Origin of the sequence: Mycobacterium sp. IEC1808, assembly GCF_002101935.1 — a bacterium.
Taxonomy (GTDB): domain Bacteria; phylum Actinomycetota; class Actinomycetes; order Mycobacteriales; family Mycobacteriaceae; genus Mycobacterium.
Map to the genome: position 1 here is coordinate 1 of NZ_LQPV01000039.1, position 57,256 is coordinate 57,256.

Below are 57,256 nucleotides of genomic sequence, written 5' to 3' on the forward strand. Positions count from 1 at the left end.
CGCCCGGACCGCCGCCGAGCCATCCATTGGCCCCTCCCGCCCCGCCGTTCCCGCCTGCGGGGCTGGTGAGCGGCTTGCCGTTTCCGCCGGCCCCGCCGTCACCGCCATGTCCCCACAGGCCAGCCGACCCGCCGGCCCCGCCCGCCTGGCCGAGCCCGCCGGATCCACCGTTGCCGCCGTTGCCGATCAGCCAGCCGCCGTCACCGCCGGCCTGCCCGGTTCCCGGCGCCCCGTTGGCGCCGTTGCCGATCAGCGGACGGCCCGTCAGCAGCTTGACCGGACCGGGCGGCAACCCCAGGCTCTGGATTTCACCGAGCAATGTCGTCAGCGGGTCCGCGTTGGCCGCCTCCGTGGCCGAATACTGCCCCACACCCGCCGTCAACGACTGCACAAACTGGTCATGAAATAGCGTCGCCTGGGCGCTGAGCGCCTGAAACTCCTGGGCGTAATTGCCGAACACCTGAGAAATCGCCGCCGAAACCTCATCCTCGGCCGCGGCCAATACCGATGTCGTCGAGCCTGCCGCTGCCGCGTGGGCGGATTTGATCGCTGATCCGATCCCGCTTAAATCCGACGAAGCGATGGTGACGACTTCGGGAGATATCAAGACAAACGACATGCACGGCTCCTTTGTAAGGGAACTGCCACGAAGATCCACGGGTAGCCGAAAATCTACGCTTTCAGTTCGGAGTTTGGAAGCACTTTCGCTTAGCAAACTGCGTCGAATTTGTTGTGGCACCACGGTCGGATGGATGGTTCGCGAAATGGCTTACTGGGCCGGCGCGTGACGAATGCCGGATCGCGTCGGCTGATGGTTCGTTGCGCGAAGCCCTTGACCGAAATAAAGCAGGCAACCGCGGAGCCCCGCCACCTTATTTGACTTTTGGCCCCACACTGCTGCGGTATTGACGACCGGCGGCGCTCACACGTTCAACGGCAAACTGGCAATCGACGCCAAGGCGCATATGTCGTGGCTGCATAGGCAGAGAAATGACACCGCACCGTAGAAGCAGAATTAGTCGGGTAGGTGGGGCATTTCGAAGCCCGCGTCACGGCCGATCAATACGGCGGGCGTGAGCGCGGATTTCCCATATCGGCGGCGCACCCGGTCGATCGCGTCGTCGATTTCAAGTCGGCCCGCCTCCTCGCCGAACGGCAGCATCAGCTGCTGGGCGCCGCTGCGGTCGATCCCCGATACCGCGAACCCCACCAACGTCAGCCCGCGCTGCGCGATCAGGGGAGCCGCGGACGCGACCAGCTGCCGCGCGCCGGCCAGGATGGGCTGCGTCGAAGAAGTCGCCCACGGCAAGGTGTGCGAGCGCGTCGCCCGGCCGAAATCGTCGAAACGCAGGCGCAGCACCACTGTGCGGCCGGTGCGCCCGGCGGTGCGCATCCGGGCGGTGACCCGGTCGATCAGGTTCACCACCACGGCGTCGATCTCGGCGGCCGACATGCGATTGCCAGCGCGGCCCAGCGCCCGCTGCGCGCCCACGGACCGCCGCCGCACCCCGGTGGTCACCCGGCGGCGGTCGATGTTGCGGGACAGCGCATACAGCTGGCGGCCCATCGCGGACCCCAGCAGCGACGCCAGCGTCGACTCGCTGAGCTCGGCGACGTCGGCGACCGTCGCTAGGCCGTGCGCATGCAGCTTCTCGGCGGTCACCGCGCCGACGCCCCACAACCGGCGCACCGGCAACGGGCGCAGGAACGCCAACTCCTGATCGGGCGGCACCAGCAGCAGCCCGTCAGGCTTGGCCTCCTGGCTGGCCACTTTGGCGAGAAACTTCGTCCGCGCGATCCCGACAGTGATAGGCAGCCCGACGCGACTGCGCACGTCGGCGCGCAGCCGGTGCGCGATCTGGGTGGGGGTGCCGGAGACCCGGCGCAGCCCGCCGACATCCAGAAACGCTTCATCGACCGACAGCGCCTCCACGACCGGTGTGCAGTCACGGAACACCTCGAACACGGCGTCGCTGGCGCGGCTGTAGGCGTTCATCCGCGGCGGCACGACGACGGCGTGCGGGCACAGCCGCCGCGCCTGGGACCCGCCCATCGCCGTGCGCACGCCGTACGCCTTGGCCTCATAGCTCGCGGCCAGCACCACGCCGCCGCCGACGATCACCGGGCGGCCGCGCAACGTCGGGTCGTCGCGCTGTTCGACGGACGCGTAGAACGAGTCCAGGTCCGCGTGCAGAATGGACGCATCACACCGCACGAACATATGTTCGCACGGGGCTACGACGGAATCAGACGGTGGCGACCCGCTTCGCCCGGCTACGCCGCGCTTGCGATCGCCACTGTCCGATGGTGGCGACCCGCTTCGCCCGGCTACGCCGCGCTTGCGATCGCCACTTAACCCGTTTCGCCGTAGATGCTGGTGACCCAGATGTGGGTGAGGGTATCGACGACCCGGTCCTCGTCGACGGCCGGTTTCTCCGCCGCCAGCGCGGCCATCATCGTGCGTTCGTTCATCTGGTTCAGCGACGTCGCGAGGTCGACGGCGGGAATGGTCTCTGGGGCGGCACCGCGCGCCCGCTCCGCGGTGATCATCGCCGCGGTCTGGTCGATCCATTTCTGCATGAATCCCAGCCACACCGACCGGAGCTCGGAGCTGGTGGCCAGCGCCTCCGTCGCGGCGCGCGCCAACGTCCGGTGCGTGCTGAACGCCGTGTAGAACGCCTTGATGCCGTTACGCCACACGCGGCGCGGATCCTCGGGGAGGCGCTGCACGGCGCCGTCGAATTCGGAGTCGGCGCGCGCGATGACCGGCTCCAGCAGCGACAGCAGCACCGCCTCCTTCGACTTGAAATAGAAGTAGAAGGTCGGCCGGGAAAGGCCGGCGCCTTTGGCCAGGTCGTCGACCGAGATGGCATTGAACCCGCGCTCTTCGAGCAGGCGCTCGGCGGTCGCCAGGATCGCCTGCTCGCGTTCGTCCCCGGTGGGACGCAGGGCGCGGCGCCCGCGGAGGGCGCGAGTCGGGCCGACGGCAGTCACGGGCGTTACTTTACATGCAGTCGAAAGTTTCGACATGCCGTTGACTGGCTCAACAGTGTGTTGATAGCGTGGCCCCATGACTGAGCACCTCGACGTCGTCATCGTGGGGGCCGGCATCTCCGGCGTGAGCGCCGCCTGGCACCTGCAGGACCGCTGCCCGACCAAGAGCTACGCCATTTTGGAGAAGCGCGCGGCCATGGGGGGCACCTGGGATTTGTTCCGCTACCCGGGCATCCGTTCCGACTCGGACATGTACACGCTGGGCTTCCGCTTCCGTCCGTGGACCGAGCGCCAGGCCATCGCCGACGGCGGGCCGATCCTCGACTACGTCAAGGGCACCGCGGCCATGTACGGCATCGACAAGCACATCCGGCTCAACCACAGGGTGGTCAGCGCCGACTGGTCCAACGCGGAGAACCGCTGGACGCTGCAGGTCGAAAACAACGGCGTGCCAAGCACAATCACGTGCACGTTCCTGTTCTTGTGCAGTGGCTACTACAACTACGAACAGGGGTTCGCGCCGAAGTTCGCCGGCTCGGACGATTTCCAGGGCCCGATCATCCACCCGCAGCACTGGCCCGAGGACCTCGACTACACGGACAAGAACGTCGTCGTGATCGGCAGTGGCGCGACCGCGGTCACCCTGATTCCGGCAATGGCGGAGTCGGGTGCCAAGCACGTCACGATGCTGCAGCGGTCACCGACCTACATCGTCTCGCAGCCGAAGCGGGACAAGTTGGCAGAGCGGCTCAACCGCTTGCTGCCGGAGAAGCAGGCGTACACCGCGATTCGCTGGCGGAATGTGCTGCGCCAGGCGGCGCTTTACGCGGCCTGTCAGAAGTGGCCGCAGCGGATGCGAAAGATCCTGCTCGGCTTTGTGCAGCGCCAGCTTCCCGAGGGGTACGACGTGCAGAAGCACTTCGGCCCGCATTACAACCCGTGGGACCAGCGGCTGTGCCTCGTCCCCAGCGGCGACCTCTTTCGCGTCATCCGGAAGGGCAAGGCCGACGTGGTCACCGACACCATCGACCGATTCACCCCGACCGGCATCCGGCTCAACTCGGGTCAGGAGCTGCCCGCCGACATCATCATCACCGCAACGGGTTTGAACCTGCAGCTGTTCGGCGGCGCGACCGTGAGCATCGACGGGCAGCCGGTAGACCTGACCAAGACGATGGCTTACAAGGGCATGATGCTTTCCGGGCTGCCGAACATGGTCTACACCGTCGGGTACACCAACGCGTCGTGGACGCTGAAGGCCGACCTGGTGTCCGAGTTCGCGTGCCGGCTGCTGAACTACATGGACGACAACGGGTTTGACATCGTGGTGGTCGAGCACCCGGGTTCCGACGTCGAAGAGCGTCCGTTCATGGAATTCACTCCTGGCTACGTGCTCCGCTCGCTCGACGAGTTGCCCAAGCAGGGTTCACGCACGCCATGGCGGTTGAACCAGAACTACGTGCGCGACATCCGGCTGATCCGCCGCGGCAAGATCGCCGACGAGGGCCTGCGGTTCGCCAAAAGCCCCGCGGTCGTGTCGGTTTAGCCCGCAGCTGCGGTGACGACGATGCCGTCGTCGTCGCTGTAGGCGATATCGCCGGGCGCGAAAGTCACTCCGCCGAGGCTGATTTCGATGTCGCGCTCCCCAGCGCCGGTCTTGCTGCTCTTGCGGGGATTGGTGCCCAGCGCCTTGATGCCGATATCGATGCCCCGCAGCGCGGCGGCGTCACGCACCGCGCCGTTGATGACCAGCCCGGCCCAGCCGTTGGAGCGGGCCAATTCGGCGATGACGTCGCCGACGAGCGCGGTGTGCAGCGAACCGGAGCCGTCGATCACGAGTACCCCGCCGTTGCCCGGCCCCGAGAGCACCGACTTCAGCAAGGCGTTGTCCTGGAAGCAGCGCACGGTGCTGATGGGCCCGGCGAATTCCGAGCGGCCGCCGAACTGGCGGAATTGAAGGTCGCAGCTGCGTACGTCGGGGCCGATGGCGTCGACGAGGTCGGCGGTCGGCCGAAATGAAACCGCCACCTCAGCGGCGCCGCAGCTGCCGGATCAGCAGGATCGCCAGTAGGCTGAGCGCCACGGCCACGATCAGCGGCACCGGGGATTGGCCGGGTGCGGCCGGCGGCGCCTGGGGCGCGACCGGGTTGTTGGCGCCCTCCACGGTCGACTTTGCTTGTGCGGCAGCGTCTTTGGCGGCGGCGGCGAGTTCACCGTTGGTCTCGATCCGCTGCTGTATGCCGAGGGGCGGCGCAGGCGGCGCAGCTTTGGCGGGGGCCTTCTTGGCGGGCGCTTTTTTGGCAGCCGCCTTTTTCGCCGGGGCCTTCTTCGCAGGTGCCTTTTTAGCGGGCGCTTTCGCCGTCTTCTTGGCGGCCTTGGCGGGAGGTTTCTTCTCCGGTGGTGTCGAAGCGCCGTCGGGTTCGCTGTTGGGTTGGTCCTGCGGGTCTGCCATGCGGCCGCTCCTTTGCAGCTCTCTAGAGTTCTTTCGCGCGGGCCGGGTTGCTCGCGTCCCATCATGCCAGGAGGCGCGGGACGGCCTCGCCGGCCAGGGCGCTCAGGGTCTGCGGCGCACCGCCCACCAGCCGCCGGCGGCGACCAGGGCCACGGCCGCCACCGCGAACGGCCATGCCGGAATGCCCCCGCCGCCGTCGGGACCCGCCGTGGGCGGTCCGGGCGTTCCGGTGCCGGGGACCGTCAGCCGAAACGACCAGGACCCCGACACCACGTGGCTATCCGCGGACGTCACGCGGTAATTCACCGTGTAGGTGCCGGCCGGGCCGAGCGGCCGCACGCCGACGCCGACGACCGCGCCCTGCACGCTGGGTTCCCCGCTCGACCACTGGTTGCCGTCGGGTCCGACGACGGTCATGGCCGCGAACGTCGTCTGCAACCGCTCGTTGAACGTCGCGGTCACCCGGGCGGGACCGGTCGTTAAAACCGCATTGTCCGGAGGGTCGGCGGACAACCGCGCCGCGTGCGCGGACGCCGGTTGGGCGGTGAAGATCGCGGTCGACATCATGGCGGCCAGCAGCAGGCCTGCCCAGGCGGCGAGCGCCCGGCGCGTCATGCCCGGCGGCGGACCAGGGCGAGGGTCACACCCAGGACGGCCAGCGCCAGCGCCGCGCCGCCCAGCACGCGCGCGGTGGTGTCCGATGACCTCGGCGGCGCGGCGGCCGCAGGGTGGTGGTCGTGCGGTGCCACGGCCGTCGCGCTGAGCGTCAACGCGGGTGCTGGGTGTTCCGGCTCACCGCCGCCTGGCAGCGGCGGCTGGTCCCACTTCACGACCGTGCCGTCGGAATACGTCTGGGTGGCCGGGAAGCTGACGGTGTCGGAGTCGGGCAGTTGCACCGAGATCCGGAACAGCGCGAATTGGTCCGGTGCGATCCCGGCGTTGGGCGCGGCGGTCCAGGTCACCGAGCGGACGGTCCCGGCCGCCACGTCGCGGTCCAGCCGGGCCGTCCATCCGGGAACGGTTTCGGTGCTCGCCGCGGCCACGTTAGGCAGGCCGACGGTCAGCGCGGTGGTCGCCGCACCCGTATTGGATTCGTTGGGCACCTGGAAGGTGACGATCGCCATGGCGCCGCGGACCGGGTTGTCGCTGCTGGCGTGCACGTGCGCCCACGCCGTCGGGATGCCCGCCGCCGAAGCGAGATAGAGCGCTGCGACCGCGATCAGGACGCGCGCGGCGGTCACGTCAGTCCGAGGCGCGCCATCAGGTCCGCCTCGATGCCGTCGAGCTGCGACGAGATCGCCGCGTGCGCCGCCCGCCGTCGCGCGGCCGGCATGTTCTCCGCGGCGGTGACGGCCGCCGAGAGGTCGCTGAGCCGTTCGGTGATGGCGCTGACGAACTGCTTGGTCTCGGCGTCCTTGGGCTTCTTTTCCTGCACCACCCGCAGCGACTTCTCCGACCCGGCGATCCGGGCCGACAGTTGGGCGCCCTGTCCGGAGAACTGGCCGATCTGCGCCAACGGGACGCCCAGCTGATCGGCGCGCCGCTGGTCGATCACCGCGCGGGCGGCCATGGCGCCGCGATAGATCAGCGGCGTCAGGATGGGCGCGAGCAGCCGAGATACGGTCAGCACCCGGCGGATCCGAGTCGGCGACAGCAACTTGCCCTCCCGTGCGGTCTTGAGCTCGGCCTCGGCGACCTTCAACGCCGTGCGGTCGCTGTCCCGCTGCGATTTGATCTGTGCCTTGAGGGCCTTTTCGGCGGCGCGCCGGTCGGCTTTGAGCCGGCGGGCGTCGTTCTTGGCGGCCAGCTTGGCCTCGAGCTTGGCGCGGGCCTTGATCGCTCGGGCCTCGGCGCGACGCGTCGCGCGACTCTTTCGCTTGCGGAACAGGCCCATTGCCGGCCGCCTCCCGATAATCTCGCTGGCTTCGTCGTCCATCGCTCGCGTGTGCGCGATCCGAAAGCCAACCCTAATCGGCATGCGCCGACGGCAGCCGTTCAGGTCGGGGCCGTGCAGCCGGCCGGGCCCGACCGTCCGCTAGGCGTCCAGGTGTTCGGCGCGGCGCAGCTCCTTGACCCGCTCCACGACGTCCTGCTGTGCCTGCGGGGACAACCCGACGGCGGCCAGGGCGATGCGGCGCACACCGTCATCGCGCATCGTCGCCAGCCAGGACAACTCCTTGTCGAGCTTCTCGTAGTACTCGTCGTCGGTGAAGTAGGCCGGCTTGATCCGGAAGAAGTTGGCCAGGGCGGCCATGGTCGCCGACGAAGGGTTGGTGCGGTTGCCCGAACGTAGCTGGGACAGGTAGGGAGCCGACATCGTGATGCCCTCCGCCTTGAGTGCCGCGATCACCTCCGCCGAGGTGTGCGGCCCGCGCCCTGGTGGATACACCGTGTCGAACAAGCGATTCAGGCGGGCGGCGAACGTCGTGCTCATCGATATGACCTCCACTTGGCTGTAGAAGTGAACTATTGCCGAGGTGTATTTGCTGATCATCGTACCGGCGGTTTGGGGCCGCATCCAGGTGCAAACCCCGGGTGGTTGGGTACCGGCATTGCTGACAGCTGCCGAATACCCACTCGACGAGCGTCTAACTAATTCGCTGGGGTGTCCACTAAATAACCGAAACTCACAGGTTATCCGCAGCGTTCGGGGTCCGGCCGGGCGTGGCGGGCGCTCGGCACCACGGAGGGACGCGCGCCTCGACCGAGGATGCTAGGCGATTGCACGGCAACCAGCGCGCAACGCCCGTCCGTCGCCGACAACCTTTGCTGTCAAGTCGGTGACACGCCCGCAAAACGGGCCGTGGGTGCACCTAATTGCCCCCGGAAGGTACCCCTGGGGCGATTCGGGGTCGCGACAGCGTAGGGAAGTGGCGCCGACGGCACTCTAGCCGACGTCCGGTGCCCCCCCGGCGGGTGCGGCCTCCTTCCGGCGCCGCCGCAGAGTTTGCGCCGCGACCACCGCGGCGGCGACCAGCACGATGGCGACGGTCACCGCGATGGCCACCGAGCGCAGTCCCAGCGCGGTGTCGAACAGCATCCAGAGGCCGAACATCAGGAACAGCAGCCCGGCCATGGCATGCAGCAGCTGCTGGGGAAGACGCCGATGCAGCAACGTCCCAGCCGCGATCGCCAGTCCGTCGGCAAGAACCATCCCCAAGGTGGAGCCGACCCAGACGCCGGTCCAGTCGTGATCGCTGGCCAACGAGACGGTCGCGAGCGACGTCTTGTCGCTCAGCTCGGCGAGCACGAAGGACGACACCACGGTCAGGAGCGCGAAACGGGATTCCCCCTTCGTCGAGACCGTCTCGCAGCCCGCCGTCCCCTCGCGCCAGGCCCACAGGGCGAAGATCAGGAACGCGATCGCCGACGCGAACGCCATCGGGCGCGCGGGGAGGGTGGTGCCGAGGAAATGGCCGATCCCCACGGTCACCCCGTGCACCAGGCAGGCCGCGATCGCCACGCCGGTGAGCACCACCCACCATCGGTAGCGCAGCGCGAAGGTCATGGTGATCAGCTGGGAGCGGTCGCCGAGTTCGGCGAGGAAAACCACCCCGAGGGTTAAGAGCGTGGCGGCGAGCATGGCAGGCGACCTTTCGACACGTGTCGGTGCCTTGCGGGTCACCGAACATCGGTCGAAGGTCTCGCCCACCGGACCAGAGGGACCGGTTCGCCGGCCGGGCTATGCGCCAGTATGTCGACTCGACGATTTGGGGCTACTCCCCTTCGCTAACGGTTCACAGGCTAGCGGGCGGGTCGGGCGAGCGGAAGAAAGGCGGCCGATTTCGGCCAGCCGTATTCTGGGATTTGAATTCCCTTACGCGGCAAGCAGCATCGCCAGGATCGCCGTGTCCGGATGGCTGATCGGGTCGACGCCTACCCGGCTCACCATCGACGTGATGGTTCCGTCGGCCTCCGCCTCCACCCACGCGGCCCGGTGCTCCAATCCCAGGTACGGCAGTCCCGGCAGCAGCACGCACCCGGACGCGGCACCGTTGCATTCCGGCAACGAGGGCGTGGTTTCCGACGGCGGATGCAGCATCAGCAATGCCGGGGGCTGATGGTCCGCGAAATACCCTGGCTGGATGGCGGATTCGCCGAAGACGGTGCCCTCGGCCAGCACCAGGCCCACGGTGCCCGGTTCGGGTTCGTCGGGCAACTCCTCGCGGGCACCGAACACCGTTGTGGTGGAAAGCAATCCGGGCAGCGACGCGACCCGGACCGCCACCATCAGCAGTTGGGCCCACTCCTTGGTCGAATCGGGCCAACGCCCGGAGATCACAAACCCCTTAAGGGCACCGCGGGCATGAAAGGGTGCTACCCCTATCGGTCGATCCGACCCGGTTTCCATCTCGACCTCCGCGCGACGCCTCGTTTCGAATAACCACGCTGGTAGCTCGAATAATTAAGCATGCCTGCGCCTTCGGCGCCTTGCAACCCGACACGGTCACTGGCGTACATCTTTTCAAAGTGCCCAAATTCACGCCCGATAAACGACGGGAGCGCCGCGCAATCCGCGCGACGCTCCCGCCGTTTCGAGATGAAGTCAGCCAGCGATCAGTCCCTGGGTCTTGGAGGTCGCGGCCGCATAGCGGTCCTGCACATCCGCCCAGTTCACCACGTTCCAGAACGCCTTGGCGAAGTCGACCTTGACATTCTTGTACTGAAGGTAAAAAGCGTGCTCCCACATGTCGAGCAGCAGCAGCGGCACGATCCCGAGTGGGAAATTCGACTGGTGGTCGTACACCTGGAAGATCAGCAGCTTGTTACCCAGCGTGTCCCAGCCGAGCGCCGCCCAGCCCGACCCCTGCACGGTGGTGGCAGCGGCATGAAACTGCGCCCGGAAGTTGTCGAATGACCCGAACGCGTCGTCGATCGCCGCGGCGAGCTCTCCGGTCGGCTTGTCACCGCCGTTCGGGGAAAGGTTCTTCCACCAGATGGTGTGATTGACGTGACCGCCCAAGTTGAACGCCAAGTTCTTCTCGTTCAACAGGATCGCGGCGTGATCTCCCTTGGCCCGCGCCTCTTCGAGTTTCTCCAGGGCGTCGTTGGCGCCTTTGACGTAGGTGGCGTGGTGTTTGTCGTGATGAAGTTCGTTGATTTGACCGGAGATGTGCGGTTCCAGCGCACCGTAATCCCAATCCAAGTCCGGCAAGTTGTATACAGCCACTGCATTCCTTTCTTCGGTTATCGTCTTGGCGCTCCTGCGCGGGGCTGCCACGCGGCGGCCAGCCGTAATCAACCCTGCTCCATGACCGCGCGCGCCGCAAGAACGGCCGCTAGCGAGGGGTACCCGGTGGGCGTTGGTTCAAGACAAGACGATGACGACGAGGACGGCGAGCAGCGCCAGCGCGACCAGCGCGGCGCGCAAGGCGGCGACGCTGTAGCTGTGATTGCAGGCGGGCGAGCCGGAATACGAGTTCGACGGGGCCGGCGAACCCGGACCAAACGAATGCGTGGCCATCAAGCGCCTTTCACCTGCACGTCCACCTCGCCCAAGTGAGGTGAGTCACAACGATTTTTCGTGACGGTGATCATAACCCCTCGCACTCCGGTTGGAAAACGCACTGGGTAACCGCGTGCCGGAGAAGTGCGGAGCGGGCGGGCACCGGCGATCCCGACGGGGTGATCTGGGGGTGCGTAGCGGGGCAATGCATTTCGCTCTGGTAGCCGACAGGGTTGTTTATGGCACAGCCGTACCACCCGCGCGTTATCCACAGATGCGGTCCGCGGCAGTCGGTAAAGGCCGTGTTGACGCCGTACATACCCAAGGTCTGATTGTGGATAAACCTGTGGAAACTGTGGATAGCCATATGCAACTGTTGGTGTTGCCGCAACCGCTCGAGGTCTCCGCCCGCGGCTTGCGCGGCCTGCATTCTCGCCAGCGCTACCCTGGTCCGGTGATTCAGGTGTGCTCCCAGTGCGGCACGCGGTGGAACGTGCGCGACCGGCGCCGCGACTGGTGCCCACGCTGCCGCGGGGCGCTGATGGCGCCCGGGCCGGACACACCGTCACCCGACCCGCGATGGAGTGCCGCGGGCACCCCGCTGCCGCCCAGGCCGCCCGCGGCTCCGGCGTGGCAGCGCACGGCGCCGCGCCTGCCGCCCGGATTCCGGTGGATCGCGGTGCGTCCCGGCGCCGCGCCGCCGCAGCGCCGCGGACGTCGGCTCCTGGGACCCACGCCGCGCTACGCCGTCATCCCGCGCTGGGGGTTGGCGGACCGCGTCGATCAGGCGCCGACGGCGGCGGCCGAAAAGCCTTCCCAGACAAGGCCATCCGCACCGCTCGTGCGCACCACGTTGTTTTTGAGCGTGCTGATTCTGAGCGCGGCTGCACTGGTGTACGTCGCACGGTATGCGTTGTTGGTGTACAACCGGAACACCCTGCTGAACACGGTCGTGGCCGTCATCGCCGACTGGCTCGGGGTGCTGGCCAGCGTGGCGGCGATCGCGGCGGTGACCGTCTCCGCGGTGGTGCTGGTCCGGTGGCTGATCGCGCGACGGGCCGCCGCCTTCGCGCACCATGGGCTGCCGGAGCCGCGTTCCGTCCGGGCGCTGTGGGCGGGCTGCTTGGCGCCGTTCGCGAACCTGCTGTGGGCGCCGGTGTACGTCATCGAACTGGCGACCGTCGAAGAGCATTACGCCCGCGCGCAAAGACCGATCGTGCAGTGGTGGATCGCGTGGCTGGCCAGCTACCTGGTTTCGATCTTCGCCATCGCCACCAGCTTCGCCACCGATGCCCAGGGCATCGCGAACAACACCGTGCTGATGGTTTTCGCCTACCTGTTCGCGGCGGTCACCGTCGCCGCGATCGCCCGGGTATTCGAAGGCTTCGAGCGCAAACCGGTAGCCCGTCCCGCGCACCGCTGGGTGATCGTCGAACCGGACCGTCCCGCTGACCGCAAGTCGAGCGCTCCGGTTGAGTTGGCGGGGCAGGAACCGGCAGCATAGGGATATGACGTGGGCCGACGAGGTGCTCGCCGGGCATCCCTTTGTCGTTGCCCACCGCGGTGCTTCGGCCGCCCGTCCCGAACACACCTTGGCTGCCTACGATCTCGCGCTCAAGCAGGGCGCCGACGGCGTGGAATGCGACGTGCGCCTGACCCGCGACGGCCACCTCGTCTGCGTTCATGACCGCCGCCTGGATCGGACCTCGACGGGAGCCGGTTTGGTCAGCACGATGACGCTCGCCCAACTGCGCGAGCTCGAATACGGCGCCTGGCACGACAGCTGGCGTGAGGACGGCACGCACGGCGACACCAGCCTGCTGACGTTCGACGACCTCGTTTCGCTCGTCCTGGACTGGCACCGGCCGGTCAAGATCTTCGTCGAGACCAAACACCCGGTCCGGTACGGCTCGCTGGTGGAAAACAAGCTCCTGGCCCTGCTCCATCGCTACGGCATAGCCGCGCCCGCATCCGCGGACCGTTCCCGCGCGGTGGTCATGTCGTTTTCGGCGGCGGCGGTCTGGCGCATCCGGCGGGCCGCGCCGTTGTTGCCGACGGTGTTGCTCGGAAAAACGGCTCGGTACTTGGCGAGCAGCGCGGCCACGGCCGTCGGCGCCACCGCCGTCGGGCCGTCGTTGGCGACGTTGAAGGACTATCCGCAACTGGTGGACCGGGCCGTCGCGCAGGGCAGGGCCGTCTACTGCTGGAACGTCGACGAGTACGAGGACATCGACTTCTGCCGCGACGTCGGCGTGGCCTGGCTGGCCACCCACCACCCGGGTCGCACCAAGGCCTATTTGCAGCGGGCGCGCGCCGCCGACGGCAGCATCTGATCAGCCCGGCACCGGCGCGTCGGAGGCCAGCGCGTCGAACAGCCTGCCGGCGGCCTCGTGGTCCCACACCACGACCGCGCCGGCGTCGCCGGTGGTGAACTCGCCGATCGGGACGGTCAGCGCGGTCGTCGGCCCGTGCAGCGCCCAGCCGAGCCGGGCCAAATCCCACACGTGGTCGCCCCGATCGACGGTCATCGCGCCCGCGGCCGTGCGGGGCACCGAGTACCAGCGCAGCGGGTCGAGCCACACGGCCGGGCTGGCGGCGCGGTGCAGCAGCGCGGACAGGAACTCGCGCTGGTTGGCCATCCGATCCAGATCCGCGCGGGGGGTGTCCCGCGTCCGGACGTACCCGAGGGCGTCGCGGCCGGACAGTCTCTGGCAGCCGGCCGGCAGGTCGATGCCGGCCAACGGGTCGTTGATCGGAGCGGTCGGGCACACGGTGATGCCGCCCAGGGCGTCGACCACGCTCGCGAATCCGCCGAATCCGATCTCGAGGTAGTGATCGAGGCGCAACCCGGTCGCGCGCTCCACGGTCTGGGTCAGCAGGGGAGCCCCGCCGATCGCGAACGCCGCGTTGATCTTGTCCTTGCCATGGCCGGGGATGGGCACATACGAGTCGCGCGGGATCGACACCATCGCCGCCGGAGTGCTCGACCGGAACTCGGGCACGTGCACCAGCAGGATCGTGTCCGTCCGGCTGCTGCCCACATCGCCGCCGGTCGCCAGGTCCTGCTGCTGCTCGGCGGTGAGGCCCTGCCGGCTGTCCGAGCCGACGATCAGCCAGTTCGTCCCGCGGCCGGCCGCGGGCCGGTCGGGATAGTCGGTCAGCGCCTGTTCGCGGCGCAGCGTGGTGTCGAACCACATGGCGCCGCCGACGATCCCGGCGCCGGCGAGCAGCGCACCGATCAAGACGGTGAACGCCACTGCCCGGACCCAGCGGCGCCGGCCGCGGGTGCGGCGGGCCCTCGGGCCGACCGGCCGTGGTGGCGGAGGCGACGGGGCAGGTGGTGGCGCGGAACGCCGCAGCGGGGTGGTCGGCGGGTCGGCGGGCGGCCCGGTGGCACGGCGGATCGCCTGCGGCGGCTCGGGCCGGCGCGGCGGCACCGGCCGTTGGGGCGAGCGGTCGCCGTTCACCCGGATAACGTACGTGCAGGCGCTACCGGCGGGCTCGCAGCCCGTTGATGAACGGGCAACCCATCAGCACCCGGATCGCCTGGCGCAGCCCCGTCATGTCGTCGACCGGCTTGTGGAACGGCAGCCGGACGTCGTGGTCGCCGTCGTAACCCTCGATGCGGAACCGCACGCCGTATCGGTCGAGTCCGAGCGGGCGAACCTGGCCGCGGCGCACGCCCGGCGGCAGCCTCGACACCAGCCGCGCGACGACGTCGTTGTGGACGGTATCGAGGTGCCACAGCAGGCTCGACTCGATCTCGCAGAAGGGATCGGGACGGGCGGCGAGCAGATCGGCCACGCTGACCGGCTCGGCGCCGGTGGCGTCGGTGACGACCACCGAGTCGATCCCCAGCCGCAGCAGCCGGTACCGAGGCCCTCCCGTGCATGCCGCCGACCGCGGGGTCTCCACCTCTAGCAAGGCCGGATTCGGGTCTTCGGCGGCGATCAGGTCCAGCGTGTCGGTCACCGCGTCGTCCGGGACCTCCTGGAGGCGGCCGCGCACCCACACCAACGAACGGACCGGCTCGCGCACGGGCAGCGGCGCATAGTCCGTCAGCTCCAGCAGCGCCTGCGATCCGGAGATCAGGCGGTCGCGCGACGCGGGGAGGACGACCGCGAAGGATCCGTCGGCCAGCAGGTGGTGCACCGGGGTGGCGATGGGGTCCGCGCCCTCGATGGCCAGGAGCGCGCCGGCTGCCTTGGCGCAGGCGCTGCGGATGCGTTCTGCGGTCGTCGGTGCGGGGTGGCTCAGCGAAAGCATCGGACTCCTTGGTGAATTAGGTAAGCCTAAGTTAACTTACGACCCATCCCGTCGCAAGACCCGTTTGACGTGGCGCGCCGTTAGGGTTGGGGCGTGGTCCGCATCGCATACCTGGGTCCCGAAGGGACGTTCACGGAGGCGGCGCTGCTGCAAATCACGGCCGCCGGCCTCGTCCCCGACCAGGGACCGGGCGCCGTGCGCACGATGCCGATCGAGAGCACGCCCGCGGCGCTGAACGCGGTCCGCGACGGCGACGCCGACTACGCGTGCGTGCCGATCGAGAACTCGATCGACGGCTCGGTGATACCCACGCTGGATAGCCTGGCGATCGGCTCGCCCCTGCAGGTGTTCGCCGAGACCACCCTGGACGTGGCCTTCAGCATCGTCGTCAAGGCGGGTCTCGGCGCGGCCGACGTCCGCACGCTGGCGGCGTTCCCGGTGGCGGTGGCGCAGGTGCGGCAGTGGCTGGCCGCCCACCTGCCCGGCGTGGAGCTGCGGCCGGCCTACTCCAACGCCGACGCGGCGCGCCAGGTGGCCGAGGGACAGGCCGACGCCGCGGTCACCTCGCCGCTGGCCGCCGAGCATTGGGGGCTGGGGTCGCTGGCCGACGGCGTCGTCGACGAGCCCAACGCCCGAACCCGCTTCGTCCTGATCGGGCTGCCGGGGCCGCCGCCGGCCCGCACCGGAGCGGATCGAACGTCGGTGGTGCTGCGCATCGACAACGTGCCGGGGGCGCTGCTGTCCGCGCTGGCCGAATTCGGCATCCGCGGCATCGACCTGACCCGGATCGAATCCCGGCCGACCAGAACGGAACTCGGAACCTACCTGTTCTTCGCCGATTGTGTCGGCCACATCGACGACGGCGCGGTCGCCGAGGCACTCAAGGCGCTGCACCGTCGTTGTGCGGATGTGAGATACCTGGGTTCCTGGCCGACGGGATCGGCCGCCGGTGTGCTGCCGCCGCCGGAGGACGAGGCGGCGCGCTGGCTCGCGCGGCTGCGCGAAGGCAAGCCCGAGCAGAGTTTCGAGACCGGGGGGTCGGAGCGATGAGCGGTCGCTTGGTGTTGTTGCGGCACGGGCAGTCCTACGGCAACGTCGAGCGCCGGCTCGACACAAGGCCGCCCGGGGCCGAGCTGACGCCGTTGGGCCGCGACCAGGCCCGCGCATTCGCCCGCGGCTCGGGGCGCCCGGCGATGCTCGCGCACTCCGTGGCCACGAGGGCGTCGCAGACGGCCCAGGTGATCGGGGCCGAACTCGAGATGGGCGCCGTGCAGTTCTCCGGGATTCACGAGGTGCAGGTCGGCAAGCTGGAAGACCGCAGCGACGACGAGGCGGTCGCGGAATTCAACGCGATCTACGAGCAGTGGCATCGCGGCGATCTCGACGTGCCCCTGCCGGGCGGGGAGACCGGCAACGACGTCCTGGACCGCTACGTGCCGGTGCTGACCGAGCTGCGGCTGCGCTACCTCGACGACGACGGCTGGAACGGCGACATCGTCGTCGTCAGTCACGGCGCGGCGATCCGGCTGGCCTCCGCGGTCCTGGCCGGGGTGGATGGCAATTTCGCGCTGGACAACCACCTGGAGAACGCCGATTCGGTGGTGCTCGCCCCGATCACCGACGGGCGGTGGAGCTGCGTGCGCTGGGGGTCCTTGACGCCGCCGTTCTACCCCCAGGCCGACGCGAGCCCGGTCGCCGACGCGGTCGGCTCAAGCACCGATCCGATGGGCTGACGGCTCTTCCGCACACGCGCAGCCGACGGCGTCGCAGTCGACGACGAACGTGTGCACCACCAGCTCGGGGCTGTCGCAGTCCGGCTCGGTGCACTCCCATCGGTGCAACGAATGACGAATGATGGTGCCGTGGCAGTGGTCTAAGCCCGCCCGGCACTCGCGGCACTCAGCGCTCATGACCCGTTCATAACATCCGGTCCGAACGAAATCGGGTTGCCGCGCCCGTCAGGCCCAGCCCAGTTCCTCCAGCCGGTTGTCGTCGATGCCGAAGTGGTGGGCGATTTCGTGGATCACCGTGATCGCCACCTCCTCGACGACATCGTCGTCGGAGTCGCAGACGTCCAGCAGCGCCTCGCGGTAGATCGTGATGGCGTCCGGCAGCGAGCCGGCGTAGTCGGAGTCGCGCTCCGTCAGCGCCACCCCTTCGTACAGTCCGAGCAGTTCGGCGTCCTCGGGGTGGCGGTCCTCGACGAGCACGACGACGTTGTCCATCGCGGCGGCCAATTCGGGCGGGATCAAATCGAGCGCATCGGAGACCAGCTCGTCGAACCGGCGCGGATCCATCCGCACGGGCACGCGGCTAGCCCGCCGGGGCCGGCGCCGGTTCAGCCGGCGCGGGTGGTGGCGCCTCCGCCGGCGGGTTGGGCGCCGGCGGCGCCGGGTTGGCCGGTGGGGGCGCCCCGCCGTCCTGCGGGGGCGGGACGTCCTGCGGGGCCGGGGCCTGCGTTGCGGGCGCTTGCGGTTGCGTTACGACCGGCTGCTGCCCGGGCAGGTGCTGGTTGTTCGGCGGTATGGCGTCGGGCGCGGTGCTGGCCGGGGTGGGCTGGCTCGGCGCCTGAACCGGGATCGGCGGCATCGTCAGCCGCTCCTCGGGAATGTCGGGTGGGGCGATCGGCGCCTGGCCGTTGATCAGCAGCTTGCCCTTGGCGCTGTTCACCAGCGTGGCCCAGCCGCCGTTGCCCAGCGTGGCGCCGATGCTGCACGCGACCTCGCGGCTACCCGCCGACCAACTCGGCAGCGACACGGTCGGGTAGATCAGCGTCAGGGTGGTGGTGCGCAGTTTGGTCGGCGCCAGGTAGGCGTCCGTCATCTTGGTGCACGCGTCCTTGATGAACCCGTCCTGGTCGGGCTCGGCGGGCAGCGGACCTTGAAACTTCTCGGCCAGGTTCACCGTGCCGGTGACTTCCATCGCGTGCGGCGTCGCGCAGTCGACCGGCACATCCGTGGGCTGGTTGATCGCCGGGTCGATGCCCAGGCAGGTGCCGGTGGGCCAGACCTTGGACTGGTCAACGTCGGCGACCTTGCCCTTGAACGCCTGCTGCTGGTTGTTGGCGCCGGGGAGTTGCAGGCCGCACAGCATGCGGCGGTCACCGGACTGGCGCCAGGCTCGGTCACCGGCCCACAGCAGGCTGACCATGAACTTGCTGTTGGGATCGAACTTGGGGCCGAGGTAGTTGTGGACCGCGGGCTCGCATTGTTCCTGGGTCATCTGCTGGATCCGGGCGGGCGACGGGGGAGCGGCACTGGGCCCGTACTCCGAGCCGGGGAAGGTCCGCATGTCGACGGACTCGGCGACCTCGAACTTGTGGTCCTCGGTGCAGTTGACGATGCTCGCGGACTCGGGGGTGGCGTCCGGCCACATCAGGCAGTCGCCGCCTTTGGCGCGATTGAACGCGGCGTCGCTCTTGGTTCCGGTGCTGGGCACCGGGTCGATGTAGCCGGCCAGCCGCCCCGGGCCGCCGCCGACTGGGATCGCGGTGACCAGCCCGGCGATCAGCAGGCCGCCGAGCGCGGTCAGCAACAGCGCCCGCCTGGTCGCCGTCGCCTGCAACCCGCGCGGCCAGCGGAAGCTGCTCGGCGGTTGTTTCGTCGCGTCGTCGCGGGAGCCGGCGTTCTCCGAACTGGAGGCGCTGGCTTCCGAAACTTCCTTCTCCGGCGCTTGCGACATCGGCTCCATTCTGACAGGGCCCCCTGAGTGAGGTGACAAAAGTTACTGATGTGGTATGTGGGGCCGGCGTTGGCGGGTGCTCTGCCATCTCGTCGGGGCCGCAAAAGTAGTGTCGGGGCCGTGATCGACCTGAAGCTGCTCCGGGAAGACCCCGATGCCGTGCGCCGTTCGCAAGTCAGCCGTGGCGAGGACCCGGCCCTCGTGGACGCCCTGCTAGCCGCCGACGCCGCGCGCCGCTCGGCGATTTCGGCCGCCGACGGCCTGCGCGCCGAACAGAAGGCCGCCAGCAAGAGCGTGGGCGCCGCTTCGCCCGAGGAACGTCCGGGCCTGCTGCAGCGCGCCAAGGAGCTCGCCGAGCAGGTGAAGGCCGCGGAGGCCGCGCAGGCCGACGCCGAGGCGGCCTTCACCGCGGCACACATGGCGATCTCGAACGTCGTCGTTGACGGGGTGCCCGCCGGCGGCGAGGACGACTACCGCGTGCTGGACATCGTCGGCGAGCCGCCGGTGATCGAAAACCCCAGGGACCACTTGGAACTCGGCGAGTCGCTGGGCCTCATCGACATGCAGCGCGGCGCCAAGGTGGCCGGCTCGCGGTTCTACTTCCTGACCGGCCGGGGCGCCCTGTTGCAGCTCGGCCTGCTGCAGCTGGCGCTGCGGCTGGCCGTCGACAACGGCTTCGTCCCGATGATCCCGCCGGTGCTGGTGCGCCCGGAGGTGATGGCGGGCACTGGATTTCTAGGCGCCCACGCCGAGGAGGTGTACCGGGTCGAGGCCGACGACCTCTACCTGGTGGGGACCTCCGAGGTGCCGCTGGCCGGCTACCATTCCGACGAAATCCTGGACCTGTCCGGCGGCCCCCGCCGCTACGCGGGCTGGTCCTCGTGCTTCCGGCGGGAGGCCGGCAGCTACGGCAAGGACACCCGCGGCATCATCCGGGTGCACCAGTTCGACAAGGTGGAGGGCTTCGTCTACTGCACCCCCGCCGACGCCGAGGCCGAACATCAGCGGCTGCTGGGTTGGCAGCGCGAGATGCTGGCCCTGATCGAGGTGCCGTATCGGGTGATCGACGTGGCCGCGGGAGACCTCGGCTCGTCGGCGGCGCGCAAATTCGACTGTGAGGCATGGGTTCCCACCCAGGGGACCTACCGCGAGCTGACGTCGACGTCGAACTGCACGACGTTTCAGGCGCGCCGGCTGGCGACGCGCTACCGGGACGACAACGGCAAGCCGCAGATCGCCGCCACGCTCAACGGCACGCTCGGCACCACCCGATGGCTGGTGGCGATCCTGGAGAACCACCAGCGGCCCGACGGCAGCGTGCGGGTGCCGGCCGCGCTGGTGCCGTTCGTCGGCACCGAACTGCTCGAGCCCTAACCGACGCCGGCGAAGGTGGGGCTGCCCGCCTCCAGCGGCACGCGGGCGGCGCGCGCGGTGAAGCTGATCGCGTGATACCAGCCGCACAGCATGGTGAGGTCCAGAATCTCGCGTTCGTCGAACTCGTCGCGCAGCGCCGCCCACAGAGCGTCGGCGATGTCGCGGTGGTCGCACAGCGCGTCGACCGCGCGAATCAATAGCCGATCGCGCTCGGCGGCCCAGCACGGATCGTCGGGGCTCCCATGGGTCAGGGAGCGGATCTGGCCGCGGTCGAGGCGCGCCTTTTCCGCGAAGAAGGCGATGTGCACGCCCCATTCGTACTCGCACGCACACCGCGCGCAGGTGCGGTCGATGACGATCTCGCGGTCGCGCAGCGACAGCGACAGCGCGCGGCTCAGCTCGTAGCTGCCCCACAGCGTCATGGCCTCGGCCATGGGCAGGTTGCGCACCACGGTCCGAAACAACGCGATCGGCGGCACGCCCGGCGGCATCATCTTGTCCAGCTGAGCGGCCACCGCCGGCTCGTAGGGGGGTTCGAGTCCGCCGATCCGAGGCGTTACTATTTCCGTAACCATGAAAGACGAAACTACGTTACGGAAATCGAAACGTCAATCGGGGGTCCGCCCGGGCACCCCAGTGCGCGGGTCGACGACGGGGCGTCCGCTGATGGCCGCCCTCGACCTGCTCGGGCGGCGCTGGTCGCTGCGCATCCTGTGGGAGCTTCGGGACGGCCCGCTCGGGGCACGCTCGTTGCGCGACCGCTGCGACGGCATGTCGCCCAGCGTTCTTTATGACCGCCTCGGCGAGCTGACCGACGCCGGCCTCGTCGTCCAACGGGACGACCAGAGCTACGAGCTGAGCGAGGTGGGCCGCTCGCTCGGCAAGGCCCTGACCCCGCTGGAGCGCTGGGCCGCGCGATGGGCCGAGACGGCTCGCTGAGTCAGGCGTTCACCGGCTCGCGGCTGCGCTCGTGGCGGCGCACCCGTTCCGCCGTGGCGAAGTACCAGGCCAGCGGGAAGGAAAAGCTGGTGAAGAAGCTGGCCACGAAGAACAACCACGGGCGCCGCACGCCGCGCCGGTAGCCGTCCACGATCGTAAACACCGGCAGCAGAATCACATTCGCGATGATGTAGTCCTGGCTACCCGAACCCGCCGCCGGGTTGCCGAACTGCTGCGCCAGGAAGTGCGGGTAGCTGGCCGGACCCGAGACGATGCTGCCCTCGCCGTGCGCCGCGAGCACGAAGTGGATGTTGAAGTACCAGCCCAGCACGATCGAGGCGATGCCCGCCGCGTAGTACACGAGTTCCAGCGGCGAGAACCACGGTCCGTCGGCGGGTTTGGCGTAAATCTTCGGGTTCGACGCGATAATCCAGCCGATGACGGCGATCCCGAGGATTGCGTGAATGTAGAGCCAGATCATGGGCGAAGTGTCACCCTGATCCCGAAGTTTTGTCAATATTGACACACAAACCCTGGGGTACCTTACTGAGCATGGTCAGGCCCGCGCAGACGGCGCGCAGCGAACGCACCCGGGAGGCGCTGATACAGGCCGCCCTGGTGCGGTTCCTCGCGCAGGGCGTCGAGGAGACGTCGGCCGAGCAGATCGCGGCGGATGCGGGGGTGTCGCTGCGGACGTTCTATCGCCACTTCCGGTCCAAGCACGACCTGCTGTTTGCCGACTACACCGGGTTGAACTGGTTCCGCGCCGCGCTGGACGCCCGGCCCGCCGACGAACCGATCATCGATTCCGTGCAGTCGGCCGTCTTCTCGTTCCCGTATGACGTTGAGGCCGTGACGAAGATTGCCGCGCTGCGAGGTGGCGAGATCGATCCCGGCCGCATCGTCCGCCACATCCAGGAAGTGCAGGCCGACTTCGCCAACGCCATCCAGGAGCAGCTGCACCGGCGTAGCTGCGCCGCGGCCGCCACGCCGGACGCCCGGCTGCGCGCCGCGGTCACCGCACGCTGCATCGCGGCCGCGGTGTTCGGTGCGATGGAGTTCTGGATGCTCGGCGACGATCGGTCGCTGGGCGAGCTGGCGCGGGTATCCCATGTCGCGCTCGAGTCGCTGCGGGCCGGCATCACCGACGCCTGGACCTGACCCCGGTTTCGTCATAATTGACAAAACTTCGCGGGCATGCCAGCCTCCATTCCTGGAGGGCAGGGACATGACTGAATACGACGCGATCGTCATCGGCGCGGGACACAACGGGTTGGCCGCGGCGGTGCTGCTGCAGAAGGCCGGGCTGCGAACGGTGTGCCTGGACGCCAAGCTGTATGCCGGTGGTATGGCTTCCACCGTCGAGCTTTTCGACGGGTACCAATTCGAGATCGCCGGATCGGTGCAGTTCCCGACGGCGTCGGTGGTCGTCGAGGAATTGGGCCTGGACACCCTCGAGACGCTCGACCTGGAGGTGATGTCGGTCGCGGTGCGCGGCGTCGGTGACGACCCGCTGGTCCAGTACAGCGACCCGATCAAGTTGTTCACCCACCTCAACGAGGTGCACGGCGCGGACGCCGTCAACGGGATGGCCGGCCTGATGGCCTGGAGCCAGGCGCCCACCCGGGCGCTCGGCCGATTCGAGGCGGGCACGGAGCCCAAGACTTTCGACGAGATGTACGCCTGCGCCACCAACGAATTCGAGCGCTCGGCGATCGACGACATGCTGTTCGGGTCGGTCACCGACGTGTTGGACCGCTACCTGCCGGACCGCGAGAAGCACGGCGCGCTGCGCGGCTCGATGACCGTGCTGGCCGTCAACACCCTGTACCGCGGGCCGTCCACCCCGGGCAGCGCGGCCGCGCTGGCCTTCGGGCTCGGGGTTCCCGACGGGGACACCATGCAGATGAAGAAGCTGCGCGGCGGCATCGGCGCGCTCACCGCGCACCTCGCCCAGCTGTTGGAGAGCCTGGGCGGCGAGGTCCGGCTGCGCACCAAGGTGACCGAGATCCTGGTCGCCGACGGGCGGGTGACCGGCGTGCGCACCGAGGCGGGCGACACCGTGACCGCGCCGGTCGTCGTCTCGAACCTCGCGCCGGACCTGACGCTCAACGAGATGATCGACCCCGCGGCGCTGCCCGCCGACATCCGCGAGCGGTACGCGGGGATCGACCACCGCGGCAGCTACCTGCAGATGCACTTCGCGCTGGACGAGGCCCCCCAGTTCGCCGCGCCGTACGAGGCGCTCAACGAGCCGGCGATGCAGGCCTCGATCGGCCTCTTCTGCACCCCCGAGGAAGTCCAGCAGCAGTGGGAGGAGGCCCGGCGCGGCATCGTGCCGACCGACCCGACGGTGGTGTTGCAGATCCCCTCGCAGAACGATCCCGACCTGGCGCCCGCGGGCAAGCATGCCGCGTCGGCGTTCGCGCTGTGGTTCCCGATCGAGGGCGGGGCGGACTACGGCCAAACGAAGGTCGAAATGGGCCAGCGGGTCATCGACAAGATCACCCGGCTCGCGCCGAACTTCGAGCGCAGCATCATCCGGCACACCACGTTCACGCCCCGGCACATGGGCGTGATGTTCGGCGCCCCCGGTGGCGACTACTGCCACGGCCTGTTGAGCTCGGACCAGATCGGGCCGAACCGGCCGGGCCCGAGAGGCTTTCGCGGCCAACCGATCCCGATCCAGGGGCTGTACCTCGGCGGCGCCGGGTGCCACGGTGGCCCGGGAATCACGTTCATCCCCGGCTACAACGCGGCCCGCGCGGCGCTGGAGGACTTGGGCCGCTAGAGGCCGCTGGGGGGACCGCTAGTACCTCGCCGAGCGGGCAACCATTGCGAGAAATCGAGCGAGAATTCGCAAGGAATGCTGGTTCGGTGACTCGTCAGCCCCGCCCGGCCAGCAGTTCGTCCAGCAGTGCGACGAACTCGTCCGGGCGCGCCGGCGTGAATGCCGGGCTGGGCCAGGTCCCCGGGACGTCCAAGGTGATCAAGGTGGACTTGAACGGCCGTTGCACGTCCAGGGGCAGCCAGCGGCGCAGGTCGGAGCTGCCCCAGATGCGGAAGCGCTGCATGAACATGCCCAGCCCCTCGGCCTTGTAGCCGTCGATGGCGTCCAGCGCGATGACCTTCGACGTGCCGGAGGGAAAGTGGTAGCGGCGCAACGTGATCGCGGCGCGATCCAGCTGGACCAGGCCATCGTCGTAGCTGGCGTTCATTTCCGAGTGCTTCGCAGCTCATGCCCGCGCGCGGTCAGGCAGCGGCCGTCGCCCAGCCGCCACTGCCACCCGTGCAGGTTGCAGGTCAACGTGTCGTCCTCGATCACACCGAATTTCGATAGGTCGGCCTTGAGGTGGGGGCATCGACGCTGAATCTCCCAGCCGTCCAAGGTGATCGACGCGGAGTCGTCGTGGGTCTCGGCGAACCAGCCGTCGGCGTAGGCGATGCGTTCGTCGGTCAGGCACTTGAAGAACGTGTACAGGTACTCGTTGTAGCCGCCCACCCGCCAGGCGGAAAACCGGGTGGACAAGAAGATGGTGTTGACCCAGTCGGGTTCGTGATCGCGCAGCACGGTGCGCACCAATTCGGGCGCGATGGCGAAGCCGTAGCGGACCTTTTCGTCGGGAATCCGTTCGCGCACGGTTCTTTTCGGGAAGTCCAGGATCACCGCCTCGGGGCCGATGACCAGTTCGACGGGATAGCCGATGCCGTCGCAGATCTCGTCGCTTTGCAGCATGATCGGCTCGAACAGCGCGCGCAGTTGTTCGAGCAGCGGCTCGCCCGCCGGCGGGGCCCAGCTCGCGTGCTCGGCGGCCAGCACCGGGGCCATCCGCTCGGCGTACTCGGCGATGTAGGCCGCTTTTCCGGTGGTGAAGATGGCCTCGACCTGGTCGTCGGGCAGCGGATGGGTCAGCGAATTCAGCGTCGAGCCGGTGAAGTCCGCGGTCGACCCGGGCATCATCAGCAGGCCGCGCTCGTGCCCGTGCGCGCGCATCTGCTCGAGGAACACCACCTGGTCGGGAAAAATGTTGGCCGGATCGCCGTGGTCGTCGTTGAGGTGGCGCAACTCGGGGTCCAAGAAGCACGGCGGCCCAGCCGACGGCACGACCCAGGTCGCCCCGACCTGGGCGATGTACTGACGGGCGCGGTCCATGCCGCGCTGCCTCTTTTGGCTGGCGAACGACTCCTTGGCGCGGGCCGGCATGTCGTAGACCATCGGGTACCAGATCGCCCCGGAGTACTGCAGCAGGTGCACGTCGACATGGCCGAAGTCCGCGGCCAACACGTCCAGATCCACCGGCCGGGCGTCGTTCATGTTGAAAACCGTTGTCTCGCCGTCGGAGACGACCAGTGCCGAATCGCCGATCGGGCCGTCGGCCGGCGCACGCAGGGCGATGATCATGATGTCGAGGTCGCCCTTGGGCCCACTGAGCCGGTGCGTGGTGGAGTCGGTGGTCTCGAAAAACCGGTGAAACCCCAGCTTTTGCAGCTCGTTTCGCAGGTCGGGCACCGGGAAGTCGGGCAGCAGCACCACCGCGTCCTTGTTGACGTGATCGCGCAGATTCTTGGCGTCGAAGTGGTCCTTGTGCAGGTGCGAGACGTACAGGTAGTCGCAGTCGCCCAGTTGGTCCCAGTCCAGCCCGCTGTTGTCCGGGAACGGGAACCAGGACGCGAAGTAGGCGGGATTGACCCAGGGGTCACAAAGGATGTTGCCCGCCCGGGTCGCAATCAGGAATCCGGCGTGACCTACGCTCGTGACCTGCACTGATACCTTTCGGGGACGTTGTGGGTTGACGGCTTGTCAGGCCCCGAGCTTAGCGCGAGGCCGCATCTTCGGGCGGCCTGCGTCGCCCCGCTCCAGCGCTTGAGGCGCCGCACAGCCCGGAGCACTAGGCTGAAGCGCTGTGGAACCGGTATACGGGACTGTCATCCAGCTCGCCCGCCTGGTCTGGCGCATCCAGGGTCTCAAGATCTCCGTCTCGGGCGTCGAGAACCTGCCAAAGACCGGCGGTGCCGTCATCGCGATCAACCACACCGGCTACCTGGACTTCACTTTCGCGGGACTGCCCGCCTACAAGCAGGGCCTCGGGCGCAAGGTGCGGTTCATGGCCAAGCAGGAGGTCTTCGACAGCAAGATCACCGGGCCGATCATGCGCAGCCTGCGGCACATCTCGGTGGACCGGCAGGACGGGGCCGCGTCCTACGAAGCCGCCGTCAGGAACCTCAAAGACGGTGAGCTGGTGGGTGTCTACCCGGAAGCCACGATCAGCCGCAGCTTCGAGATCAAGGAGTTCAAGTCGGGGGCGGCCCGGATGGCGGTCGACGCGGGCGTCCCGATCGTTCCGCACATCGTCTGGGGTGCGCAGCGGATCTGGACCAAGGGGCACCCCAAGAAACTGTGGCGCCCGAAGGTGCCGATCGTGGTGCTCGCCGGCGAGCCGATCGAGCCGACGCTGGCCGTGGAGGAACTGAAGGGGTTGTTGCGTTCCCGGATGCAGCATTTGCTGGAGCGGGCCCAGGAGCAGTATGGACCCCACCCGGCCGGGGAATTCTGGGTGCCGCGCCGGTTGGGAGGCGGCGCCCCATCGTTAGCTGAGGCGGCCCGCATGGACGCCGAGGAGGCCGCCGAGAGGGCCGCCCGCCGCGCCCGGGCCGCCGGGCCACCACCGGAGCAGTAATGGCGGAGCCGACCTTTCGCGCGCTCGAGATCCTGGCCCAGCTCGTCGTCCTGGCCACCGGCACGCGCATCAGCTACAGCGGCGAGGAGAACATTCCCGACCGCGGCGGGGCCGTGATCGCGATCAACCACACCAGCTACGTCGACTTTCTTCCCGCCGCATTAGCCGTGCATCGCCGCCGCCGTCGGCTTAGATTCATGATCAAAGCCGAGATGCAGCAGGTGAAGGTGGTCAATTTCCTGATCAAGCACACCCGCACCATTCCCGTGGACCGTGGCGCCGGGGCGGACGCGTACGCGGTGGCGGTGCGGCGGCTGCGCGAGGGCGAGCTGGTCGGTGTCTACCCGGAGGCCACGATCAGCCGCAGCTTCGAGCTCAAGGAGTTCAAGACGGGCGCAGCCCGGATGGCCACCGAGGCCGACGTCCCGATCGTCCCGGTGATCGTCTGGGGTGCGCATCGGATCTGGACCAAGGACCATCCCCGGAACGTCGGCCGCAAGAAGCTGCCGATCAGCGTGCAAGTGGGGGCGCCGTTGCGGGCCGCCGGAGACATCGAGTCCACCAATGCCGCGCTGCGCGAATCGATGACGGCGCTGCTGCACCGGGCGCAGCAAGACTATCCGCACCCCGCCGGCGCCTACTGGGTACCGCGCCGGCTCGGCGGCGGCGCGCCGACCTTGGCGGAGGCGGCGCAGATAGAGGCCGACGAGGCGGCGGCACGGTCGGCCAGGAGGGCCGCCCACCGTGCCCCGCATCAGCCGCGTTAGGGGGAAGGAAGGAACATGGCAGAGCCGTTTTTCCGCTTGGCGGAGATCGTTGTTCCCGCGTTCGCTGCGATGAACGGAACCAAGCTCAATTACGAAGGCTTAGAGAACATTCCGGCGCGCGGCGGCGCCTTGATCGCGCTCAATCACACCAGCTACCTGGACTGGATGCCCGCGTCGATCGCCGCCCACGAACGTAAGCGGCGGCTGCGCTTCATGATCAAGGCCGAGATGGCGGACGTGAAGGCCGTCAACTTCGTGATCAAGCACTGCCAGCTCATTCCGGTGGACCGGCGGAACGGGGAAGAGGCGTACGCGGTGGCCGTCCAGAAGCTGCGCGAGGGTGAACTCGTCGGGCTCCATCCCGAGGCCACCATCAGCCGCAGTTACGAACTGCGGGAGTTCAAGTCGGGAGCGGCCCGCATGGCGCTGGAGGCCCGGGTGCCGATCATCCCCATGATCGTGTGGGGCGCCCACCGAATATGGCCCAAGGACCATCCAAAGAAGGTGTTTCGCAACAAGGTTCCGATCACCGTGGCCGCCGGGCGGCCGCTGGCACCGCAGGGCAACGCCGAGCAGCTCATCGCCGCGGTGCGCCAGACCATGAACGCGATGCTCTACCGGGTGCAGGAGGAGTATCCACACCCCGAGGGCGAGTTCTGGGTCCCGCGCCGGCTGGGCGGTTCCGCGCCAAACCAGGACGATTCCAGGGCGATCCGGTTGGCCGAATTGCAGGAGCGGATCCAACGATCCGGCACCGACGGCGTGACGCGACCGGGCCAGACCCAAAGCGGAATCCACTGAGAGAAAGCGGATTCTCTCGATGACCTTGCCGGCGCTGATCGCCTGCGACGTCGACGGCACCTTGTTCGACGAAAACGAGACCATCTCCCCGCGCACCCGTGACGCCGTGCGCGCCGCCGTCGCCGCCGGGGCACAGTTCGTCGTGGCGACCGGCCGGCCGCCGCGCTGGATACGGCCCGTGGTGGAGGCGCTCGGTTTCGCGCCAATCGCGGTGTGCGCCAACGGCGCCGTTCTGTACGATCCCGCGAACGACCGCGTGCTCTCGTCGCGAACGCTGGCGGTGGACACGCTGGCCGAGTTGGCGGAGCTCGCGACGCGCGTCATCCCGGGCGCGGGGCTGGCCGTCGAGCGGATCGGCGAACGCGCCCACGACACGGCGACGCCCCAGTTCATCAGCTCGCCGGGCTACGAGCACGCGTGGCTGAACCCGGACAACACCGAGGTGTCGATCGCCGATCTGCTGAGCGCCCCGGCGATCAAGCTGCTGATCCGCAAGGCCGGCGCCCGCAGTTCGGACATGGCCGCCGAACTCGCCAAACATGTTGGCATCGAAGGTGATATCACCTACTCGACGAACAACGGCCTGGTCGAGATCGTGCCGCTGGGGATCAGCAAGGCCAGCGGTGTGGAAGAGGTCGCCAAGCCGCAGGGGATCACCAGCGACGAGGTGGTGGCGTTCGGCGACATGCCCAACGACATCCCGATGTTGCTGTGGGCGGGCCACGGTGTGGCAATGGGTAACGCGCATCCCGACGTGCTGGCCGCCGCCGACGAGGTCACCATGCCCAACAGCGACGACGGGGTGGGACGCGTGCTGGAACGCTGGTGGCTCTAGCCGGCTGGCGTGATTGCGGCCGCTAGTTGTTGGGGCAGGTAATTGACCATCAGCGGGACCAATCCCATGAACGGCGTGCCGAAGATGGTGACGAGTAGGGGCACACCGCCCGGGAACCCGCTGAAATCTACCGTGGCGGTAATGGGGTGGGGCGGAACGAGAATGCCGTCAAAGGGCAGGTGCAGAGTGATCGGCAGGGTGGTGCTGACGGGGCCAATGATCGGCACTGTCACGCTTATCGGCACGGGGATCGTCATGTCCACGATGGTTTCGCCGTTCAGGAAGCCGTTGGCCACCACGGCCGGGGCGTTTACCAGCGCACCGAGGGCTCCCACCGGGTCGCCGGCCAACAGGGCCGTCTGAACCGCGGTCGCGCTGGTCGCGAGTCCCGTGAGCCCGGCGAGCGGCGCACCCGCCGCGGAATAGGTGATCACCAGCGGCAACCCGAAGAATGCGCTCAGCGAACCGGTTGTGGGGTTGGCCAGCGGTAAGGTGGCGGTCGCCGAAATGCTGGGAATCGTAAGCACATTGAGCACGTTGGTGAAGTTCTGCGACATCTGGCGGAGGATCGAGGGAGGCATCAGGTTGGTGAAGTACTGCGCCTCCTGCCCGGGAACGTTGGCGAGCGCGAACAGATTGCCCAGCGGGCCGAGCAGGGTGGGGGTCACCGTCGCAGTCACGGTGGGCGGAAATGGGGGAATCGGACCGATGTTGATCACCGGGGTGCCCGGGTCGGTCCCCGTCACCAGCAGATTGGCGAAGGCCTGCGCCACGTCCTGCACCGCGCCGAAGTAATTGCCCGCCAGGACGGCCTGCAGGGCCACCTGGAGCTGCGCGCCGAAAGCCGGCAGGCCGGCGATAATGCCGGTCGTCGCGGCGTAGAGGTTGATGAAGAACTCCTGGGCGAAGCCGATCTGGGTGGTGACGAACCCCTGAAGGGCCGTGACCGGGTTGAACGCCAGAAGTTGCTGGATGGCGGCCTGGAGGGCCGCCGGCAGGTTCGCCAGCACGGTCGGGAAGTTCTGGATGGTGTACGTGAGCGCCGCCGCGACCTGCTGCCAGTAACCCATCTGGTTGGCGATGACCTGGCGCAGGAACGGGAACGGGTCGGCCGCCCAGGCGCCGAAGACCGACTGCAGGTTCGCCGAAGTCGTGGCGATCAGCTGCCCGTACGCACCACCCGGGACGAAGGCGGCGGCCGCGCTGCCGAGCGCCTGGGCGGGCGCGTTCACCGTGCTCAGCAGGCCCTGCTCGACGTTGGCAATCTCGGTGCCCAGATACGCCGCCGCGCTACCGTTCAAGAGGCTCACGAACTCGTCGTGAAAAGCCGCCGCCTGCGCCGCGGCGGCATGGAATTCGCGGCCATAGGTGCCGAACACCTCTGAGATCGCCGCGGACACCTCGTCGGCGGCCGCGGCCGCGATCCCGGTGGTAGGGGCCGCCGCCGCGGCGGTCGCCTCGCTCAGGTTGGCGCGGATACCCGCCAGGTCATCCGCCGCCGCCGTCACCAGCTCCGGTTCTGTGATCACGAATGACATCGCCGTCTCCCCTCGACTCGGTATCAACCGGGTGATTGCCAGGCAAAGCCGAGCCTAGTGTGACGGAGCCCACAGCCGGCCCGGAATGGCGGTCAAAGTGTCGTCAGGTGGCGGTGGGGTGCGCCGGTAGCGAGAAGTGTTCGGAGGGCACCTCGGGACCGCTCGGCGACTGCAGCGGCGTCGTAATGCCGTCGACGACCTCGGCGACGTTTCCGGTGAGCCGCTCGTAGTTCAGCACCCCGTGCTGGAAATTCTGCGTAATGCGCAGCGGCTCTTGGATTTCCGCGCTGGTGGGCAACCCGAGCGGACCGCGCTCGTAGCTGAGCGAGGCCCAGGCGTCATAGATGGCGCCGGTAACCGGCTGCGCGCCGGTCTCGGGCGACCAGTACATCGCACCCTTGGCGAAGGTCGCGAAGCGGGCGCCGCCTTCGGCGTCGTCTTCCGGCGAGGTGGGTGCGCCGAGGACGCTGTTCATGCCGCCGAGCGCGAGCCAGTGCTCGTAGATGGCCCCGCCCTGCAGCGCCTTGATCAACTCCTCCGGAGGATCGTTGAAATGCGATGCGATGTCGCGGATTTCGTCCATCAGCGCGTAGGCGGCGTTGCCGGGGCAGTCGGTGTTGCCGACGTCGCGGTGGGTGAAGATGGTCGGCAGGTTCGCGACGGCGCCGGCCGGGAAGGTGGTGTAGTGGCTACCGGCCGACTCCAGGGCCACCGTGCCCTTGGGGTCGACGCCGTCCATGCCCAGCCGCCAGCCGAGCAACCGGCCCACGGTCCGCAGCTGGATGGGGGTGGGCGGCACGTCATCGAAGTTGCCGATCATCGCCACACCCCAGGTGTTGCGGTTGAAGCCGCCGGTGTGGAAGGCCTCCACGGCCTTGGTCAGCCCCCCGGCGCTGCCCTCGAACACCTGACCGTACTTGTCGACCAGCGCGTTGTAGGCGATGTCGCACCAGCCCAGGGTCTTGCTGTGGTAGGTGTAAATCGCCTTGACGATCCCGGCCGATTCCAGCGGGGAGTAGTCGTTGCTGCCCGCGGTGTGATGGATGACGGCGGCGCGAATCCCGTTGTCGTACTGGGGACTACCGCATCGCAGCGACTCGTCGGCGCCCCACTCCGCCCGGCTGATGATGGCGGGCGGCTGGCCGGGCATCATGACGCCCGACGGTGGCGTCCACTGGGTTCTGGCCGGCGCTTGCGGCGGGGAGATGAGGATCGCCGAGATGTTCTCCGCGTAGGGCTGTTCCCTGGACGCCGGCTTGTATCCGAGGCCCGCGTCGTTGGCCGGGGCCGGGGGCGGTTGGGTCGTCGGCGCATCGAGCGGTCGAGTGACCGCGATTTGGACCGTCGTCGTGGTGCCGACGAACACCGGATCGGTGCTGCGCGGGCCCTCGGTGGCTCCGGCGCTCGCGGGTCCGACGTCCGGGGCTGCGGTCTCGTATTCGGTCTGGTACCAGGGGCCCCAGGAGCCGTCGGAACGCTTGGCGCGCACCCGGGTGGACGTGCCGGCGAGGTCCCCGGTAAGGGCCACCAAGGAAAACGGGGTGTCCTGGCTGAGTTCGCGAACCGTAACGCCACCCCCGAGCCCGATCAGTGGCTGCTCGGCCAGCTGGGTCTCGGGCGGCCGCGGGGGTTTCGGCGCTCCCCGGTCGCGCGTCGCGTCGCCAACCCAGCAGACGATGACGACCGTGGCCGCGATGGCGGTAAGCAACATCGTCGGCGCGCGACTCCGGGACACCAGCTGATGTTACTTGTGTTTCTGGTGTTATTTATGAGGCGACACGATCTGGCACACTGAAAGACCACGAAAACCTGTTCGACGGCACCGCAGAGGGCGGGCTCTGCGGTGCCGTCAGGGGACAGGTTCCTCGCGGTCCTAGTGGGGTAGAACCGGCGCGGCGGCGCCGGTCAAAGCGCCGGTGGCACCGGTCGCGGCCGGTAGCGCACCCGCGGCGGCCGGCAGCGCACCGGCGGCAGCGCCCGGCAGGGCACCCGCGGCACCCGGCAGCGCTCCGGCGGCACCCGGCAGGGCACCGGCGGCACCCGCGGCAGCCGGCAGCGCACCGGCGGCAGCGCCCGGCAGGGCACCCGCGGCACCCGGCAGCGCACCGGCGGCACCCGGCAGGGCACCCGCAGCGCCCGGCAGGGCAGCGGCGGCGCCCGGCAGGGCCTTGGCCGCACCCGGCAGCGCACCCGCGGCGGCTGGCAACGCGGCACCCGGCGCGGCGCCCGCGGCGCTCTGCTGGATACCTTGCGTGATGGCAGGCATCACCAGGCCCTTGAGCAGGTCGATCGCCTGGTTGGCGCCCAACTGGTTGGCGGCCTGCATCAGGTCGTTCATCAGACCGCCGCCGCCGCCAGAGGTGCCGCCGGTCCCGCCGGTGCCGCCGGACGCGATCGGCGAGGCGCCGCCCAGCGTCGACGGGTCACCGAGGATGGGGTACGTGCCGCCGGCGCCCGGGTCCAATCCGGCCGTCGTCGAGTCGATCGGCACCTCGCTGGGCGAGAGCGTCGGGCTCGCCAGCCCGGGTGTGACCCCGGCCGGGCTGGTCAGCCCGGGGTTGGCGAGCGCGGGGTTGAGCCCCGCGGCCGGCGTCGTCGGCACCGCGCCCGGCGTGGCGACCCCGGGTGTGCCCGGCGTCGTGGGCGGCAGGCCCGGGTTGGCCAAAGCGGGGCTCGTCAAGCCCGGGCTGGTCAGCCCCGGACTGGTCAGCGCGGGGCTCGTCAAGCCTGGGCTGGTCAGCCCCGGGCTCGTCAAACCTGGACTGGTCAGACCCGGGCTGGTGAGGCCCGGACTGGTCAGACCCGGTGTGGTGGCACCGGTTCCGCTGAGGGCGGGCACCGGCGGCAGGTTGATGCCGAACTGCGACAGGCCCTGCGACAGCGCGCCCATCAACTCGCCGGGCAGGTCGGACATCACCGCGGCCTGCTTGAACTCGTGGTGCTCGGCCGGCTTGCTGCCGGCGGTCGATTCGTAGACCAGGAAGTATGCGCAAGGACTCGCCACTGCCACAGCGGCGACCGCGCTCATGGCTGTCGAAACCTTGCGTCGGCGTCGATTCGGCACGGAAGTCTCCTCGTATCTGGACAACTATTTGAACTGCTTGTTGTGTCGGCGTGCCCTGCCCGTCGTATCCGGCGTGATGCACACAGAGTCGATGGTACGAGTGAGATTGCTGTGACTAGAGTGCTGATATTGAATCGTGAGGTAATTGAGAGTCCGACTGTGACCGCGGTTTCCGACCATGCCCAAGCGGTCGCTATTTCGACTAACCCGGGCGCCGTGGCCTCGCCAAATGGGTTAGGCCCGCGCGGTCGGATACCCTAAGCAACCGATGACAGCTCGTTTCGACCTCCTCGTCGTCGGCTCCGGATTCTTCGGCCTGACCATTGCCGAGCGCGCGGCTACCCAACTCGGGAAGCGCGTGCTCGTCCTCGACCGGCGCCCGCATCTGGGCGGCAATGCGTACTCCGAGGCCGAGCCCCAGACCGGCATCGAGGTGCACAAGTACGGCGCCCACCTGTTTCACACCTCTAATAAGAGGGTCTGGGATTACGTGCGCCAGTTCACCGACTTCACCGACTACCGCCACCGCGTCTTCGCTATGCACAACGGGCAGGCCTACCAGTTCCCCATGGGGCTGGGCCTGGTGTCGCAATTCTTCGGCCGGTACTTCACCCCGGACGAGGCGCGGCAGCTGATCGCCGAGCAGGCCGCCGAGATCAACACCGCGGACGCGCAAAACCTGGAGGAGAAGGCGATCTCGCTGATCGGCCGGCCCCTTTACGAGGCGTTCGTCAAGGGCTACACGGCCAAGCAGTGGCAGACCGACCCCGCCACGCTGCCCGCCGCCGTCATCAATCGGCTGCCGGTGCGCTACACGTTCGACAACCGATACTTCAGCGACACCTACGAGGGCCTGCCGGTCGACGGCTACACGGCGTGGCTGCAGCGGATGGCCGACGACGACCGCATCGAGGTCAGGCTGAACACCGACTGGTTCGACGTGCGCGACCAACTGCGCGCGGAGTCACCGGACGCCCCCGTCGTGTACACGGGACCGCTGGACCGCTACTTCGACTACGCCGAGGGCCGCCTGGGCTGGCGCACACTGGACTTCGAGGTGGAAGTGCTGCCGATCGGGGATTTCCAGGGGACACCGGTGATGAACTACAACGACCTCGACGTGCCCTACACCCGGATCCACGAATTCCGTCACTTCCACCTCGAGCGTGACTACCCGACCGACAAGACGGTGATCATGCGCGAGTACTCCCGCTTCGCCGAAGACGATGACGAGCCCTACTACCCGATCAACACCGAGGCCGACCGCGCCCTGTTGGCCGCCTATCGAGAACGGGCGAGGGCCGAGACGGCGTCGTCGAAGGTCCTGTTCGGCGGCCGGCTGGGCACCTACCAATACCTGGACATGCACATGGCCATCGCCAGCGCGCTGAGCATGTACGACAACATCCTTGCGCCGCACCTGCGCGACGGCGCACCACTCATGCAAGACGAGGGGGCGAACGCATGAGCGCGGTCAGTCTGCTGTCCCGAATCATCCTGCCGCGTCCGGGCGAACCCCTCGACGTGCGCAAGCTTTACCTCGAGGAGTCGACCACCAACGCGCGGCGCGCGCACGCGACATCGCGCACCTCGCTACAGATCGGCGCCGAGTCGGAGGTGTCATTCGCGACGTACTTCAACGCGTTCCCGGCCAGCTACTGGCGGCGCTGGTCGATCTGCACGTCGGTGGTGTTGCGGGTCGAGCTGACCGGAACCGGACGCGTCGACATGTACCGGACCAAGGCCACCGGGGTGCGGATCTCGGTGGAGGGCCGCCAGTTCGTCGGCACCGACGATCAGCCGGCGGTCATCGAGATCGAGGTGCCGCTCAAGCCGTTCGAGGACGGCGGCTGGATCTGGTTCGACATCACCACCGACACGGCGGTCAGCCTGCTCAGCGGTGGGTGGTACGCCACCGAGCCCGCTCCGGGCACCGCCAACGTCGCCGTCGGTATCCCCACCTTCAACCGTCCCGCCGACTGTGTCAACGCACTGGCCGACCTCACCGCAGATCCATTGGTGGACAAGGTGATTGGGGCGGTAATCGTGCCGGACCAGGGCGTCCGCAAGGTGCGCGACCACCCCGACTTTCCGGCCGCCGCCGCCGGCCTGGGCGACCGGCTGTCGATCCACGACCAGCCGAACCTCGGCGGTTCCGGCGGATACAGCCGGGTGATGTACGAGGCGCTGAAAAACACGGACTGCCAACAGATCCTGTTCATGGACGACGACATTCGCATCGAGCCGGACACCATCCTGCGGGTGCTGGCGCTGAACCGCTTCGCCAAGACCCCGATGCTGATCGGCGGTCAGATGCTCAACCTGCAGGAGCCGTCGCACCTGCATATCATGGGCGAGGTCGTCAACCAGTCGAACTTCATGTGGACCGCCGCGCCGCACGCCGAGTACGACCACGACTTCGCGCAATTCCCCTTGAACGACAACAACGATCGGAGCGCGCTGCTGCACCGGCGCATCGACGTCGACTTCAACGGCTGGTGGACGTGCATGATCCCGCGGCAGGTCGCCGAGGAGATCGGCCAGCCGGTGCCGTTGTTCATCAAATGGGACGACGCCGAATACGGCCTGCGCGCCGGCGAGCACGGCTATCCGACGGTCACCTTGCCCGGGGCCGCGATCTGGCACATGGCGTGGAGCGACAAGGACGACGCCATCGACTGGCAGGCCTATTTCCACTTGCGCAACCGGTTGGTGGTCGCGGCGCTGCACTGGGACGGCGATATCACCGGACTGGTCCGCAGCCACCTCAAGGCGACGCTGAAACACCTTGCCTGCCTTGAATACTCGACTGTCGCGATCCAGAACAGGGCGATCGACGACTTTCTGGCCGGTCCCGAGCACATCTTCTCGATCCTGGAATCGGCGCTGCCGGAAGTGCACCGCATCCGCAAGGAGTACCCGGACGCCGTCGTGCTGCCGGCCGCGAGCGAGCTGCCGCCGCCGCAGAACAAGACCAAGGCGATGAAGCCGCCGGTGAACCCCGTTTCCATCAGTTACCGGCTGGCGCGCGGGATATTGCACAACATGACAGCGGCCGACCCGGAAGCCCACACGCGTCCGGAGTACAACGTGCCGACCCAGGACGCGCGCTGGTTCCGGCTCTGCACGGTCGACGGCGTGACGGTCACGACCGCCGACGGGTGCGGCGTGGTCTACCGGCAGCGCGACCGTCGAAAGATGATGTCGCTGTTGCTGAAATCGCTACGTCGCCAGCGCAAGTTGCTGGGCCGGTTCGACGAAATGCGCCGGGTCTACCGGGAGGCGCTGCCCGTGCTGTCCAGCAAGCAGAAGTGGGAGACGGCGTTGTTGCCGGCCGGCGAGTCAAAACATGGTTGAATCGGCCGCCCCGCGCGGTGAGGTCGCCGCGCTGGTGGCCGTCCAGTCGGCGCTGGCCGACAGGCCCGGAGTGCTGGGCGCGGCGCGGGGGTTGTCCCACTTCGGCGAGCACAGCATCGGCTGGCTGGTGGTGGCGCTGTTCGGTGCGGTGCTGATGCCGAGCCGTCGCCGCGAGTGGCTGGTGGCCGGGGCCGGCGCGTTCGTCGCGCACGCCGCCGCCGTGCTGGTCAAGCGCCTGGTGCGGCGCAAGCGGCCCCATCACCCGGCGGTCGCGGTGAACGTCGGAACGCCGAGCCAACTGAGCTTCCCCTCCGCACACGCCACCTCCACCACCGCCGCGGCCATCCTGATGAGTCGCGCAACCGGGCTCCCGTTGCCCGTGTTGCTCGTCCCTCCGATGGCGCTGTCGCGGATACTGCTGGGCGTGCACTATCCCAGCGACGTAGTCTTCGGCATCGCCCTCGGTGCCGCCGTCGCGGGGATCGCCGACCGAGCGCGAGAGGCGTGCCCAAATGAGTGAAGACGTGGTGGTCGGGCCTCCGGGGAACCTGATCGTCGGGGTGGTCAAGGCGATCCGCCCGCGCCAATGGGTGAAGAACGTCCTCGTCCTGGCGGCGCCGCTGAGCGCGGCGGGACGCGGCCACCGATATGACTACGGCCAGCTGGGAATTCAGGTGGCGGTGGCCTTCGCGGTGTTCAGCCTGGCGGCCTCCGCGGTGTACCTGATCAACGACGTCCGCGACGTCGAGGCCGACCGCGAACACCCCACCAAGCGGTTCCGCCCGATCGCCGCCGGCGTGGTGCCGGAATGGCTGGCCTATGGCCTGGCGGTGGTGCTCGGGGTGGCGTCGCTCGGCCTGGCGTGGTGGCTGACGCCGAACCTGGCGGTGGTGATGGCGGTCTACATCGCCATGCAGCTGGGCTACTGCTTCGGCCTCAAGCACCAGGCGGTGATGGACATCTGCATCGTGTCGTCGGCGTACCTGCTGCGGGCCATCGCCGGGGGCGCGGCCACCGACACCCGGCTGTCGCAGTGGTTTTTGCTCATGGCGGCATTCGCGTCGCTGTTCATGGTGGCCGGCAAGCGCTACGCCGAACTGCAACTTGCCGAACGCACCGGCGCGGCGATCCGCAAGGCGCTGGAGAGCTACACCAGCACCTACCTGCGCTTCGTCTGGACGATGTCGGCCACCGCGGTGGTGCTGTGCTACGGGCTGTGGGCATTCGAGCGCGAACACGGCGAGGCGGGCTGGTTCGTGGTGTCCATGGTCCCGTTCACCATCGCGATCCTGCGCTACGCGGTCGACGTCGACGGCGGGCTGGCCGGGGAGCCCGAAGACATTGCGTTGCGCGACCGGGTGCTGCAGCTGTTGGCGCTGGCGTGGATCGCAACAGTTGGGGCCGCCGTTGCCTTCGGCTAGCCCCCATCTGGAAGGCCTGAAGGCGCTGGGGGTGGGGGTGCTGCGCCGGCCGGTGATCAGGCGGCCCGGCCGGCCTTGGAAAACGGTCAAGTTCCCCTACGTCACCGCGGTGCGGGTCAGCCTGTGGATCAGCGTGGCGGTGGTCGCCGTCCTGTTCGGGTGGGGCGCGTGGCAGCGGCGCTGGATCGCCGACGACGGGCTCATCGTGCTGCGCACGGTGCGCAATTTGCTGGCCGGCAACGGCCCGGTCTTCAACCAGGGCGAACGGGTCGAGGCGAACACCTCCACGGCGTGGACCTATCTGATGTATCTGGGCAGCTGGGTCGGCGGCCCGATGCGCATGGAGTACGTGGCTCTGGCGCTGGCCCTGACGCTTTCGGTGCTGGGCGTGGCATTTTTGATGCTGGGCGCCGGCCGCTTGTACGCGCCCAGCCTGCGGGGCCGCCGGGCGATCATGCTGCCCGCCGGCGCGCTGGTCTACATCGCGTTGCCGCCCGCCCGCGACTTTGCCACATCGGGCCTGGAGAGCGGCCTGGCGCTGGCCTACCTGGGGCTGCTGTGGTGGATGATGGTGTGCTGGGCGCAGCCGGTGCGCGGGCGTCCGGGTGGCCCGGTCTTCGTCGGTGCGCTGGCCTTCGTCGCCGGGTTCAGCGTTCTCGTCCGACCCGAGCTGGCGCTGATGGGCGGGCTGGCGCTGATCATGATGCTCATCGCCGCCCGCAACTGGCGGCGCCGGGCGCTGGTCGTGGTGGCCGGCGGCTTTCTGCCGGTCGCCTACGAGATCTTCCGGATGGGCTACTACGGCCTGCTGGTGCCCGGCACGGCGTTGGCCAAGGACGCGGCCGGCGACAAGTGGTCGCAGGGAATGATCTACCTGGCCAACTTCAATGCTCCCTACGCCGTGTGGGTTCCGGTGCTGCTGCTGGTGCCGCTCGGCGTGCTGGTGGTGGTGGCCCGGCGGCGCCCGTCGTTCCTGCGCCCGGCGCTGTCGCCGGATTACGGACGCCTGGCACGCGCGGTGCAGAGCCCGTCGGCGGTCGTCGCATTCGTCCTCGTCAGTGGCCTGCTGCAGGGGCTCTACTGGATCCGGCAGGGCGGCGATTTCATGCACGCGAGGGTGTTGCTGGCGCCGTTATTTTGTTTGCTGGCGCCGGTGGCCGTCATCCCGGTTGCGCTGCCCGACGGGCAGGACTATTCGCGGGAGACCGGCTACTGGGCGGCCGGTGCCGCCGGCGCCCTGTGGCTGGGCGTCGCGGGCTGGTCGCTGTGGGCAGCAAACTCACCCGGGATGGGCGACGACGCCACCCACGTCACCTACTCGGGCATCGTCGACGAGCGCCGCTTCTACGCACAGGCCACCGGGCATGCGCACCCGCTGACGGCCGCCGACTACCTGGACTACCCGAGGATGGCCGCCGTCCTGACCGCGCTCGACAACACCCCGGAGGGCGCGTTGTTGCTGCCGTCGGGCAACTACACCCAGTGGGACCTGGTGCCGATGCTGCAGCCCGCACCCGGGGACGCCAAGGCGCCGCAAAAACCGCAACACGCCGTGTTTTTCACCAACCTGGGCATGCTGGGGATGAACGTCGGGCTTGATGTGCGGGTGATCGACCAGATCGGGCTGGCAAACCCGCTCGCCCAGCACACGGAGCGGCTGAAGCACGGCCGAATCGGGCACGACAAGAACCTCTTCCCGGACTGGGTGATCGCCGACGGCCCGTGGGTGAAGTTGTATCCGGGAATTCCAGGCTATTTGGACGTGAACTGGGTCGCGCAGGCCGTCGCGGCGCTGCAATGCCCCGAGACGAAGGCGATGCTGAGCTCGGTGCGAGCCCCAATGACCTTGCATCGCTTCGTTTCCAACGTCGTACACAGCTTCGAGTTCACCAAGTACCGAATCGATCGCGTTCCGCTCTACGAGCTCGCCAGGTGTGGGCTGCCGGTTCCGCAGGCGATCCCGCGCCCTCCCGGCGAATGAGGCGTCGCATCCTGATTTTTTTCGGCACATCTCCAAACCGGCGCTGCGGGCGACTGTGCGGCACATTGCCAGCAACTTCACATCTGTGCTCTCACCAGTGATCGACCGCGGCCAAGCACATGCGGAAACGCGGTTCTCGACCGGACCGTTCGGCCCGAAAATCGTTGCAAAATTGCCCCGAATGGCTGTTTGCCTGACCTGCTCGATGAGAGGGGATGGCCGATGGTGTGGTTGACTACACGAGCACTGCTGCGCAGATCGTATGCAGTACGACCCAATTCGACGATGCGCCTGTACTAAGGGCGCGCCGAAAGGATGAGGAAGCAAGGATGACGCTTGTCGACAGGTTTCGCGGCGCCGTGGCTCGCATGCCACGACGACTCGTGGTGGGGGCCGTTGGCGCGGCCCTGCTCTCGGGTCTGATTGGCGCCGTGGGGGGCTCGGCGACCGCCGGGGCGTTCTCGCGCCCGGGTCTGCCGGTGGAGTACCTGCAGGTTCCCTCGGCCGCTATGGGCCGCGACATCAAGGTTCAGTTCCAAAGCGGTGGGGCCAACGCGCCGGCGCTCTATCTGCTCGACGGCATGCGCGCGCAGGACGACTACAACGGCTGGGACATCAACACCCCGGCGTTCGAGTGGTACAACCAGTCGGGCATCGCCGTGGTGATGCCGGTCGGCGGGCAGTCCAGCTTCTACTCCGACTGGTATGCGCCCGCCTGCGGTAAGGCCGGCTGCACCACCTACAAGTGGGAGACCTTCCTGACCAGCGAGCTGCCGGCGTACCTGTCGGCCAACAAGCAGGTCCGGTCCACCAACAACGCGGCGGTCGGTCTATCGATGGCCGGCTCGTCGGCGCTGATCCTGGCCGCCTACCACCCGAACCAGTTCGTCTACGCCGGCTCGCTGTCGGCGCTGCTGGACCCGTCGCAGGGGATGGGCCCGTCGCTGATCGGGTTGGCCATGGGCGACGCGGGTGGCTACAAGACCAAGGACATGTGGGGCCCCAAGGAGGACCCCGCCTGGCAGCGCAACGACCCGTCGCTGCAGGTCGGCAAGCTGGTTGCGAACAACACCCGCATCTGGGTGTACTGCGGTAACGGCAAGCCGTCGGACCTGGGTGGCGACAACTTGCCCGCCAAGTTCCTCGAGGGCTTCGTGCGCAGCAGCAACTTGAAGTTCCAGGACGCGTACAACCAGGCCGGCGGCCACAACGCGGTGTGGAACTTCGACGCCAACGGCACCCACGACTGGCCCTACTGGGGCGCGCAGCTGCAGGCGATGAAGGGTGACCTGCAGTCGACGCTGGGCGCCACCCCGGGCGCCGGTCCGGCCACGGCCGCGGCCGCGGGAAACCAGGGCACAGGCACCGGCACCGGCACCTAGGAACGAGCAACGCGACTGACGGCGGCGACCCAATCGGGTCGCCGCCGTTGGTTTGCGCGCGGCGAGTGTGGCCTATATCACTACCCTGCTGACCGCCCCGACTGCCGCCCTGGCTAATGTGCAGACACAGCGACTAGACGATGGAGGGTGGACATGAGGGTCGTACGGGGTCTGTCAGCGCTTCTGCGGACGTTTGGCGTCATCGCACTGTCCGTCGGGTTGGGGGTGACCTTCGCCTTGCTGACGACCGCAACCGCCGGCAAGGCCAGGGCCGCGGGTTACGAAAGCCTGATGGTCCCGTCGGCGGCGATGGGCCGTGACATCCCGGTGGCCTTCCTGGCCGGCGGTCCGCACGCGGTGTATCTGCTGGACCCCTTCGACGCCGCCCCGGACGTCAGCAACTGGGTCACCGCCGGAAACGCGATGAATACCCTGGCCGGCAAGGGCATCTCGGTGGTGGCCCCCGCCGGCGGCGCCTACAGCATGTACACCAACTGGGAGAACGACGGCAGCAAGCAGTGGGACACGTTCCTGTCCAGCGAGCTGCCCAACTGGCTGGCCGCCAACAAGGGCTTGGCACCCGGCGGCCACGCCGCCGTCGGCGCCTCCCAGGGCGGCTACGCCGCGATGGCGCTGGCTTGCTTCCACCCCGACCGCTTCGGCTTCGCGGGTTCGCTGTCCGGTTTCCTGTACCCGTCGAACACCACGACGAACGGTTCGATCCTGGCCGGCCTGCAGCAGTTCGGCGGCGTTGACGGCAACGGCATGTGGGGTGCGCCGCAGTTGGGCCGGTGGAAGTGGCACGACCCCTGGGTGCACGCTTCCCTGTTGGCGCAGAACAACACCCGCGTGTGGGTGTGGAGCCCGACCACCGACGCGGCCAGCGATCCCGCCGCCATGATCGGCCAGGCCGGCGAGGCGATGGGCAACAGCCGGATGTTCTACCAGCAGTACCGCAGCGTCGGCGGGCACAACGGCCACTTCGACTTCCCCGGCGGCGGCGACAACGGGTGGGGCTCGTGGTCGGGTCAGCTGGGCGCCATGTCGGGCGACATCGTGGGCGCCATCCGCTAGGACGGCGAGGCCCAGGGTGCCGCGCGAAACGCCGGTACCGTGTAGGAAAGTGCAGCAGGGGGCGGGACGTCCGCTTGCCTGAAACCGAGCTGCGATCGACCGACTCTGCTAGCAGGAGACCATGACGACGAGCGCGCGGCGCAAGCGCCACCGGATCCTCGCCTGGATTGCCGCCCTTGCCGTGGCGGGCGTCGTGTTGCTGGTCGTGGTGGCCGTCATCACGCTGCTGCGCAACCGCGAATCGCCGCCCAGCGCCGTGCCCCCCGGCATCCTGCCGCCGCCCTCCACGTCGACCCACCCGCACAAGCCGCGACCGGCGTCCCAGGACGCCTCATGCCCTGAAGTGCAGCTGGTCAACGTCCCCGGCACCTGGGAGTCCGCCCCGCAGGACGACCCGCTCAACCCGGCGCAGTTCCCGAATGCGTTGCTGCACAAGGTGACAAACGAGATCTCCCAGCAGTTCCCGTCGTCGCGGGTGCAGACGTACACCACGCCCTACACGGCGCAGTTCCACAACCCGTTGAGCGGCGACACGCAGATGTCCTACAACGAAAGCCGGGCGGAAGGCACCCGCGCGACCGTCCAGGCGATGACCGACATGAACAACAAGTGCCCGCTGACCAGTTACGTGCTGATGGGCTTCTCCCAGGGCGCGGTCATCATCGGCGACATCGCCAGCGACATCGGCAACGGCCGCGGACCCGTCGACGACGACCTGGTGCTCGGTGTGACGTTGATCGCCGACGGCCGTCGCCAGGACGGGGTGGGCAACGACATCGGGCCCAACCCGCCGGGCGAGGGCGCCGAGATCACGCTGCACGAGGTGCCGGTGCTGTCCGGGCTCGGCCTGACCATGACGGGTGCGCGGCCGGGCGGCTTCGGCGCGCTGAACGGCAAGACGAACGAGATCTGCGCCCCGGGTGACCTCATCTGCGCGGCGCCGAACGAAGCGTTCAGCGTCGCCAAGCTGCCGGACACGTTGAACACCCTGGCCGGTGGCGCCGGGCAGCCGGTCCACGCGCTGTATGCCACGACGCAGTTCTGGAACCTCGACGGGGCGCCGGCGACCGATTGGACGCTGAATTGGGCCCGCGGGCTGATCGAAAACGCGCCGCATCCCAAACATGGGTGACTCCGCCGGATGACGATGCCGGGTCGGCCCGAGGAAGAGGCACTAGACACAGCCGCGACGTAGGCGAATCCGTGACGGTATCGGCGGTACCTTGTGATTTGGTCTGCCGCGGGGCGGCCCTTAACATTAAGAGAAAATTAAGAGCAATCAGCACTTGGTTGCGGTCCCGATCGGGGCCGAAGCTGGCGGGGACTGGCACGGACCGGCGCTCCCAGCCGGGTGTCGTGCACAGCCGGCTCGTGTATAGAGGACCAGTCGGCGAAGCCGGCAAGGCATTGAGTCGGCCAAGCCGACCGAGATGGTTGTGACAGGAGAAGACGGCATGGCGTACCACAACCCGTTCATCGTGAATGGGAAGATCAGGTTCCCGGACAACACGAACCTGGTTCGTCACGTTGAGAAGTGGGCGAAGGTTCGCGGCGAAAAGCTCGCCTATCGGTTCATCGACTACTCCACCGAGCGCGACGGCGAGTACCGCGACATCTCCTGGTCGGAGTTCAGCGCCCGCAACCGGGCCGTCGGCGCTCGCCTGCAACAGGTCACCCAGCCAGGCGACCGCATCGCCATTCTCTGCCCCCAGAACCTCAACTACCTGGTCGCGTTCTTCGGCGCGCTGTATGCCTGCAGGATCGCCGTGCCGTTGTTCGACCCGAGCGAACCGGGCCACGTCGGCCGTCTGCACGCCGTGCTCGACGACTGCACCCCGTCGACGATCCTGACCACCACCGAGGCCGCCGAGGGAGTCCGCAAGTTCATCCGCGCCCGCTCGGCCAAGGAGCGCCCGCGCGTCATCGCCGTCGACGCCGTGCCGAACGAGGTCGCCGCCACCTGGGAAGAGCCGGTGGCCGACGAGAACACCATCGCCTACTTGCAGTACACCTCCGGCTCCACGCGCACCCCGACCGGCGTGCAGATCACCCACCTGAACCTGCCGACCAACGTGCTGCAGGTGCTCAACGGCCTCGAGGGCAAAGAGGGCGACCGCGGGTTGTCCTGGCTGCCCTTCTTCCACGACATGGGCCTGATCACCGCGCTGCTGTCACCGGTGCTCGGCCAGAGCTTCACCTTCATGACCCCGGCCGCGTTCGTGCGGCGGCCGGGCCGGTGGATCCGGGAGATGGCGCGCAAGCCCGACGACGCCCCGGAGTGCGAGGTCTTCACCGTCGCGCCGAACTTCGCCTTCGAGCACGCCGCGGTGCGCGGCGCGCCCAAGGAAGGTGAGCCGCCCCTGGACCTGAGCAACGTGAAGGGCATCCTCAACGGCAGCGAGCCGGTGTCCCCGGCGTCGATGCGCAAGTTCTACGAGGCGTTCGCGCCGTACGGCCTGCGGAAGACGGCGATCAAGCCGTCCTATGGCCTGGCCGAGGCGACTTTGTTCGTCTCCACGACGCCGATGGACGAGCCGCCCCGGGTCATCCACGTCGACCGCGACGAGATGAACAACCAACGCTTCGTCGAGGTCCCCGCCGACGCGCCGAACGCGGTCCCCCAGGTGTCCGCCGGCATCATCGGTGTCGACGAGTGGGCCGTCATCGTCGATCCGGACACGGCCAGCGAGCTGCCGGACGGTCATGTCGGCGAGATCTGGCTGCACGGCAACAACCTCGGCACCGGGTACTGGGGCAAGGAAGAGGAAACCCAGCACACGTTCCGCAACATCTTGAAGTCCCGCATCAGCGAGTCGCACGCCGAGGGCGCCGCCGACGACGGGCTGTGGGTGCGCACCGGTGACTACGGCACCTACCACGACGGCCACCTCTATATCGTCGGCCGCATCAAGGACCTGGTCATCATCGACGGGCGCAACCACTACCCGCAGGACCTCGAGTACTCGGCGCAGGAAGCCAGCCGCGCGCTGCGCACCGGCTACGTGGCCGCCTTCTCGGTCCCGGCCAACCAGCTGCCCCAGGTCGTGTTCGACAACCCGCACGCCGGCATCAAGCACGACCCCGAGGACACCTCCGAGCAGCTCGTGATCGTCGCCGAGCGCGCCGCCGGCACGCACAAGCTCGACTACCAGCCCATCGCCGACGACATCCGCGCGGCCATCGCCGTGCGGCACGGCGTCACGGTGCGCGACCTGCTGCTGGTGCAGGCGGGAACCATTCCGCGCACCTCGAGCGGCAAGATCGGGCGCCGCGCCTGCCGCGCCGCCTACCTCGACGGAAGCCTGCGCAGCGGCATCGGTTCCCCGACCGCCTTCGCGGGCGCGAACGACTGAACCAGGAATCATGACTGACATAGACGAATCCCAGGAGAATCTGCCCGCCAAAAAGGCCGAGTTGACCGTCCCCGAGATGCGCCAATGGCTGCGCAACTACGTCGCCAAGGCCACCGGGCAGTCGCCCGATTCGATCGACGAGTCGGTGCCGATGGTCGAGCTGGGCCTGTCGTCACGCGACGCGGTGGCGATGGCCGCCGACATCGAGGACATGACCGGTGTCACGCTGTCCGTCGCGGTGGCGTTCCAGCATCCGACCATCGAGTCGCTGGCGACCCGGATCATCGAGGGCGAGCCCGAACCGGACCTGTCGGACGACGACGTCGTCGACTGGTCGCGCAAAGGCCCCGCCGAGCGCGTCGACATCGCCGTCGTGGGCCTGGCGACCCGGCTGCCCGGCGATATGAACAGCCCCGAGGAAACCTGGCAGGCGCTGATCCAGGGCCGCGACGCCATCACCGATTTGCCCGAGGGCCGCTGGGAGGAATTTCTCGACGAGCCGCGGCTGGCCGAGCGGATCGCCAAGGCCCGCACCAAGGGCGGCTACCTGAAGGACATCAAGGGCTTCGACTCCGAGTTCTTCGCGATCGCCAAGACCGAGGCCGACAACATCGACCCGCAGCAGCGGATGGCGCTGGAGCTGACCTGGGAGGCGCTCGAGCACGCGCGCATCCCGGCGTCGAGCCTGCGCGGCGAGGCGGTCGGCGTCTTCGTCGGCGTTTCCAACCATGACTACGGCTTCTTGGCCATCTCCGACCCGACCGCCGCGCACCCGTATGCGATCACCGGTAACTCACCGTCGATCATCGCGAACCGGGTGTCCTACTTCTACGACTTCCGTGGGCCTTCCGTCGCGGTCGACACCGCGTGCTCGAGCTCGCTGGTGGCGATCCACCAGGCGGTGCAGGCGCTGCGCAACGGCGAGGCCGACGTGGCGGTGGCCGGCGGCGTCAACGCGTTGATCACGCCCGCCGTGACGCTCGGTTTCGACGAGATCGGCGCGGTGCTGGCCCCCGACGGCCGGATCAAGTCGTTCTCCTCGGATGCCGACGGCTACACCCGCTCGGAGGGCGCCGGCATGCTGGTGCTCAAGCGGGTCGACGACGCCCGCCGCGACGGTGACCAGATCCTGGCCGTGATCGCCGGCAGCGCGGTCAACCACGACGGCCGATCCAACGGCCTGATCGCGCCCAACCAGGACGCCCAGGCCGACGTGCTGCGCCGGGCCTACAAGGACGCCGGCATCGATCCGCGCAACGTCGACTACATCGAGGCGCACGGCACCGGCACCGTCCTCGGTGACCCGATCGAGGCCGAGGCGCTGGGCCGCGTCGTCGGCAGGGGCCGCCCGGCCGACCGCCCGGCGCTGCTGGGTGCGGTGAAAACCAATGTGGGGCACATGGAGTCGGCCGCCGGCGCGGCCAGCATGGCCAAGGTGGTGCTGGCGCTGCAGCACGACAAGCTGCCGCCGTCGCTCAACTTCGCCGGGCCCAGCCCCTACATCGACTTCGACGCGATGCGCCTGAAAGTGATTGACAAGGCGACCGATTGGCCGCGCTACGGCGGCTACGCCTTGGCCGGGGTGTCCAGCTTCGGCTTCGGTGGGGCCAACGCGCACGTGGTGGTGCGCGAGGTCTTGCCCCGCGACGTGATCGAGAAGGAGCCGGAGCCGCAACCCGAGGCCAAGGCGGACGCCGAGGCGGCCTCGGAAACCGCTCAAGCGCCCACGTTCGAGGCGCACTCGCTGCGGTTCGACGACTTCGGCAACATCATCCCCGACGCCACCTCCGCGGCCGAGGAGGAAGAGCCCGACCTGCCGGAGGTCACGGAGGAGGCGCTGGAGCTCAAAGCCGCGGCACTGGAAGAGCTTGCGGCGCAAGAGCTTCCGCCACCGGTTATCCCACTCGTCGTGTCGGCGTTCCTGACCTCTCGCAAGAAGGCCGCGGCGGCGGAGCTCGCGGACTGGATGGAAAGCCCCGAGGGCCAGGCGTCGTCGCTGGAATCGATCGGCCGGTCGCTGTCGCGTCGCAACCACGGCCGCTCGCGCGCGGTGGTGCTGGCGCACGACCACGAGGAGGCCATCAAGGGCCTGCGCGCGATCGCCGAGGGCAAGCAGCGGCCGAACGTGTTCAGCGTCGACGGCCCGGTGAGCAACGGACCGGTGTGGGTGCTGGCCGGTTTCGGCGCACAGCACCGCAAAATGGGCAAGAGCCTGTACCTGCGCAACGAGGTCTTCGCCAAGTGGATCGAGAAGGTCGACGCGCTGGTCCAGGACGAGCTGGGCTACTCGGTGCTCGAGCTGATCCTGGACGACTCGCAGGACTACGGCATCGAGACCACCCAGGTGACCATCTTCGCGATCCAGATCGCGCTGGGCGAGCTGCTAAAGCATCACGGCGCCAAGCCCGCCGCCGTGGTCGGCCAGTCGCTGGGCGAGGCGGCGTCGGCGTACTTCGCCGGCGGCCTGTCGCTGCGCGACGCCACCCGGGCCATCTGCTCGCGCTCACACCTGATGGGCGAGGGCGAGGCGATGCTGTTCGGTGAGTACATCCGACTGATGGCGCTGGTGGAGTACTCCGCCGACGAGATCAAGACGGTGTTCTCCGACTACCCCGACCTGGAGGTGTGCGTCTACGCCGCACCCACCCAGACCGTCATCGGCGGACCGCCCGATCAGGTGGACGCGATCATCGCCCGGGCCGAGGCCGAGGGCAAGTTCGCCCGCAAGTTCCAGACCAAGGGTGCCAGCCACACCCAGCAGATGGATCCCCTGCTCGGGGAGCTGGCCGCGGAGCTGCAGGGCATCAAGCCGATGAGCCCGACGTGCGGCATCTACTCGACCGTGCACGAGGGCAGCTACATCAAGCCGGGCAGCGAGCCGATTCACGACGTGGACTACTGGAAGAAGGGGCTGCGTCATTCCGTCTACTTCACCCACGGAATCCGCAACGCCGTCGACAGCGGGCACACCACGTTCGTCGAATTGGCGCCCAACCCCGTTGCGCTGATGCAGGTCGGCCTGACCACGGCGGACGCCGGGCTGCACGATGCCCAGCTGATCCCGACGCTGGCCCGCAAGCAGGACGAGGTCGAGTCGATCATCTCGACGCTGGCCCAGCTCTACGTCTACGGCCACGACCTGGACCCGCGCACGCTGTTCACCCGGGCCTCGGGGCCGCAGGATTACGCGAACATCCCGCCGACCCGGTTCAAGCGCAAGGAGCACTGGCTCGACGTGCAGGTCGCCTCGGGCAGCGGCGCGATCATCATGCCGGGCAACCACGTCGCGCTGCCGGACGGCCGCCACGTGTGGGAGTACGCGCCCAAGGGCCTGACGGATCTGGCGTCGTTGGTGAAAGCCGCTGCGGCCGAAGTCCTTCCGGACGCCAAGTTGACCGCCGCAGAGGAACGCGCCAAGCCGGGGGAGGGGTCCCGGCTGGTGACCACCCTGACCCGGCACCCCGGCGGGGCGTCGGTCCAGGTGCACGCCCGCATCGACGAGTCGTTCACGCTCGTGTACGACGCGCTGGTGACCCGGGGCGGCGCCGAGTCCGTGCTGTCGGTTGCGGTCGGCGCGGGCACGGCGATCGAGGCCACCGAGGCGGCCGCACCGGAGGCTCCATCCGAAGGTCCGGAGCAGGAGGCGCTCACCGACAGCTTGACCAACCGGTACATGCCCGCCGGTTTCACCAAGTGGTCACCGGATTCCGGCGAGACCATCGCCGAGCGGCTCGGCGCCATCGTCGGCGCGGCCATGGGTTACGAGCCCGAGGACCTGCCGTGGGAGGTGCCGCTGATCGAGCTGGGTCTGGACTCGCTGATGGCGGTGCGGATCAAGAACCGAGTCGAATACGACTTCGACCTGCCGCCGATCCAGCTGACCGCGGTGCGCGACGCCAACCTCTACGCGGTTGAGAAGCTGATCGAGTACGCCGTCGAGCACCGCGACGAGGTGCAGCAACTGGCCGAGCACCAGAAGACGCAGACGGCCGAGGAGATCGCCAGGGAGCAGGCCGAATTGCTCAGCGGCGCGACGCCCGCGTCGGTCGTGGCGCCGGCTCCCGACCCGCAGGCGGAGCCGCAGACGCAGGCGCCCCCGGCGCAGGACCTTCCGATCCCGCCGCCGCCGACCAACCCGTCCGGACCCGCGGCCAACGGGACCAACGGCGGCCAGCCGAACCTGGCCGGGGCGGCCGAGGCGCTCAACCAGCAGGCGGTCGCCCAGGCGCTCAACTCCGACGTGCCGCCCCGCGACGCGGCCGAGCGGGTCGCGTTCGCCACGTGGGCGATCGTGACCGGCAAGTCCCCGGGCGGCATCTTCAACCCGCTGCCCAAGCTGGACGCCGACACCGCCGCCAAGATGGCGCAACGGCTTTCGGAGCGCGCCGAGGGCCCGATCACCGCCGAGGACGTGCTGGCGTCGGAGAACATCGAGGCGCTGGCCGAGAAGGTGCGCGAGCACCTGGAGGCCGGGGTGGTCGACGGTTTCGTGCGAACCCTGCGGGCGCGCCCGGAGGGCAGCACGCGGACGCCGGTGTTCGTGTTCCACCCGGCCGGCGGTTCGACGGTGGTCTACGAGCCGCTGCTCAACCGGTTGCCGGCGGACACGCCGATGTATGGTCTCGAGCGGGTCGAGGGCACGATCGAAGAGCGTGCGGCGCAATACGTTCCGAAGCTGATCGAGATGCAGGGCGACGGGCCCTACATCCTGGCCGGCTGGTCTCTGGGCGGCGTACTGGCCTACGCGTGCGCGATCGGGCTGAAGCGACTTGGCAAGGACGTCGAGTGGGTCGGCCTGATCGACGCGGTGCGCGCGGGCGAGGAGGTTCCGCAGACCAAGGAGGAGATCCGCAAGCGCTGGGATCGCTACGCCCGGTTCGCCGAGAAGACGTTCAACGTCACCATTCCGGAGATCCCCTACGAGCATCTCGAGCAGCTCGACGACGAGGGCCAGATCAAGTTCGTGTTGGAGGCGGTCAGTCAGAGCGGGGTGCAGATCCCGGCCGGGATCATCGAGCACCAGCGCACGTCGTACCTGGACAACCGGGCCATCGACACAGCCCAGATTCAGCCGTACGACGGGCACGTCACGCTCTACATGGCCGATCGCTACCATGACGACGCGATCATGTTCGAGCCGCGCTACGCCACCCGCAAGCCGGACGGCGGCTGGGGCGAGTACGTGTCCGACCTCGAGATAGTGCCGATCGGTGGCGAGCACATCCAGGCCATCGACGAGCCGATCATCGCCAAGGTCGGCGCGCACATGACCCAGGCGCTGAACAAGATCGATGCCGAACGGCAGCAGGACAAGTCCGAACAGGTTAGGTAGGCAAGTAGTGACGGAGACCGTGCCAGCTCCAGCGCCCGTTCAGCACACCACTGCGGAGAAGTTGGCCGAGCTGCACGCTCGCCTCGAACTCGCCAAGGAGCCCGGCGGCGAGAAGGCGGCCGCCAAGCGCGACAAGAAGGGCATCCCGAGTGCCCGCGCGCGGGTGCACGCGCTGGTCGATCCCGGCACCTTCTTCGAAGTCGGGGCGCTGGCCAAGACACCGAACGACCCGAACGCGCTCTACGGGGACGGGTGCGTCACCGGCCACGGCATGATCGACGGCCGCCCGGTCGGGGTGTTCTCCCACGACCAGACCGTGTTCCAGGGCACCGTCGGCGAGATGTTCGGCCGCAAGGTGGCCCGGCTGATGGAATGGTGCGCGATGGTCGGGTGCCCGATCATCGGCATCCAGGACTCCGGCGGCGCCCGCATCCAGGACGCGGTGACCTCGTTGGCGTGGTACGCCGAGCTGGGCCGGCGCCACGAGGCTTTGAGCGGGTTGGTGCCGCAGATCTCCCTCATCTTCGGCAAATGCGCTGGGGGAGCGGTGTATTCGCCGATCCAGGACGACCTGCTCGTCTCGGTGCGTGACCAGGGCTACTTCTTCGTGACGGGACCCGACGTGATCCGGGAGGTCACCGGCGAGGACGTCACCCTCGACGAGCTCGGCGGCTCCGACGCGCAGGCCCGCTACGGCAACATCCACCAGGTCGTCGACTCCGAGGCCGAGGCGTTCCAGTACGTGCGCGATTTCCTGTCGTTCCTGCCGTCCAACTGCTTCGACAAGCCGCCGATCGTCAACCCCGGCCTGGAGCCGGAGATCACGCCGACGGATCTGGAGCTCGACTCGATCGTGCCGGACTCCGACAACATGGCCTACGACATGCACGAGATCCTGCTGCGGATCTTCGACGACGGCGACTTCCTCGAGGTCGCCGCCCAGCACGGGCCGGCCATCATCACCGGGTACGCCCGGGTCGACGGGCGCCCGGTCGGCGTGGTCGCCAACCAGCCGATGCACCTGTCCGGGTCCATCGACAACGAGGCCTCCGACAAGGCGGCCCGGTTCATCCGGTTCTGCGACGCGTTCAACATCCCGCTGGTCTTCGTCGTGGACACGCCGGGCTTCCTGCCGGGCGCGGAGGAGGAGAAGCGGGGCATCATCAAGCGCGGCGGCCGGTTCCTGTACTCGGTCGTCGAGGCCGACGTGCCGAAGGTGACGATCACGATCCGCAAGTCCTATGGTGGCGCGTACGCCGTGATGGGCTCCCGGCAGCTGACCGCGGACTTCAACTTCGCCTGGCCGACCGCCCGCATCGCCGTGATCGGCGCCGAGGGCGCCGCGCAGCTGCTGATGAAGCGGTTCCCCGACCCGACCACGCCCGAGGCGCAGCAGATCAAGAAGGACTTCATCGAGGGCTACAACCTCAACATGGCGATCCCGTGGACCGCCGCCGAGCGGGGCTTCATCGACGCGGTCATCGACCCGCACGACACCCGGCTGCTGCTCCGCAAGTCGATGCACCTGCTGCGCGACAAGCAGTTGTGGTTCCGCGTCGCCCGCAAGCACGGCCTGATCCCGGTCTAGGTCTGCTCGCCAGTCGCTAGCGCGAGCTAGTCGATCAGCGACTGCGTGCCGAGGACGATCGCCAGGGCGAGACGCTCGGCGTCTTCGGTGCCGGGTTCAGCGGTGTAGATCATGATGCGAGTGTCGTCTGCCGCGACGATTAGCGTGTCACAGTCCAGTGTGATGCGCCCGACGTCGGGGTGCTCGATGATTTTGCGCCGGCCCAAGTCTTGCTGCGGTGCCGCCGCGCCGGATTCCCAGAGTTCGACGAAGCGCGGGCTGTGCGCGCCGAGGTCGCGAATGAGCTGCTTCAACCGCTGATCGGTGGGATACCGGGCCGCGGTCAACCGCAGGTCGGCAACCAAACCCGCCTCCAATTGGGCCTTCTGCTCCTTGCTGTGAACGACGCGAGTGCCGAGATCGGTGAGGTTGCGCCACAAGCTGTTTCGTTCGTTTCCCCGCCAAGTCGTCGTCGGGCCCATCAGGGCGTCGTACGGCGCGTTGGCGATGAGCAGGGTCCAGGTGGCGTCGTAAACGGCGACGGGGGTATGGGCCAGGCGATCGAGGATGCGTTGCAGGCTCGGCGGGACACGGGACGACACCAGGTCGCGTCCGGGAGCGGCATGCCCGGCCAATCGGAACAGGAGGTCGCGCTCGGCGTCGGACACCCGCAAGGCCCGGGCGAGTGACTCCACCACTTGGGTCGACGGGGAGATGGCCCGGCCTTGTTCGAGCCTGGTCAGGTAGTCCACCGAGATACCGGCCAGCGCCGCGAGCTCTTCTCGGCGCAGCCCCGCCGCGCGTCGTCGGCCGCCGACGGGGACGCCGACGGCCGACGGTGTGACGCGGTCGCGCCAGTTACGCACCGTCCGCCCGAACTCCCAGGAGGCCATCTCCTTACTCTGCGCGACGAGGCCGGCCCGGGAAAGGACTTTTCCTGGCACTGGCAGTCCTACGAAAACCGGACGACTGCATCCCGCTGCCTAACCGGCCGAGACTGAAAACCATGAACTCGAACGCATCCGGCACGGTGCTCATCAGCGGCCCGACAGGAGGACTGGGCAAGGCGGCGACGTTGGCGATCGCGGGTCGGCCCCCGTCCGAACGCCCCGATCTGCTGCTGGTCGGCAGGCCCGGTCGCGCACTGACCGAGGTGGCCGACGCGGCGCGGGCGAGGGGTTCGACCGTGTATGAGATCGGCTGCGACCTCGCCAGGCTGTCCGACGTGCGTGACGCGGGGCGCGCGGTGAAGGACCTGCTGTCAGCCGGTGCAATGCGCCCGCTGCGCGGATTGGTAGCCAACGCCGGGCTGATGGTCGCTGATACCCACCACGCGTCCGCGGACGGATACGAACTGACCTTCGCCGTCAACTACCTCGCGCACGCCCAGCTCATCGGCGACCTCCTCGACTCGTTCGCCGTCCCCGCGCGCATCGTGTTACTCGGGTCAAACACCTACCACCAGAACGTGTTTCGGCGGATGCTGCGCGTTCTTCCGGCGCAATGGCGCGATCCGCTCGAGCTGGCCCGCCCCCTCGCGCCCGACGTGCCGTCGACCTTCGAGCAGTGCGGGATTGCCTACTCGAATTCCAAGCTCGCGCTGTTGTACTACGCCCACGAACTGCAGCGCCGCGTCGACGCCACCAACCCGGGTATATCGGTGAGCGTCTTCGAGCCGGGATTCATGCCGGGCACGGGGATTAGTCGAGCGCATGGCCGCACTATGCAACGGGTGGGACGCGTCATCGAGCGGATCCCCGGCGTGTCGTCGCCCACTCGGTCCGGTCCGGCGCTGGCCTCGGTTCTCCTCGACGAGCATTGGGCGCACCTGCGAGCCGGCGCGTTCGTCGTGAAAAATCAAGAGCGCCAGGTGAAACCGTTCGCGCAGGACACCCAGCGGGAAGCGCGACTGTGGGAGGCGACGACCGACCTGCTCGACTTGGCACGCCGGTAGAACGTCGGCAGGTCAGCGCCGAGCGTGAAATTTGCGACGCAACACGCCGATTGGGCGTCGGGTAACTCACACTGGACGCGAGAACGCCCCGTCCACCAACTCGTCGAAACGCTCCAGCGCCTCATCGGTTTCGTCCTCGATGCCGCGCAGCGGGCCCCGGTCGGCGAGGTAGCGCCGGGCGTACTGCCGGGCGACGAGCGCCTTGCGGTCACCGCCGCGGGTCTCCCGTTCCCACGCGGCCTGCTCGGTGAGCAACGCGCCCGCGTAGACGTCGCCCATGAACTGCGCCAGCGGGAACAGCCGCGCCTCGGCCACCTCCCGGTCGAGCTTGCTCCACGCCGTGATCGCCGCGTCCAGATCCTCAATGCGCCCGGCCACCAGGCGCGTCGTCTCGTCGTCGTCGGAAACCGACACGGCGTCGCGCAGCCGCGCCAGCAGCGTCTCGTGCGCGCGGGACTGCTCGATGCCGCGCCGCACGTCGAGGCACAAAATGTTGTCGGGGCCCTCCCAGATCGTGTTCACCTGCGCGTCGCGCAGCAGCCGGGCCACCGGCCACGTCTCGATATAGCCGTTGCCGCCGTGGATTTCGATCGCGTCGGACGCCGCGGTGATGCCCAGCCGGCACACCTTGAGCTTGGTGACGGGCACCGCGATGCGCTGGCGCATACCGCGGGGCTGGCGATGGTTGGCGGCGCCGGTGCCGTCGAAGACGAGCGCGAGCGCCGCCTCGACGTCCACGATCATCTCGGCGAGCTTGCGCCGCATCAGCGGCTTGTCGATGAGCGCCCCGCCGAACGCGTGCCGCTGGCGGGCGTAACACAGCGATTCCACCAGGGCGCGACGGGCATTGGCGAGACCGAACAGGGCGATGCCGAGGCGCGCGGCGTTGGTCAGCTCCATCATGCGGCCCAGCCCCTTGCCGTCGGATGGCCCCGCGTCCGAGCTGGGTTCGTCGGACAGCAGGAACGCCTCCGCGTCGACGAACTCGACCTCGCCCGAGGCCACCGACCGGGTGCCGAGCTTGTCCTTGAGTCGCCGCACCCGCACCCCGTTGCGCGAACCGTCGCGGCGGTTGCGCAGCACGAGAAAATTCGCGACACCGCGCGAACTGTCCGGGGCGCCTTCCGGTTTGGCCAGCACGACGAACGCCTCGCCCGCGCAATTGGACGCGAACCACTTGAACCCGTTGAGGATCCAGGCGTCACCGGCGCGCGTCGCCGTCGTCTCCAGCGCACCCAGATCGGAGCCGCCGGTGCGTTCGGTCAGCAACTGCGCCGTCTCGCCCGCCCACTCGCCGGAGGCGAACTTGGCCAGCACGTGCTCGCGCACGTCGGCCGGCGCGTAGGCGGCCACCAGCGACTGGACCATGCCGCCGCCGGTGCCGAGGGCGCACCCCATCCCGATGTCGGCCTGGTTGAGCAGGTAGTTGGACGCGAAGAGAGCGAGCCCCGAGCTGACCTTGGCGGCCCGCGCGTCGCTGCGCAGGGCCTGCTGGGCGTCCAGCACCGCGCGCTTGGACTGCGTGAAAGACGCCGGCATGACCACCTGGCTGACGTCGTGTCCCCACCGGTCGTAGCGCTCCAGCCGCGGAGGGTTGCGGTCGGTCTCCTCGGCCCACCGCGCCACCGGGCCGCCCATCAGCTCGCCCATGCCCGCCAAATGGGGCTCCACCACGGCCAATTCGTCGGGTTGTAGGTAGTAGGCCATCGTGAACTGCAGGGTCGGATCGGTGCGATACCAGTTCAGGCCCACCGCACCTCGGTAGTTTTCGGTCCGGTAGCGCCGCGACTTTTCCACGGTGGAGAATGGCAGCCGGTCCACGCCCTCTGACCCGTACTGCGGGTCGTATTCGCTCATGCCGCGACGGTATTACCCCGGCGCCGGTCCCGCCACGAAAATCAGGCGGAAATTGCCGATCCGGATCTCGTCACCGTTGGTCAGCACCGCCGTGTCGACGGGCTTGCGGTTGAGGTAGGTCTTGTTCAGGCTGCCCAGGTCGA

The 57,256-nt window shown here is 68.5% G+C and carries 50 protein-coding genes and 3 pseudogenes (1 of these 53 cut by a window edge); 25 read left to right on the forward strand and 28 right to left on the reverse strand.

All coding sequences use genetic code 11. The annotated features are described in order from the left end of the window. The 3 genes from AWB92_RS20430 to AWB92_RS20440 form a co-directional block, all read right to left on the reverse strand. On the reverse strand, positions 1 to 619 hold a 619-nt coding region (locus AWB92_RS20430; protein WP_142282213.1), incomplete at its 3' end, for a PE family protein. 396 nt (positions 620 to 1,015) lie between these two features. Beyond that, positions 1,016 to 2,221, reverse strand: a complete 1,206-nt coding sequence (gene dinB, locus AWB92_RS20435; RefSeq protein WP_085188881.1) for a DNA polymerase IV — start codon at positions 2,219 to 2,221, stop codon at positions 1,016 to 1,018. Between the two features lie 131 nt (positions 2,222 to 2,352). Continuing rightward, positions 2,353 to 2,994 (reverse strand): TetR/AcrR family transcriptional regulator, encoded by a 642-nt coding sequence (locus AWB92_RS20440; protein ID WP_085188883.1) that lies wholly within the window; start codon positions 2,992 to 2,994, stop codon positions 2,353 to 2,355. Positions 2,995 to 3,070: 76 nt separating this feature from the next. Here AWB92_RS20440 and AWB92_RS20445 point away from each other — a divergent pair, with 76 nt between their 5' ends. Beyond that, positions 3,071 to 4,540, forward strand: coding sequence for an NAD(P)/FAD-dependent oxidoreductase (locus AWB92_RS20445; RefSeq protein WP_085188885.1), 1,470 nt, complete (start codon positions 3,071 to 3,073; stop codon positions 4,538 to 4,540). Here AWB92_RS20445 and rraA read toward each other — a convergent pair. The 10 genes and pseudogenes from rraA to AWB92_RS30090 form a co-directional block, all read right to left on the reverse strand. Then, positions 4,537 to 5,022: a ribonuclease E activity regulator RraA gene (gene rraA / locus AWB92_RS20450; RefSeq protein WP_085188887.1), complete on the reverse strand. Its 486-nt coding sequence runs from the start codon at positions 5,020 to 5,022 to the stop codon at positions 4,537 to 4,539. The two genes, AWB92_RS20445 and rraA, sit on opposite strands and share 4 nt — an antisense overlap. Position 5,023: 1 nt before the next feature. Then, on the reverse strand, positions 5,024 to 5,446 hold the full coding sequence (locus AWB92_RS20455; protein WP_085188889.1) for a nucleoid-structuring protein H-NS: 423 nt from the start codon (positions 5,444 to 5,446) through the stop codon (positions 5,024 to 5,026). 102 nt (positions 5,447 to 5,548) lie between these two features. Further along, a complete protein-coding gene (locus AWB92_RS20460; RefSeq protein ID WP_085188891.1) occupies positions 5,549 to 6,061 on the reverse strand; it encodes a copper resistance CopC family protein in 513 nt (170 codons plus the stop codon). Further along, positions 6,058 to 6,669: a YcnI family protein gene (locus AWB92_RS20465; protein ID WP_241523536.1), complete on the reverse strand. Its 612-nt coding sequence runs from the start codon at positions 6,667 to 6,669 to the stop codon at positions 6,058 to 6,060. The genes AWB92_RS20460 and AWB92_RS20465 overlap by 4 nt, the downstream gene beginning before the upstream one ends. Positions 6,670 to 6,683: 14 nt before the next feature. Continuing rightward, positions 6,684 to 7,340 (reverse strand): DUF6474 family protein, encoded by a 657-nt coding sequence (locus AWB92_RS20470; RefSeq protein ID WP_068187568.1) that lies wholly within the window; start codon positions 7,338 to 7,340, stop codon positions 6,684 to 6,686. Between the two features lie 141 nt (positions 7,341 to 7,481). Then, entirely contained in the window at positions 7,482 to 7,880 is a 399-nt protein-coding gene (locus AWB92_RS20475; protein WP_066930409.1) for a helix-turn-helix transcriptional regulator, read from the reverse strand. 498 nt (positions 7,881 to 8,378) lie between these two features. After that, positions 8,379 to 9,029 (reverse strand): annotated as a pseudogene (locus tag AWB92_RS20480) (TMEM165/GDT1 family protein); the annotation flags it as partial. A gap of 234 nt (positions 9,030 to 9,263) precedes the next feature. After that, positions 9,264 to 9,797: a peptidase gene (locus AWB92_RS20490; RefSeq protein ID WP_067150612.1), complete on the reverse strand. Its 534-nt coding sequence runs from the start codon at positions 9,795 to 9,797 to the stop codon at positions 9,264 to 9,266. 195 nt (positions 9,798 to 9,992) lie between these two features. Next, the gene (locus tag AWB92_RS20495; protein ID WP_067150615.1) at positions 9,993 to 10,616 is read right to left on the reverse strand and encodes a superoxide dismutase; all 624 of its coding nucleotides are present in this window, start codon (positions 10,614 to 10,616) and stop codon (positions 9,993 to 9,995) included. A 138-nt stretch (positions 10,617 to 10,754) separates the two neighbouring features. Beyond that, positions 10,755 to 10,910 (reverse strand): hypothetical protein, encoded by a 156-nt coding sequence (locus AWB92_RS30090; protein WP_173817455.1) that lies wholly within the window; start codon positions 10,908 to 10,910, stop codon positions 10,755 to 10,757. Positions 10,911 to 11,346: 436 nt separating this feature from the next. Here AWB92_RS30090 and AWB92_RS20500 point away from each other — a divergent pair, with 436 nt between their 5' ends. Further along, positions 11,347 to 12,396 (forward strand): DUF4328 domain-containing protein, encoded by a 1,050-nt coding sequence (locus AWB92_RS20500; RefSeq protein WP_085189056.1) that lies wholly within the window; start codon positions 11,347 to 11,349, stop codon positions 12,394 to 12,396. Between the two features lie 4 nt (positions 12,397 to 12,400). Then, positions 12,401 to 13,225 carry a glycerophosphodiester phosphodiesterase gene (locus AWB92_RS20505; RefSeq protein ID WP_068103366.1) on the forward strand — a complete coding sequence of 275 codons (825 nt, stop codon included), beginning with the start codon at positions 12,401 to 12,403 and terminating at the stop codon, positions 13,223 to 13,225. Here AWB92_RS20505 and AWB92_RS20510 read toward each other — a convergent pair whose 3' ends face one another. Both AWB92_RS20510 and AWB92_RS20515 read right to left on the reverse strand, forming a co-directional pair. Next, positions 13,226 to 14,359 carry an LCP family protein gene (locus AWB92_RS20510; RefSeq protein WP_085188899.1) on the reverse strand — a complete coding sequence of 378 codons (1,134 nt, stop codon included), beginning with the start codon at positions 14,357 to 14,359 and terminating at the stop codon, positions 13,226 to 13,228. Between the two features lie 22 nt (positions 14,360 to 14,381). Beyond that, positions 14,382 to 15,158, reverse strand: a complete 777-nt coding sequence (locus AWB92_RS20515) for a DUF2470 domain-containing protein (protein ID WP_085188901.1) — start codon at positions 15,156 to 15,158, stop codon at positions 14,382 to 14,384. A 93-nt stretch (positions 15,159 to 15,251) separates the two neighbouring features. On the opposite strand from AWB92_RS20515, the gene pheA reads away from it, so the two are divergent. Both pheA and AWB92_RS20525 read left to right on the forward strand, forming a co-directional pair. After that, positions 15,252 to 16,208 carry a prephenate dehydratase gene (pheA, locus tag AWB92_RS20520; protein WP_085188903.1) on the forward strand — a complete coding sequence of 319 codons (957 nt, stop codon included), beginning with the start codon at positions 15,252 to 15,254 and terminating at the stop codon, positions 16,206 to 16,208. Further along, positions 16,205 to 16,891: a histidine phosphatase family protein gene (locus tag AWB92_RS20525; protein WP_085188905.1), complete on the forward strand. Its 687-nt coding sequence runs from the start codon at positions 16,205 to 16,207 to the stop codon at positions 16,889 to 16,891. Before pheA ends, AWB92_RS20525 begins: the two co-directional genes overlap by 4 nt. On the opposite strand, the gene AWB92_RS20530 is transcribed toward AWB92_RS20525, so the two are convergent. The 3 genes and pseudogenes from AWB92_RS20530 to AWB92_RS20540 form a co-directional block, all read right to left on the reverse strand. Continuing rightward, a complete protein-coding gene (locus AWB92_RS20530; RefSeq protein WP_085188907.1) occupies positions 16,868 to 17,068 on the reverse strand; it encodes a hypothetical protein in 201 nt (66 codons plus the stop codon). The two genes, AWB92_RS20525 and AWB92_RS20530, sit on opposite strands and share 24 nt — an antisense overlap. After that, positions 17,065 to 17,467: pseudogene (locus tag AWB92_RS20535) on the reverse strand (metallopeptidase family protein). The gene AWB92_RS20530 and the pseudogene AWB92_RS20535 overlap by 4 nt, the downstream one beginning before the upstream one ends. Before the next feature lie 4 nt (positions 17,468 to 17,471). Further along, the gene (locus AWB92_RS20540) at positions 17,472 to 18,848 is read right to left on the reverse strand and encodes a septum formation family protein (RefSeq protein WP_085188909.1); all 1,377 of its coding nucleotides are present in this window, start codon (positions 18,846 to 18,848) and stop codon (positions 17,472 to 17,474) included. A gap of 111 nt (positions 18,849 to 18,959) precedes the next feature. On the opposite strand from AWB92_RS20540, the gene serS reads away from it, so the two are divergent. Continuing rightward, a complete protein-coding gene (gene serS, locus AWB92_RS20545) occupies positions 18,960 to 20,213 on the forward strand; it encodes a serine--tRNA ligase (protein WP_085188912.1) in 1,254 nt (417 codons plus the stop codon). On the opposite strand, the gene AWB92_RS20550 is transcribed toward serS, so the two are convergent. Beyond that, positions 20,210 to 20,728 carry a carboxymuconolactone decarboxylase family protein gene (locus AWB92_RS20550; RefSeq protein WP_206601306.1) on the reverse strand — a complete coding sequence of 173 codons (519 nt, stop codon included), beginning with the start codon at positions 20,726 to 20,728 and terminating at the stop codon, positions 20,210 to 20,212. The two genes, serS and AWB92_RS20550, sit on opposite strands and share 4 nt — an antisense overlap. Positions 20,729 to 20,786: 58 nt before the next feature. On the opposite strand from AWB92_RS20550, the gene AWB92_RS20555 reads away from it, so the two are divergent. Then, the gene (locus AWB92_RS20555) at positions 20,787 to 21,152 is read left to right on the forward strand and encodes a helix-turn-helix domain-containing protein (RefSeq protein WP_085188916.1); all 366 of its coding nucleotides are present in this window, start codon (positions 20,787 to 20,789) and stop codon (positions 21,150 to 21,152) included. 1 nt (position 21,153) lies between these two features. Here AWB92_RS20555 and AWB92_RS20560 read toward each other — a convergent pair whose 3' ends face one another. Further along, entirely contained in the window at positions 21,154 to 21,633 is a 480-nt protein-coding gene (locus AWB92_RS20560; protein ID WP_068188565.1) for a DUF2834 domain-containing protein, read from the reverse strand. A 71-nt stretch (positions 21,634 to 21,704) separates the two neighbouring features. On the opposite strand from AWB92_RS20560, the gene AWB92_RS20565 reads away from it, so the two are divergent. Beyond that, entirely contained in the window at positions 21,705 to 22,313 is a 609-nt protein-coding gene (locus tag AWB92_RS20565) for a TetR/AcrR family transcriptional regulator (RefSeq protein ID WP_085188918.1), read from the forward strand. 67 nt (positions 22,314 to 22,380) lie between these two features. After that, the gene (locus AWB92_RS20570; RefSeq protein ID WP_085188920.1) at positions 22,381 to 23,943 is read left to right on the forward strand and encodes an NAD(P)/FAD-dependent oxidoreductase; all 1,563 of its coding nucleotides are present in this window, start codon (positions 22,381 to 22,383) and stop codon (positions 23,941 to 23,943) included. Positions 23,944 to 24,037: 94 nt separating this feature from the next. Here AWB92_RS20570 and AWB92_RS20575 read toward each other — a convergent pair whose 3' ends face one another. Both AWB92_RS20575 and AWB92_RS20580 read right to left on the reverse strand, forming a co-directional pair. Continuing rightward, a complete protein-coding gene (locus AWB92_RS20575) occupies positions 24,038 to 24,370 on the reverse strand; it encodes a hypothetical protein (protein WP_085188922.1) in 333 nt (110 codons plus the stop codon). Next, entirely contained in the window at positions 24,367 to 25,917 is a 1,551-nt protein-coding gene (locus AWB92_RS20580; protein WP_085188924.1) for an MBL fold metallo-hydrolase, read from the reverse strand. Before AWB92_RS20580 ends, AWB92_RS20575 begins: the two co-directional genes overlap by 4 nt. 139 nt (positions 25,918 to 26,056) lie before the next feature. On the opposite strand from AWB92_RS20580, the gene AWB92_RS20585 reads away from it, so the two are divergent. The 4 genes from AWB92_RS20585 to AWB92_RS20600 are packed head-to-tail and all read left to right on the forward strand — an operon-like array spanning position 26,057 to position 29,233. Continuing rightward, positions 26,057 to 26,830 (forward strand): 1-acyl-sn-glycerol-3-phosphate acyltransferase, encoded by a 774-nt coding sequence (locus tag AWB92_RS20585; RefSeq protein WP_085188926.1) that lies wholly within the window; start codon positions 26,057 to 26,059, stop codon positions 26,828 to 26,830. Then, positions 26,830 to 27,597 carry a 1-acyl-sn-glycerol-3-phosphate acyltransferase gene (locus tag AWB92_RS20590; RefSeq protein WP_085188928.1) on the forward strand — a complete coding sequence of 256 codons (768 nt, stop codon included), beginning with the start codon at positions 26,830 to 26,832 and terminating at the stop codon, positions 27,595 to 27,597. The genes AWB92_RS20585 and AWB92_RS20590 overlap by 1 nt, the downstream gene beginning before the upstream one ends. Positions 27,598 to 27,612: 15 nt before the next feature. After that, positions 27,613 to 28,398, forward strand: coding sequence for a lysophospholipid acyltransferase family protein (locus AWB92_RS20595; protein WP_085188930.1), 786 nt, complete (start codon positions 27,613 to 27,615; stop codon positions 28,396 to 28,398). Between the two features lie 19 nt (positions 28,399 to 28,417). Next, positions 28,418 to 29,233 (forward strand): Cof-type HAD-IIB family hydrolase, encoded by an 816-nt coding sequence (locus AWB92_RS20600; protein WP_085188932.1) that lies wholly within the window; start codon positions 28,418 to 28,420, stop codon positions 29,231 to 29,233. Here the strand turns inward: AWB92_RS20600 and AWB92_RS20605 are convergent. From AWB92_RS20605 to AWB92_RS20615, 3 genes and pseudogenes are all read right to left on the reverse strand, one after another. Continuing rightward, entirely contained in the window at positions 29,230 to 30,771 is a 1,542-nt protein-coding gene (locus AWB92_RS20605) for a PE family protein (protein ID WP_085188934.1), read from the reverse strand. The genes AWB92_RS20600 and AWB92_RS20605 overlap by 4 nt on opposite strands. Before the next feature lie 103 nt (positions 30,772 to 30,874). Beyond that, positions 30,875 to 32,509: an LGFP repeat-containing protein gene (locus AWB92_RS20610; RefSeq protein WP_193791415.1), complete on the reverse strand. Its 1,635-nt coding sequence runs from the start codon at positions 32,507 to 32,509 to the stop codon at positions 30,875 to 30,877. Positions 32,510 to 33,010: 501 nt separating this feature from the next. After that, positions 33,011 to 33,835, reverse strand: a pseudogene (locus AWB92_RS20615) (PirG); the annotation flags it as partial. Between the two features lie 268 nt (positions 33,836 to 34,103). Here AWB92_RS20615 and glf point away from each other — a divergent pair. From glf to AWB92_RS20670, 11 genes are all read left to right on the forward strand, one after another. Then, a complete protein-coding gene (glf, locus tag AWB92_RS20620; protein ID WP_068103410.1) occupies positions 34,104 to 35,303 on the forward strand; it encodes a UDP-galactopyranose mutase in 1,200 nt (399 codons plus the stop codon). Continuing rightward, the gene (locus AWB92_RS20625) at positions 35,300 to 37,192 is read left to right on the forward strand and encodes a glycosyltransferase (protein ID WP_085188941.1); all 1,893 of its coding nucleotides are present in this window, start codon (positions 35,300 to 35,302) and stop codon (positions 37,190 to 37,192) included. The genes glf and AWB92_RS20625 overlap by 4 nt, the downstream gene beginning before the upstream one ends. Next, positions 37,185 to 37,712, forward strand: coding sequence for a phosphatase PAP2 family protein (locus AWB92_RS20630; RefSeq protein ID WP_085188943.1), 528 nt, complete (start codon positions 37,185 to 37,187; stop codon positions 37,710 to 37,712). The genes AWB92_RS20625 and AWB92_RS20630 overlap by 8 nt, the downstream gene beginning before the upstream one ends. Further along, positions 37,705 to 38,613 carry a decaprenyl-phosphate phosphoribosyltransferase gene (locus AWB92_RS20635; protein WP_085188945.1) on the forward strand — a complete coding sequence of 303 codons (909 nt, stop codon included), beginning with the start codon at positions 37,705 to 37,707 and terminating at the stop codon, positions 38,611 to 38,613. The genes AWB92_RS20630 and AWB92_RS20635 overlap by 8 nt, the downstream gene beginning before the upstream one ends. Then, entirely contained in the window at positions 38,600 to 40,594 is a 1,995-nt protein-coding gene (gene aftB / locus AWB92_RS20640) for a terminal beta-(1->2)-arabinofuranosyltransferase (RefSeq protein WP_277622311.1), read from the forward strand. The genes AWB92_RS20635 and aftB overlap by 14 nt, the downstream gene beginning before the upstream one ends. Positions 40,595 to 40,923: 329 nt before the next feature. Further along, the gene (locus AWB92_RS20645) at positions 40,924 to 41,976 is read left to right on the forward strand and encodes an alpha/beta hydrolase family protein (RefSeq protein ID WP_085188949.1); all 1,053 of its coding nucleotides are present in this window, start codon (positions 40,924 to 40,926) and stop codon (positions 41,974 to 41,976) included. A 153-nt stretch (positions 41,977 to 42,129) separates the two neighbouring features. After that, the gene (locus AWB92_RS20650; protein WP_085188951.1) at positions 42,130 to 43,050 is read left to right on the forward strand and encodes an alpha/beta hydrolase family protein; all 921 of its coding nucleotides are present in this window, start codon (positions 42,130 to 42,132) and stop codon (positions 43,048 to 43,050) included. A gap of 121 nt (positions 43,051 to 43,171) precedes the next feature. After that, complete coding sequence (locus tag AWB92_RS20655; protein ID WP_085188953.1) at positions 43,172 to 44,182, forward strand: cutinase family protein; 1,011 nt, start codon at positions 43,172 to 43,174, stop codon at positions 44,180 to 44,182. A gap of 322 nt (positions 44,183 to 44,504) precedes the next feature. Then, positions 44,505 to 46,403, forward strand: a complete 1,899-nt coding sequence (gene fadD32 / locus AWB92_RS20660) for a long-chain-fatty-acid--AMP ligase FadD32 (protein WP_085188955.1) — start codon at positions 44,505 to 44,507, stop codon at positions 46,401 to 46,403. Between the two features lie 10 nt (positions 46,404 to 46,413). Then, positions 46,414 to 51,735, forward strand: coding sequence for a polyketide synthase Pks13 (gene pks13, locus AWB92_RS20665; RefSeq protein WP_085188957.1), 5,322 nt, complete (start codon positions 46,414 to 46,416; stop codon positions 51,733 to 51,735). Then, the gene (locus AWB92_RS20670; protein WP_241523533.1) at positions 51,695 to 53,323 is read left to right on the forward strand and encodes an acyl-CoA carboxylase subunit beta; all 1,629 of its coding nucleotides are present in this window, start codon (positions 51,695 to 51,697) and stop codon (positions 53,321 to 53,323) included. The genes pks13 and AWB92_RS20670 overlap by 41 nt, the downstream gene beginning before the upstream one ends. 26 nt (positions 53,324 to 53,349) lie before the next feature. On the opposite strand, the gene AWB92_RS20675 is transcribed toward AWB92_RS20670, so the two are convergent. Beyond that, complete coding sequence (locus AWB92_RS20675; RefSeq protein WP_241523534.1) at positions 53,350 to 54,246, reverse strand: helix-turn-helix transcriptional regulator; 897 nt, start codon at positions 54,244 to 54,246, stop codon at positions 53,350 to 53,352. Between the two features lie 62 nt (positions 54,247 to 54,308). Between AWB92_RS20675 and AWB92_RS20680 the strand changes: the two genes are divergently transcribed. Further along, a complete protein-coding gene (locus AWB92_RS20680; RefSeq protein ID WP_085188961.1) occupies positions 54,309 to 55,256 on the forward strand; it encodes an SDR family NAD(P)-dependent oxidoreductase in 948 nt (315 codons plus the stop codon). A 66-nt stretch (positions 55,257 to 55,322) separates the two neighbouring features. Here AWB92_RS20680 and AWB92_RS20685 read toward each other — a convergent pair whose 3' ends face one another. Both AWB92_RS20685 and AWB92_RS30190 read right to left on the reverse strand, forming a co-directional pair. Beyond that, positions 55,323 to 57,113 (reverse strand): acyl-CoA dehydrogenase family protein, encoded by a 1,791-nt coding sequence (locus AWB92_RS20685; protein ID WP_085188963.1) that lies wholly within the window; start codon positions 57,111 to 57,113, stop codon positions 55,323 to 55,325. Between the two features lie 12 nt (positions 57,114 to 57,125). Beyond that, positions 57,126 to 57,256, reverse strand: the 3' portion of a protein-coding gene (locus AWB92_RS30190; protein ID WP_277622314.1) for an FHA domain-containing protein. It continues 238 nt past the right edge of the window; 131 of the gene's 369 nt are visible here — the last part of the coding sequence; its start codon lies off the right edge, out of view; the stop codon is at positions 57,126 to 57,128.

Bases quoted from the DNA above. Each gene is read 5' to 3' on its own strand.
- dinB (WP_085188881.1), bottom strand. From the start codon at position 2,221: ATGTTCGTGCGGTGTGATGCGTCCATTCTGCACGCGGACCTGGACTCG.
- AWB92_RS20445 (WP_085188885.1), top strand. From the start codon at position 3,071: ATGACTGAGCACCTCGACGTCGTCATCGTGGGGGCCGGCATCTCCGGC.
- AWB92_RS20455 (WP_085188889.1), bottom strand. From the start codon at position 5,446: ATGGCAGACCCGCAGGACCAACCCAACAGCGAACCCGACGGCGCTTCG.
- AWB92_RS20460 (WP_085188891.1), bottom strand. From the start codon at position 6,061: ATGACGCGCCGGGCGCTCGCCGCCTGGGCAGGCCTGCTGCTGGCCGCC.
- AWB92_RS20470 (WP_068187568.1), bottom strand. From the start codon at position 7,340: ATGGGCCTGTTCCGCAAGCGAAAGAGTCGCGCGACGCGTCGCGCCGAG.
- AWB92_RS20475 (WP_066930409.1), bottom strand. From the start codon at position 7,880: ATGAGCACGACGTTCGCCGCCCGCCTGAATCGCTTGTTCGACACGGTG.
- AWB92_RS20490 (WP_067150612.1), bottom strand. From the start codon at position 9,797: ATGGAAACCGGGTCGGATCGACCGATAGGGGTAGCACCCTTTCATGCC.
- AWB92_RS30090 (WP_173817455.1), bottom strand. From the start codon at position 10,910: ATGGCCACGCATTCGTTTGGTCCGGGTTCGCCGGCCCCGTCGAACTCG.
- AWB92_RS20505 (WP_068103366.1), top strand. From the start codon at position 12,401: ATGACGTGGGCCGACGAGGTGCTCGCCGGGCATCCCTTTGTCGTTGCC.
- AWB92_RS20515 (WP_085188901.1), bottom strand. From the start codon at position 15,158: ATGCTTTCGCTGAGCCACCCCGCACCGACGACCGCAGAACGCATCCGC.
- AWB92_RS20525 (WP_085188905.1), top strand. From the start codon at position 16,205: ATGAGCGGTCGCTTGGTGTTGTTGCGGCACGGGCAGTCCTACGGCAAC.
- AWB92_RS20530 (WP_085188907.1), bottom strand. From the start codon at position 17,068: ATGAGCGCTGAGTGCCGCGAGTGCCGGGCGGGCTTAGACCACTGCCAC.
- AWB92_RS20540 (WP_085188909.1), bottom strand. From the start codon at position 18,848: ATGGAGCCGATGTCGCAAGCGCCGGAGAAGGAAGTTTCGGAAGCCAGC.
- AWB92_RS20555 (WP_085188916.1), top strand. From the start codon at position 20,787: ATGAAAGACGAAACTACGTTACGGAAATCGAAACGTCAATCGGGGGTC.
- AWB92_RS20560 (WP_068188565.1), bottom strand. From the start codon at position 21,633: ATGATCTGGCTCTACATTCACGCAATCCTCGGGATCGCCGTCATCGGC.
- AWB92_RS20565 (WP_085188918.1), top strand. From the start codon at position 21,705: ATGGTCAGGCCCGCGCAGACGGCGCGCAGCGAACGCACCCGGGAGGCG.
- AWB92_RS20570 (WP_085188920.1), top strand. From the start codon at position 22,381: ATGACTGAATACGACGCGATCGTCATCGGCGCGGGACACAACGGGTTG.
- AWB92_RS20575 (WP_085188922.1), bottom strand. From the start codon at position 24,370: ATGAACGCCAGCTACGACGATGGCCTGGTCCAGCTGGATCGCGCCGCG.
- AWB92_RS20590 (WP_085188928.1), top strand. From the start codon at position 26,830: ATGGCGGAGCCGACCTTTCGCGCGCTCGAGATCCTGGCCCAGCTCGTC.
- AWB92_RS20595 (WP_085188930.1), top strand. From the start codon at position 27,613: ATGGCAGAGCCGTTTTTCCGCTTGGCGGAGATCGTTGTTCCCGCGTTC.
- AWB92_RS20600 (WP_085188932.1), top strand. From the start codon at position 28,418: ATGACCTTGCCGGCGCTGATCGCCTGCGACGTCGACGGCACCTTGTTC.
- AWB92_RS20605 (WP_085188934.1), bottom strand. From the start codon at position 30,771: ATGTCATTCGTGATCACAGAACCGGAGCTGGTGACGGCGGCGGCGGAT.
- glf (WP_068103410.1), top strand. From the start codon at position 34,104: ATGACAGCTCGTTTCGACCTCCTCGTCGTCGGCTCCGGATTCTTCGGC.
- AWB92_RS20625 (WP_085188941.1), top strand. From the start codon at position 35,300: ATGAGCGCGGTCAGTCTGCTGTCCCGAATCATCCTGCCGCGTCCGGGC.
- AWB92_RS20630 (WP_085188943.1), top strand. From the start codon at position 37,185: ATGGTTGAATCGGCCGCCCCGCGCGGTGAGGTCGCCGCGCTGGTGGCC.
- AWB92_RS20635 (WP_085188945.1), top strand. From the start codon at position 37,705: ATGAGTGAAGACGTGGTGGTCGGGCCTCCGGGGAACCTGATCGTCGGG.
- AWB92_RS20645 (WP_085188949.1), top strand. From the start codon at position 40,924: ATGACGCTTGTCGACAGGTTTCGCGGCGCCGTGGCTCGCATGCCACGA.
- AWB92_RS20650 (WP_085188951.1), top strand. From the start codon at position 42,130: ATGAGGGTCGTACGGGGTCTGTCAGCGCTTCTGCGGACGTTTGGCGTC.
- AWB92_RS20655 (WP_085188953.1), top strand. From the start codon at position 43,172: ATGACGACGAGCGCGCGGCGCAAGCGCCACCGGATCCTCGCCTGGATT.
- fadD32 (WP_085188955.1), top strand. From the start codon at position 44,505: ATGGCGTACCACAACCCGTTCATCGTGAATGGGAAGATCAGGTTCCCG.
- pks13 (WP_085188957.1), top strand. From the start codon at position 46,414: ATGACTGACATAGACGAATCCCAGGAGAATCTGCCCGCCAAAAAGGCC.
- AWB92_RS20670 (WP_241523533.1), top strand. From the start codon at position 51,695: ATGCCGAACGGCAGCAGGACAAGTCCGAACAGGTTAGGTAGGCAAGTA.
- AWB92_RS20680 (WP_085188961.1), top strand. From the start codon at position 54,309: ATGAACTCGAACGCATCCGGCACGGTGCTCATCAGCGGCCCGACAGGA.
- AWB92_RS20685 (WP_085188963.1), bottom strand. From the start codon at position 57,113: ATGAGCGAATACGACCCGCAGTACGGGTCAGAGGGCGTGGACCGGCTG.